60 protein-coding genes and 2 pseudogenes (1 of these 62 running past the window's edge) are annotated in these 55619 nt (G+C 59.6%); 22 read left to right on the top strand and 40 right to left on the bottom strand.

All coding sequences use genetic code 11. From position 1 onward, the window contains the following. A protein-coding gene (locus tag NDB2M1_RS17645; protein WP_072384163.1) for a glycoside hydrolase family 130 protein crosses the window boundary here: on the top strand, window positions 1-903 show its 3' portion. It extends 387 nt beyond the left edge of the window; only the last 903 of its 1290 coding nucleotides appear in the window; the start codon falls outside the window, past its left edge; its stop codon occupies window positions 901-903. 169 nt (window positions 904-1072) lie between these two features. Here NDB2M1_RS17645 and NDB2M1_RS17640 read toward each other — a convergent pair whose 3' ends face one another. The 11 genes from NDB2M1_RS17640 to NDB2M1_RS17590 are packed head-to-tail and all read right to left on the bottom strand — an operon-like array spanning window position 1073 to window position 11647. Continuing rightward, the gene (locus NDB2M1_RS17640) at window positions 1073-2665 is read right to left on the bottom strand and encodes an oleate hydratase (RefSeq protein WP_072384147.1); all 1593 of its coding nucleotides are present in this window, start codon (window positions 2663-2665) and stop codon (window positions 1073-1075) included. A gap of 56 nt (window positions 2666-2721) precedes the next feature. Then, a complete protein-coding gene (locus tag NDB2M1_RS17635) occupies window positions 2722-3594 on the bottom strand; it encodes a F0F1 ATP synthase subunit gamma (protein ID WP_072384146.1) in 873 nt (290 codons plus the stop codon). Then, on the bottom strand, window positions 3591-5108 hold the full coding sequence (locus NDB2M1_RS17630; protein WP_072384145.1) for a F0F1 ATP synthase subunit alpha: 1518 nt from the start codon (window positions 5106-5108) through the stop codon (window positions 3591-3593). Before NDB2M1_RS17630 ends, NDB2M1_RS17635 begins: the two co-directional genes overlap by 4 nt. Next, entirely contained in the window at window positions 5092-5844 is a 753-nt protein-coding gene (locus NDB2M1_RS17625; protein ID WP_072384144.1) for a F0F1 ATP synthase subunit B family protein, read from the bottom strand. Before NDB2M1_RS17625 ends, NDB2M1_RS17630 begins: the two co-directional genes overlap by 17 nt. A gap of 9 nt (window positions 5845-5853) precedes the next feature. Then, window positions 5854-6096, bottom strand: coding sequence for a F0F1 ATP synthase subunit C (locus NDB2M1_RS17620; protein ID WP_072384143.1), 243 nt, complete (start codon window positions 6094-6096; stop codon window positions 5854-5856). Then, entirely contained in the window at window positions 6093-6782 is a 690-nt protein-coding gene (locus NDB2M1_RS17615) for a F0F1 ATP synthase subunit A (RefSeq protein WP_072384142.1), read from the bottom strand. The genes NDB2M1_RS17620 and NDB2M1_RS17615 overlap by 4 nt, the downstream gene beginning before the upstream one ends. Beyond that, window positions 6779-7066 carry an N-ATPase subunit AtpR gene (locus NDB2M1_RS17610; protein WP_083554959.1) on the bottom strand — a complete coding sequence of 96 codons (288 nt, stop codon included), beginning with the start codon at window positions 7064-7066 and terminating at the stop codon, window positions 6779-6781. Before NDB2M1_RS17610 ends, NDB2M1_RS17615 begins: the two co-directional genes overlap by 4 nt. Beyond that, window positions 7042-7329, bottom strand: a complete 288-nt coding sequence (locus NDB2M1_RS17605) for an AtpZ/AtpI family protein (protein ID WP_083554958.1) — start codon at window positions 7327-7329, stop codon at window positions 7042-7044. Before NDB2M1_RS17605 ends, NDB2M1_RS17610 begins: the two co-directional genes overlap by 25 nt. Then, window positions 7326-7745 carry a F0F1 ATP synthase subunit epsilon gene (locus NDB2M1_RS17600; RefSeq protein ID WP_072384140.1) on the bottom strand — a complete coding sequence of 140 codons (420 nt, stop codon included), beginning with the start codon at window positions 7743-7745 and terminating at the stop codon, window positions 7326-7328. Before NDB2M1_RS17600 ends, NDB2M1_RS17605 begins: the two co-directional genes overlap by 4 nt. After that, window positions 7742-9190 carry a F0F1 ATP synthase subunit beta gene (gene atpD, locus NDB2M1_RS17595; RefSeq protein WP_072384139.1) on the bottom strand — a complete coding sequence of 483 codons (1449 nt, stop codon included), beginning with the start codon at window positions 9188-9190 and terminating at the stop codon, window positions 7742-7744. Before atpD ends, NDB2M1_RS17600 begins: the two co-directional genes overlap by 4 nt. Before the next feature lie 33 nt (window positions 9191-9223). Beyond that, window positions 9224-11647 (bottom strand): glycosyltransferase family 4 protein, encoded by a 2424-nt coding sequence (locus NDB2M1_RS17590; protein WP_072384138.1) that lies wholly within the window; start codon window positions 11645-11647, stop codon window positions 9224-9226. A gap of 224 nt (window positions 11648-11871) precedes the next feature. On the opposite strand from NDB2M1_RS17590, the gene NDB2M1_RS22710 reads away from it, so the two are divergent. After that, window positions 11872-12465, top strand: coding sequence for a hypothetical protein (locus tag NDB2M1_RS22710; RefSeq protein WP_171955440.1), 594 nt, complete (start codon window positions 11872-11874; stop codon window positions 12463-12465). 228 nt (window positions 12466-12693) lie between these two features. Here the strand turns inward: NDB2M1_RS22710 and copD (NDB2M1_RS17580) are convergent, their stop codons facing one another. Further along, a complete protein-coding gene (copD, locus tag NDB2M1_RS17580) occupies window positions 12694-13629 on the bottom strand; it encodes a copper homeostasis membrane protein CopD (RefSeq protein ID WP_072384136.1) in 936 nt (311 codons plus the stop codon). 4 nt (window positions 13630-13633) lie between these two features. Beyond that, window positions 13634-14014 carry a copper homeostasis periplasmic binding protein CopC gene (gene copC, locus NDB2M1_RS17575; protein ID WP_072384161.1) on the bottom strand — a complete coding sequence of 127 codons (381 nt, stop codon included), beginning with the start codon at window positions 14012-14014 and terminating at the stop codon, window positions 13634-13636. Between the two features lie 210 nt (window positions 14015-14224). Here copC (NDB2M1_RS17575) and NDB2M1_RS17570 point away from each other — a divergent pair, with 210 nt between their 5' ends. The 6 genes and pseudogenes from NDB2M1_RS17570 (at window position 14225) to NDB2M1_RS23440 (ending at window position 16920) form a co-directional block, all read left to right on the top strand. After that, entirely contained in the window at window positions 14225-14821 is a 597-nt protein-coding gene (locus NDB2M1_RS17570; protein ID WP_072384135.1) for a c-type cytochrome, read from the top strand. An 18-nt stretch (window positions 14822-14839) separates the two neighbouring features. Next, window positions 14840-15052, top strand: coding sequence for an IS66 family insertion sequence element accessory protein TnpB (gene tnpB, locus NDB2M1_RS23450; RefSeq protein WP_083554957.1), 213 nt, complete (start codon window positions 14840-14842; stop codon window positions 15050-15052). A 58-nt stretch (window positions 15053-15110) separates the two neighbouring features. Continuing rightward, window positions 15111-15617 carry an IS66 family transposase gene (locus tag NDB2M1_RS23365; protein ID WP_072384134.1) on the top strand — a complete coding sequence of 169 codons (507 nt, stop codon included), beginning with the start codon at window positions 15111-15113 and terminating at the stop codon, window positions 15615-15617. 4 nt (window positions 15618-15621) lie between these two features. Then, window positions 15622-15696 (top strand): annotated as a pseudogene (locus NDB2M1_RS23445) (hypothetical protein); the annotation flags it as partial. Between the two features lie 5 nt (window positions 15697-15701). Beyond that, window positions 15702-16261 (top strand): annotated as a pseudogene (locus NDB2M1_RS23360) (transposase); the annotation flags it as partial. Between the two features lie 383 nt (window positions 16262-16644). Then, complete coding sequence (locus NDB2M1_RS23440) at window positions 16645-16920, top strand: YgjV family protein (RefSeq protein WP_371328220.1); 276 nt, start codon at window positions 16645-16647, stop codon at window positions 16918-16920. A 224-nt stretch (window positions 16921-17144) separates the two neighbouring features. Here NDB2M1_RS23440 and NDB2M1_RS17540 read toward each other — a convergent pair whose 3' ends face one another. The 18 genes from NDB2M1_RS17540 to NDB2M1_RS17455 all read right to left on the bottom strand — a co-directional run bounded on the left by NDB2M1_RS17540 (window position 17145) and on the right by NDB2M1_RS17455 (window position 34302). Further along, window positions 17145-17849, bottom strand: coding sequence for a cytochrome c3 family protein (locus tag NDB2M1_RS17540; protein ID WP_083554956.1), 705 nt, complete (start codon window positions 17847-17849; stop codon window positions 17145-17147). Further along, window positions 17837-18520 carry an iron reductase gene (locus tag NDB2M1_RS17535; RefSeq protein ID WP_216234060.1) on the bottom strand — a complete coding sequence of 228 codons (684 nt, stop codon included), beginning with the start codon at window positions 18518-18520 and terminating at the stop codon, window positions 17837-17839. The genes NDB2M1_RS17540 and NDB2M1_RS17535 overlap by 13 nt, the downstream gene beginning before the upstream one ends. After that, the gene (locus NDB2M1_RS17530) at window positions 18520-20511 is read right to left on the bottom strand and encodes an FAD-binding oxidoreductase (RefSeq protein WP_072384132.1); all 1992 of its coding nucleotides are present in this window, start codon (window positions 20509-20511) and stop codon (window positions 18520-18522) included. The genes NDB2M1_RS17535 and NDB2M1_RS17530 overlap by 1 nt, the downstream gene beginning before the upstream one ends. Window positions 20512-20521: 10 nt before the next feature. After that, window positions 20522-20896, bottom strand: coding sequence for a hypothetical protein (locus tag NDB2M1_RS22210; RefSeq protein WP_139797578.1), 375 nt, complete (start codon window positions 20894-20896; stop codon window positions 20522-20524). A 197-nt stretch (window positions 20897-21093) separates the two neighbouring features. Continuing rightward, the gene (locus NDB2M1_RS17515; RefSeq protein ID WP_072384129.1) at window positions 21094-21462 is read right to left on the bottom strand and encodes a DUF1622 domain-containing protein; all 369 of its coding nucleotides are present in this window, start codon (window positions 21460-21462) and stop codon (window positions 21094-21096) included. A gap of 108 nt (window positions 21463-21570) precedes the next feature. Beyond that, window positions 21571-22197 (bottom strand): hypothetical protein, encoded by a 627-nt coding sequence (locus NDB2M1_RS22205; RefSeq protein ID WP_084280809.1) that lies wholly within the window; start codon window positions 22195-22197, stop codon window positions 21571-21573. A gap of 110 nt (window positions 22198-22307) precedes the next feature. Further along, window positions 22308-23054, bottom strand: coding sequence for an HAD-IIB family hydrolase (locus NDB2M1_RS17510; RefSeq protein ID WP_072384128.1), 747 nt, complete (start codon window positions 23052-23054; stop codon window positions 22308-22310). Between the two features lie 198 nt (window positions 23055-23252). Then, entirely contained in the window at window positions 23253-24068 is an 816-nt protein-coding gene (locus tag NDB2M1_RS17505) for a Cof-type HAD-IIB family hydrolase (protein ID WP_072384127.1), read from the bottom strand. Continuing rightward, a complete protein-coding gene (zwf, locus tag NDB2M1_RS17500) occupies window positions 24065-25495 on the bottom strand; it encodes a glucose-6-phosphate dehydrogenase (RefSeq protein ID WP_072384126.1) in 1431 nt (476 codons plus the stop codon). The genes NDB2M1_RS17505 and zwf overlap by 4 nt, the downstream gene beginning before the upstream one ends. Further along, window positions 25492-26478 carry a phosphogluconate dehydrogenase (NAD(+)-dependent, decarboxylating) gene (gene gnd, locus NDB2M1_RS17495; RefSeq protein ID WP_083554955.1) on the bottom strand — a complete coding sequence of 329 codons (987 nt, stop codon included), beginning with the start codon at window positions 26476-26478 and terminating at the stop codon, window positions 25492-25494. The genes zwf and gnd overlap by 4 nt, the downstream gene beginning before the upstream one ends. 4 nt (window positions 26479-26482) lie before the next feature. After that, window positions 26483-29302, bottom strand: coding sequence for a bifunctional transaldolase/phosoglucose isomerase (locus NDB2M1_RS17490; protein ID WP_072384124.1), 2820 nt, complete (start codon window positions 29300-29302; stop codon window positions 26483-26485). A 141-nt stretch (window positions 29303-29443) separates the two neighbouring features. Further along, the gene (locus tag NDB2M1_RS17485) at window positions 29444-29725 is read right to left on the bottom strand and encodes a DUF5676 family membrane protein (protein ID WP_072384123.1); all 282 of its coding nucleotides are present in this window, start codon (window positions 29723-29725) and stop codon (window positions 29444-29446) included. Beyond that, entirely contained in the window at window positions 29715-30029 is a 315-nt protein-coding gene (locus tag NDB2M1_RS17480) for a YHS domain-containing protein (protein ID WP_124811412.1), read from the bottom strand. The genes NDB2M1_RS17485 and NDB2M1_RS17480 overlap by 11 nt, the downstream gene beginning before the upstream one ends. Window positions 30030-30053: 24 nt before the next feature. After that, window positions 30054-30716 (bottom strand): methyltransferase family protein, encoded by a 663-nt coding sequence (locus tag NDB2M1_RS17475; protein WP_072384122.1) that lies wholly within the window; start codon window positions 30714-30716, stop codon window positions 30054-30056. Continuing rightward, the gene (locus NDB2M1_RS17470; RefSeq protein WP_072384121.1) at window positions 30713-30955 is read right to left on the bottom strand and encodes a DUF2933 domain-containing protein; all 243 of its coding nucleotides are present in this window, start codon (window positions 30953-30955) and stop codon (window positions 30713-30715) included. Before NDB2M1_RS17470 ends, NDB2M1_RS17475 begins: the two co-directional genes overlap by 4 nt. 90 nt (window positions 30956-31045) lie before the next feature. Next, on the bottom strand, window positions 31046-32365 hold the full coding sequence (locus tag NDB2M1_RS17465) for a type II restriction endonuclease (RefSeq protein ID WP_072384120.1): 1320 nt from the start codon (window positions 32363-32365) through the stop codon (window positions 31046-31048). Between the two features lie 531 nt (window positions 32366-32896). Then, on the bottom strand, window positions 32897-33232 hold the full coding sequence (locus NDB2M1_RS21830; protein ID WP_143146824.1) for a hypothetical protein: 336 nt from the start codon (window positions 33230-33232) through the stop codon (window positions 32897-32899). A 146-nt stretch (window positions 33233-33378) separates the two neighbouring features. After that, entirely contained in the window at window positions 33379-34302 is a 924-nt protein-coding gene (locus tag NDB2M1_RS17455) for an LOG family protein (RefSeq protein WP_083554954.1), read from the bottom strand. 213 nt (window positions 34303-34515) lie between these two features. On the opposite strand from NDB2M1_RS17455, the gene NDB2M1_RS17450 reads away from it, so the two are divergent. The 6 genes from NDB2M1_RS17450 to NDB2M1_RS22930 all read left to right on the top strand — a co-directional run bounded on the left by NDB2M1_RS17450 (window position 34516) and on the right by NDB2M1_RS22930 (window position 38908). Continuing rightward, a complete protein-coding gene (locus NDB2M1_RS17450) occupies window positions 34516-35892 on the top strand; it encodes an MBL fold metallo-hydrolase RNA specificity domain-containing protein (protein ID WP_253185937.1) in 1377 nt (458 codons plus the stop codon). 117 nt (window positions 35893-36009) lie between these two features. After that, window positions 36010-36366, top strand: coding sequence for a hypothetical protein (locus tag NDB2M1_RS17445; protein ID WP_171955439.1), 357 nt, complete (start codon window positions 36010-36012; stop codon window positions 36364-36366). Between the two features lie 98 nt (window positions 36367-36464). Next, window positions 36465-36821 (top strand): hypothetical protein, encoded by a 357-nt coding sequence (locus tag NDB2M1_RS17440; protein WP_371328219.1) that lies wholly within the window; start codon window positions 36465-36467, stop codon window positions 36819-36821. Between the two features lie 132 nt (window positions 36822-36953). Next, on the top strand, window positions 36954-37406 hold the full coding sequence (locus NDB2M1_RS17435; protein ID WP_072384116.1) for a MerR family transcriptional regulator: 453 nt from the start codon (window positions 36954-36956) through the stop codon (window positions 37404-37406). Between the two features lie 11 nt (window positions 37407-37417). After that, window positions 37418-37777, top strand: a complete 360-nt coding sequence (locus tag NDB2M1_RS22200; protein ID WP_143146823.1) for a hypothetical protein — start codon at window positions 37418-37420, stop codon at window positions 37775-37777. A gap of 762 nt (window positions 37778-38539) precedes the next feature. Continuing rightward, a complete protein-coding gene (locus NDB2M1_RS22930) occupies window positions 38540-38908 on the top strand; it encodes a hypothetical protein (RefSeq protein WP_072384156.1) in 369 nt (122 codons plus the stop codon). 150 nt (window positions 38909-39058) lie between these two features. Here NDB2M1_RS22930 and NDB2M1_RS23435 read toward each other — a convergent pair whose 3' ends face one another. Next, window positions 39059-39283, bottom strand: coding sequence for a hypothetical protein (locus tag NDB2M1_RS23435; protein ID WP_171955438.1), 225 nt, complete (start codon window positions 39281-39283; stop codon window positions 39059-39061). A gap of 142 nt (window positions 39284-39425) precedes the next feature. On the opposite strand from NDB2M1_RS23435, the gene NDB2M1_RS17415 reads away from it, so the two are divergent. From NDB2M1_RS17415 to NDB2M1_RS17405, 3 genes are all read left to right on the top strand, one after another. Beyond that, on the top strand, window positions 39426-41111 hold the full coding sequence (locus NDB2M1_RS17415; protein WP_072384114.1) for a copper resistance system multicopper oxidase: 1686 nt from the start codon (window positions 39426-39428) through the stop codon (window positions 41109-41111). 107 nt (window positions 41112-41218) lie between these two features. After that, complete coding sequence (locus NDB2M1_RS17410) at window positions 41219-42019, top strand: copper resistance protein B (protein ID WP_019053892.1); 801 nt, start codon at window positions 41219-41221, stop codon at window positions 42017-42019. Window positions 42020-42111: 92 nt separating this feature from the next. Further along, on the top strand, window positions 42112-43242 hold the full coding sequence (locus tag NDB2M1_RS17405; protein WP_072384113.1) for an MFS transporter: 1131 nt from the start codon (window positions 42112-42114) through the stop codon (window positions 43240-43242). A 13-nt stretch (window positions 43243-43255) separates the two neighbouring features. Here NDB2M1_RS17405 and NDB2M1_RS17400 read toward each other — a convergent pair whose 3' ends face one another. From NDB2M1_RS17400 to NDB2M1_RS17365, 8 genes are all read right to left on the bottom strand, one after another. Continuing rightward, window positions 43256-43705 (bottom strand): response regulator, encoded by a 450-nt coding sequence (locus NDB2M1_RS17400; protein WP_072384112.1) that lies wholly within the window; start codon window positions 43703-43705, stop codon window positions 43256-43258. A 93-nt stretch (window positions 43706-43798) separates the two neighbouring features. Further along, entirely contained in the window at window positions 43799-44407 is a 609-nt protein-coding gene (locus NDB2M1_RS17395; RefSeq protein ID WP_072384154.1) for a response regulator transcription factor, read from the bottom strand. Continuing rightward, the gene (locus NDB2M1_RS17390; RefSeq protein ID WP_072384111.1) at window positions 44397-45920 is read right to left on the bottom strand and encodes a PAS domain-containing sensor histidine kinase; all 1524 of its coding nucleotides are present in this window, start codon (window positions 45918-45920) and stop codon (window positions 44397-44399) included. Before NDB2M1_RS17390 ends, NDB2M1_RS17395 begins: the two co-directional genes overlap by 11 nt. Before the next feature lie 21 nt (window positions 45921-45941). Then, a complete protein-coding gene (locus NDB2M1_RS17385; protein ID WP_072384110.1) occupies window positions 45942-47045 on the bottom strand; it encodes a copper resistance protein B in 1104 nt (367 codons plus the stop codon). After that, window positions 47042-48967, bottom strand: coding sequence for a copper resistance system multicopper oxidase (locus NDB2M1_RS17380; RefSeq protein ID WP_072384109.1), 1926 nt, complete (start codon window positions 48965-48967; stop codon window positions 47042-47044). The genes NDB2M1_RS17385 and NDB2M1_RS17380 overlap by 4 nt, the downstream gene beginning before the upstream one ends. A 67-nt stretch (window positions 48968-49034) precedes the next feature. Next, on the bottom strand, window positions 49035-49601 hold the full coding sequence (locus NDB2M1_RS17375; protein ID WP_072384108.1) for an RNA polymerase sigma factor: 567 nt from the start codon (window positions 49599-49601) through the stop codon (window positions 49035-49037). Next, the gene (locus NDB2M1_RS17370; RefSeq protein ID WP_072384107.1) at window positions 49598-50032 is read right to left on the bottom strand and encodes a Spy/CpxP family protein refolding chaperone; all 435 of its coding nucleotides are present in this window, start codon (window positions 50030-50032) and stop codon (window positions 49598-49600) included. Before NDB2M1_RS17370 ends, NDB2M1_RS17375 begins: the two co-directional genes overlap by 4 nt. A 1-nt stretch (window position 50033) precedes the next feature. Then, entirely contained in the window at window positions 50034-50306 is a 273-nt protein-coding gene (locus tag NDB2M1_RS17365) for a hypothetical protein (RefSeq protein ID WP_072384106.1), read from the bottom strand. Window positions 50307-50444: 138 nt separating this feature from the next. Between NDB2M1_RS17365 and copC (NDB2M1_RS17360) the strand changes: the two genes are divergently transcribed. From copC (NDB2M1_RS17360) to NDB2M1_RS17340, 5 genes are all read left to right on the top strand, one after another. Beyond that, window positions 50445-50828 (top strand): copper homeostasis periplasmic binding protein CopC, encoded by a 384-nt coding sequence (copC, locus tag NDB2M1_RS17360; protein WP_072384153.1) that lies wholly within the window; start codon window positions 50445-50447, stop codon window positions 50826-50828. 4 nt (window positions 50829-50832) lie between these two features. After that, complete coding sequence (gene copD, locus NDB2M1_RS17355; protein ID WP_072384105.1) at window positions 50833-51768, top strand: copper homeostasis membrane protein CopD; 936 nt, start codon at window positions 50833-50835, stop codon at window positions 51766-51768. Between the two features lie 37 nt (window positions 51769-51805). Next, on the top strand, window positions 51806-54157 hold the full coding sequence (locus tag NDB2M1_RS17350; RefSeq protein WP_072384104.1) for a heavy metal translocating P-type ATPase: 2352 nt from the start codon (window positions 51806-51808) through the stop codon (window positions 54155-54157). A gap of 73 nt (window positions 54158-54230) precedes the next feature. Next, entirely contained in the window at window positions 54231-54914 is a 684-nt protein-coding gene (locus tag NDB2M1_RS17345; protein ID WP_253185935.1) for a PepSY domain-containing protein, read from the top strand. A gap of 61 nt (window positions 54915-54975) precedes the next feature. Further along, window positions 54976-55404 (top strand): DUF411 domain-containing protein, encoded by a 429-nt coding sequence (locus tag NDB2M1_RS17340; RefSeq protein ID WP_072384102.1) that lies wholly within the window; start codon window positions 54976-54978, stop codon window positions 55402-55404. Window positions 55405-55619: the final 215 nt, after the last annotated feature.

Genomic DNA, 55619 nt, shown 5'->3' with positions numbered 1-55619 from the left:
TCGGGGCTCCCGGAGGGAACCATCCGTTTCGTGATGTCGCTGCGGGGAATTGGCGAGGGACATGTGTCTTCCGTGACCTTCCGGACCGGCACCTGGGCATCAGGCGGCGCACTTTTGATCGATGATCCCAGCCCGACATCGGTATCGCCACTTATCGATACGTGCGGGAAAGGAGAGGGCGTAGCAGCGCGCCTGTGCTGCGCCGGCAGTCGCACGATCTCGGAGACGGTGCTTTTTCCGGTCCTGCCGAGCCAGAGGCAGGGCATCGAGGATACGCGCCTTGTGCGCTTCTGCGAGGATGACGGCAGCATAATCTATCATGGAACATATACCGCTTTTAGCGGTGGCGAAGTGCGATCGGAATTGCTGAGCACCACCGATTTCCGATCGTTCGAAATGCGCGTTCTGATTGGCCAGGCCTCTAGCGGAAAGGGCATGGCCCTTTTCCCTCGCCGCATTGAGGGCAAATACGCCATGCTTGGACGTCAGGACGGCAAGAATATCTGGCTTCATTTCTCCGATTCATTGCTCAACTGGGAAGGGGGCACAAAGCTCATTACGCCAAAATACCCCTGGGAATTCGTCCAGATGGGCAATTGCGGATCGCCGATCGAAATCGACGAAGGATGGTTGGTGATGACCCACGGCGTCGGCACGGTGCGTAATTATTGCATTGGCGCATGCCTCCTCGACAAGAATGATCCGTCAAAGCTGTTGGCGCGAACACCGCGCCCGGTCCTGGCGCCCAGCCCGCACGAACGGGACGGATACGTACCCAATGTCGTCTATAGCTGCGGTGCGCTTGTTCAGGATCGGACCATGCTTCTGCCATATGCGATTGCTGACAGCTTCACTGCTTTCGCTACGGTCTCGATCGATAACCTCCTGAGCGTGATGGAGTAAGCTACTTCAGTTGATGAGAATTGATGACCGTTTGGATAGTGGATAGCCGTCCGGGAGAACTACTCCAATTCAGAACGGGTGGGTGGTGACGAGCATTCCGCAAGAGTTCATCATTTTGTCACAGCCCTTGAACCCGGCAGTGCCCACCGGCCATCCATCGTCCCAACCTTCAATCGTTCATGTCATGCAAGGCGCGGAACGCCTTGTAGAGGTTGCGCGGATCGAGTTGTCCCTTGAACACTGCGGGCGGGGTCCGGTCGATATCGAGCAGCGCATAGACAGCCGACATAGCAGACCGCACCGAGTATTCGACTGTGAAGACGACGTCATCGGGCTGTTCGCAGAACTGTCCCGTGATGGCGAAGTTGGCATAGCCCTTGGGGTGGACCTGCGGCCGGTCGCCCTTGGCGCGATTGAGGAACTGGCTGGTAATGAAGGGCATCATGCATGGCAGGCAGATCATGCCCTCGAGGCTGGTCTGCGCCTGGTCGATCTCTCCCAAGTGGCCGAGCAATTCTTGCATCAATTCGCGCCCGGTGCAGGCCGACATCGGCTTGGCGACGTAATTGCCGGGAGCATCGACGCTGAGGCCATAGCCCCAGAACACTTGCACGTTGTCGGGCTGGCCAATGAAGTGTGGCTGGTGCGGCAGCACGATTGACATCAGCCAATTGGAATCGACGAAGGTGATGAGGCCACCTTCGCCCGGAACGTTGCCAGTGAAATCGCGGATCCGGTCGAACAGCGCCGAGTCCTTCAGCGTGGTGGTGAAGGAGAGCCATTTCGATTCATCGACATAGTCGGTGAATTTGGCGGGCCGGCCCAATTCGGGGCGGCCGGCGGCGATCTTGTCCCACAGGGCCCAGGCCCCACCGACGCTTTTGTCGTTAAGCGCCGCAGGGCTATCCATCCCGCCGATCGCGGCGCCTTCGGTCATCGATCCCAACGTCGCGATCACCAGGTCGCTGGGCGCGACTTCGACTTGCTCGGTCGTGCCGCCACTTTCGCAGGTCAGGCTCTCGACAAAATTCGTGCCGTCGCGGTCGGCAAACGCGATGTCGGTCACCTTGCTGCCGAGGCGAAACACCACGCCGCGCTCGTTGAGCCATTTGCGCAGCGGCAGCACCAGCGAGTCATATTGATTGTAAAGCGTCCGCATGATGCCGTGCAGTTCGTTGAACCCGGCGACCATGTGGGTGAAGCGCACGAGGTAGCGTTTCAGCTCGATCGCGCTGTGCCATGGCTGGAAGGCGAAGGTTGTGCACCACATGAACCAGAAATTGGTCTTGAAGAACGCTTGGTCGAAATGGTCGGAAATCCGGCTGTCGCCGAGCAGCGTCTCGGGTTCGATCGCCAGCTTCTCGATCGTCAGGATGTGGCGCTCTGACAGGCCGAATTCGGGCGCATCGATCTTGTTAGCGCCGCGCACTAGACGTGACTTGGAACCGGTCTTGATGACCTCGTTCCATTCGAAGATTTCCTGCGTGACGGTCTGCTTCCCGTCGAGCGTCGGAATTGAGGAGAACAGGTCGTAGGTGCACAGATATTTGCTTTCCATCATCCGCCCGCCGCGGACCATGTAGCCCGTGTGCGGGTCGCCCGACCCGTCGAGACTGCCGCCGACCCGGTCGAGCTCCTCATAAACGGTGATGGTGTGCCCCGACAGTCCGCCGTCGCGGATCAGTAAGGTGGCTGCCGCCAGCGAAGCGATCCCGCCACCGACGAGGTGGGCGCGGGTGTGGCTGCGATCGGGCTTTGTCATGCGGACCTCTTTGGCTGGGGGAGTTCGGTTTGGGCGATGGGCTTGGTTGACCAACGTCATCGATATTTGTCGCGGGCAGCCTGTCGATGCCGTCGCGAGCGAACGCCCGACGCCAGTTCTACCACCTCGGCGGTAACCGCCTCCTGGCGTGTCATCCGCTCGAGCCCTTGCAGCGTCTCGAGCTTAGCGGCGATATTGGTGCTAGCGGATGCCATCGTCGAGACACGCGCTTCATTCTCGGCGGCGAAGCATTCGGTGGCGGCTTCGCAGATCTGCGCGAAGACATATTCCTCGGTCAGACAATCGAGCAATTTTGGCAGAGGTAGCTGGATCAGCGGTGGCGTGGAGGTGACACTGCTAAATCTGGCAAAATCGAGCGGCAACAGGCGGCGCTGCGTGACCTTTAAGCCCTTCCCGGGGGTCCAGACCGGGAATATCAAGTCGATCCGGCTCGCTCCGCTGGTGTCGAGATAGGTCGTGACCGCCTCGATCAGCACTGCGGCCACCTCGATGATGGCGGCAGCGCGCAACGGTGCCGCGAAGGTGGCGGCGAGGGGCAGCCCGCGTTCGCGCGCCAGCGACGCGGTGCGGTCGCCGACCAGGAAAACATGCGAATTTGCCAACGCGGAAGTGGCACTGTCGAGCACGCGATCGGCAAAGGTGCCCGCGAAGCCCTGCTCGGCGCCGAACACGATCACGCCTGGCGGCGCGGTCCGGTGCGACATCGGCGTGACGGGTGACGTGTCGTCGAGCAGCAGCGCCTGCTCGATCGCGCGCGCCGCGACATCGCCGTAAGCACGTGCCGCTGGCAGCAGCGCGCGACCCTGTTGCGCGCGGGCAGCGGCGATACCCCGCATCGCGTTGACCACCGCGCCGAGCTGCCTGACGGTCGCGATTTGGGCGCTGATATCGGCGAGCTGCTCGGTCATGGCGTGGTCTGTCCCACGCTATTGGTCAGTCGGCCCACTGCTGCGATCAGCGCTGCACGATCGGGCTCGCTCAGTGTGCCGCTTTTCTCGACCGATGCGACCGTCTCCGCCGCCTGCGCGTCAAGCCAGGCGGGCAAGCGCGCGCGTAGCTCAGCGACCGTCTCTACGGCGATTGCGTCGAAAGCTCCCTGTGTCAGTGCCAGCGCCAGCGCAGTCTGGTCGACGACGCGCAATGGCTGGAACTGGGGTTGGTTGAGCAAGGCGCGCAGCCTTTGCCCACGGTCAATTTGCGCCTTCACGCGCGCTTCGGGCTGCTCGCCGAAGCGCGTGAACATCTCCAGCTCGAGGAATTGCGCGTAATCCAGGCGCAGCTTGCCCGAAACGTCGCGCAGTGCGCGCGCCTGGGTTTTGCCACCTACGCGGCTGACGCTGATGCCGACATCGACCGCGGGCTTTTGCCCTTGCGCGAACAGCTTGGCGTCGAGCGCAATCTGCCCGTCGGTGATCGAGATGAGATTGGTTGGAATATAGGCGCTCAAATTTCCCGCATCGGTCTCGGCGATAGGCAGCGCGGTGAGCGAGCCGCCGCCCTTGGCGGGCGAAAGCTTGGCAGCGCGCTCCAGCAAGCGGCTGTGGAGATAGAAGACGTCGCCGGGATAGGCCTCGCGCCCCGGAGGCTGACCAGTGAGCAAGGCGATCTCGCGGTGCGTGGCCGCATGCTTGGTGAGATCATCGACAACGATCAGCACATGACCGCCGCGATCGCGGAAATATTCGCCCATGGTGAAGGCGGCGAACGGAGCGATCCATTGCAGCCCAGGCGCCTGTGCGGGGCTCGCCACCACGAAGATGCATCGCTCGGGCGCGCCGTGACGACGGACTTGTTCGATTGCCCGCGCGACACTCGACGATTTCTGCCCGATCGCGACGTAGATGCAGATGACGTCGCTGGAGCGCTGGTTGACGATCGCATCGACCGCGAGCGCGGTCTTGCCGGTCGCGCGGTCGCCGACGATCAATTCGCGCTGGCCGCTGCCGAGCGCGAACAGTGCGTCGATCACGAAGGTCCCCGTTTGCACCGGCTGGACAACCAGGTCGCGGTCGATGATTGCGGGCGCGGCGCGTTCGATCGGTTCGAAGCTTTCGGCGGCGATGGCCGCACCGCTATCGAGCGGCCGACCGAGCGGATCGACGACCCGGCCGAGGAGCCCTGGTCCGACCGGCGTGCGGACAACCGCGCTGGTGCCGGTCACCATGGCACCCGCTTTCACGCCGTCGGCATCGTCGAGCAGCACGCAGCCAAGAGTTTCGCCGTCGAGCGTCTGGACGAAGCCCGCCTGGCCACCGTCGAAGTGCAGCAGTTCGTCGAGCCGGGCGTTAGGCAGGCCGGAAATCATAGCGACGCCGTCACCGATCGAGTCGACGCGGCCTATCTGGCGCAGTTCGGGGGCGAGGACGGTCGCAGCGACGCTCTGGCGCGCGCGCTCCAGCCAGCTGTCAGGCGTCTCGGGCATCGGTTCCGTCTTTCGCGAGGTGGCCGAGCATATCGTCCAGATCGGCACGCCAGCTGTTGCGGAGGTGGACGTGCGCGCCGCGCAATTCGCAGCCGCCGATCAGACCCGGTTCCTCCTCGAAGGCGAGGTCGAGTGGCACGGGAAGGAGCTTCGCCAAGGCGTCGCGGCAGCGTGCGCGTTCACTGTCGTGGAGCGGGGTGGGCGTGACGAGGGTCAGCGCGCTGCCGTCAAAGCTTCTGGCGCGGTCCACTTCGAGCATGGCGGCGAGCTGGTCGGTCAACTTCTGGAACATTGCCTCGTGGATCACGGCCGGCGGCAAGTGCTGGACAAGCTTTGCGGCCAAGTCACCCGCAAGCGTTGCCGCTTGAGTCTCCAGCGCCTTGCGCATGGCGTCGCGTTCGGCGGCGATACCAGCCTTGGCCGCTTCGCCCATCTTTTCGGCATCGGTCTGGGCCGTTTCGAGCAATCGGACGCGGTCGGCGTCGGCGGCGGTGCGAACTTCGGCGCGAAGCCGCTCCGCATCGGCCGCAAGAGCGGTGTTGCTGGCTTTGAGGGCCGCCGCCTCGGTCTCCGCTTGCGCTTTTGCCGCAGCCGCACTGGCGAGCAGCGCGTCGGCTGCCGCCTGACGCGCTTCGATCGCCGCCACCACCGGCCGGTAGAGGAAGCGGCTGAGCAGCCAGATCAGGACCAGGACGTTGATCGCTTGGAGCGTCAGCGTCCACCAGTTGATATGCACCGTTCTGGGTCAGGCGAACGGGTTGGCGAAGAGCAGCAGCAATGCGACGACCAGGCAGTAGATCGCCATGGTCTCGATCATCGCCAGGCCCACAAACAGCGTGCGCGAAACGGTGGCCGCAGCCTCTGGCTGTCGTGCGATAGCGTCCATCGCAGCGGCGACGGCCTTTCCTTGCGCCAGCGCGGGGGCGATCGCGCCGAGCGAGATCGCGAGCGCAGCGCCCATGATGCTTATCAAATGGATCCAATTCATGTCATTGCCTTTTGCTGGATGGAAGTGGTTTCGCTGACCGCACCGCCGATGAAGACCATCGCCAGAGCGCCGAAAATATAGGCCTGTACCGCGCCGGTCAGCAGTTCGAGCGCCATGAGCGGGATCGGCACGAGCAACCCTGCCAGGCTGAGTACGATGCCGATCACGAATACCCCGCTCATCATGTTGCCGAACAGGCGAACGGTCAGCGACAGGCTGCGCGTGAACAGTTCGATCAGGTTGAGCGGCGCGAGCAGGATCGAAGGCTGGGCGAAGCTGCGGACATAGCCGTTAACGCCCAGCGCGCGGATCCCGAACCAGAGCGTCGCGCCGAACACGATCAGCGCGAGCGCGATATCGGTCTCCAGCGTCGCGGTCGGGGGCTCGACGCCGGGGATCAGCGACGACCAGTTGGCGACGAGCAGGTAAAGGAAGAACGTCCCGATCAGCGGAAGATACGGGGCCGGGGCGACTCCCATAGTCTCGCGGATCTGGACTGAAAACATATCGACGACGAGCTCGAGCGCGGCTTGCGCTCGCGACGGCTTGAGCGCGAGGCGACGCGTGATCAGCCATGATCCTACGCTCAAGAGCAGTATGATTCCCCAGGTGGTGACGACCGGCGTCGTAATCGGTACCGGACCGACCATGAGCAGGACTTGCGTGTCGAACGGCGAGCTGATCATGATGGCAGCCTTAGTCGAGGGAGGATCAGGTGCCGCGCGAGCAGGAACCCGCCTGCTGCTGCCACGAGCGCGGGCGCTCCTTGCGTTGCTGCCCAAACGAGCGTCCCGATCGTGACCGCCAGGCGTCCGAGCCGCCAGCCCAGTGCCGCGAAGGTGGAGCCGCCGACGACCACGAGGTTGACATCCTTGCGCAGGGACAGGAAATGGATCGCGCCTGCGGCCATGCCGAGGCACCCGAAAGCCGGAATGGCGACCGCCATCATCGCCTGTTGATCCAGCGCCATGCCGACCAACCGCCGAACACTGCGCCGATCATTATCAACGGCGCCGTCCAGAACACTCCGCTGGCGAAATGATGGTCGAGCCAACGCCCGGCGGCGAGGCAAATCAGGATCGGCACGGTGATCGTCCAGCCAAGCGCGCCGATCTGGCCGAGATTGCGCGCCAGCGACGGGGCGCCGTCGCGCGCCCATGCCTTGCGGCGATCGGCGCGCACGCGTACCGCCTTGGTCAGCCGGGTTTCGCGGTCGGGCAGGGGGTCGCTCACGGGCGTATGTCGCTGGTGGCCGCGCCGCCGCGCAGTGCCGCAACCATCTGCCGGATCGCCTGGGTGCGCAAACGCGCGGCGGCGGTGCGGTCGGTCCGGTCCGCGTCGATGCGCTCGCGATAGCGGGCTAGGACGTCGCGTTCGAGCGTGTCGAGATCGTCACCGATATGCGCCTCGCGCGTCGCGACCCGCACGTCGCGACCGCCGCTAACCGTCAGGATGCCCTGGCGGATCGCGCAGAAGCCTTGCCGTCCGTCCGCGTGCCGCCAAGAGACGACCGATATTTCCAGCGCGGTCAGAAAATCGCTATGGCCCTTCAGGATGCCGAAACTGCCGGTCGCATCTTCCGCGCGGACCGCATCGACATCGGGATGATCCGCGACGATCTGCGCGGGATCGGTGATCAACAGCCTCATTTGGGGGCTCCCGCCTGGCGCGCGCGCGCCTCCTCGAAATCGCCGATCATGTAGAAAGCACTCTCGGCCCAGTCGTCTGCCTCGCCGGCGAGGATCGCCGCGCAACCCTTTAGCGTCTCGGCGAGGGGCACCGAGCGCCCCGGCGTACCGGTGAACGCCTCGGTGACGACGAACGGCTGGGTCAGGAATCGCTGCAGCTTGCGCGCGCGATCGACGATGAGCCGGTCGTCGCGCCCGAGTTCCTCGACGCCGAGCAGCGAGATGATGTCCTGCAGCGCGCGGTATTGCGCGATCGTCTCGCGCACCTCTTCCGCGATACGGTAATGCTCGGCGCCCACCACCAGCGGGTCGAGCAAGATCGAGACCGAAGCGAGCGGGTCAACCGCGGGATACATGCCCTCCGCGGCCATCGAACGCGATAGTACGACGGTGCTGTCGAGATGGTCGGAAATGGCGGTGACGGCGGGATCGGTGAAATCGTCGGCGGGCACGTACACTGCCTCAATCGCGGTCACTGCCGCGCCAGCGACGGAGGCGATTCGCTCCTGCAGCGCGGCGACTTCGCTTGCCAGGGTCGGTTGATAGCCGACGCGGGACGGCAGTCGCCCGAGCAGCCCCGAAACTTCGCTGCCGGCCTGGACGAAGCGGAAGACGTTATCCATCAGCAGCAGCACGTTGCGGTGCTGCTCGTCGCGAAAATACTCAGCCACAGTTAGCGCAGTCAGCCCAACGCGCCAGCGCGCGCCGGGCGGCTCGTTCATCTGTCCAAAGACAAGCACGGTGCGGTCGAGCACGCCTGATCCGCGCATGTCGTTCAGAAGTTCGTGTCCCTCGCGCGATCGCTCGCCAATACCGGCAAACACGGATACGCCCTCATAGCGCGCGACCATGGCGTGGATCAGTTCCATTACCAGCACTGTCTTGCCGACACCGGCGCCTCCGAACATTGCCGCCTTGCCACCCTGCGCGAGCGGGGAAAGCAGGTCGATCACCTTGATCCCCGTCTCAAATTGCGACGTCGCGGAACTTTGAGCATGGAGTGGCGGCGGCGCGCGGTGAATCGGGCGCAACGTCACGTCGGCGGGCAATGGGTCTCCGCCGTCGCCAATCCTGCCGATGACGTCGATCAGTCGCCCAAGCACCGCAGCGCCAACCGGCACGGCTACAGGGCCGCCGGTTGCCTCGACCGCGACATGACGGGAAAGGCCCGAGGTGGCCTGCAGCGCTACGGCGCGCACCGTGCGATCGTCGATATGGCTCTGCACCTCCGCCATCAGCACGTCGGGCCTGTCCCAGTGAATGAGCAACGCCTCGTCGACCAGCGGGAGCTTCCCCTTCGGGAAGACCACGTCGATGACCGGGCCGCGCACGGCAATAACGTGTCCGGCATCGGATAGGCCTGTTTGGCCTGGATAGGTCTGCGGACGTGGATCAGTGGCGGGCATGATGACTGTCTGCCTGCCTGGATCGAGGGCGCTTCAATTGGCTGTCGCCAGCTGCGTCGTGGATCGAGCGCCCAATTCAACGTCCGGCATAAGCCAGCTACCAGCCGCGCCGGTATCGATTGGATCCTCGCTGGCTCCGCCGAGGTGGCATGTACATCGTGCGGTCGTCATTTCCGAAATACGTGGCAAGTCAGGCTGGGCAAACGGAGTGCGCCGCATCGCGGTCAACGCCGCGATATAAGCCAGCGTCGATTCCGCGCCCTGATTGGCGTTGCGCCGGTCGGGATGTAATCCATCGAAGCAGGCGCCGCGCTCGATATCCACCACTAGAACGCGAAGATCGTTTTGGCCAAGGAACCAGGCAAAGGCACGGCTCGCTTCACCTTGCCAGACGGCGTCTCCAGTGACACGCGCCGCGGTCAAACAGGCACTGACGGCCGCCCAGGCTTCCAGTGGCTGTTGATCGAAGGGTTGCGGATGCCGATGATCGGCACCGAAAGTTTCTGTTCCGATGGGCCGGAAATGACCGCGTTCGGCTGTTTGCAGTTTCATCAGCCAGCGTAGCGAATCAAGGCCTGCATCGAGATAGTGCTCCTTGCCGGTGTCATGGCCGCTGACAATCAGCGCCTCGCACAAACGGGCATTATCGTAGCCCAGCCTATCCTCGAACCAGATCCAATCAGGCCTGGCAGCGTCGGACCAGCGCTGGAAAAGCCGATTGGCTAGCTCGCCCCTGAGGCGCTCAAATCCGCGATGGCCTGGAAAGCGTTCCAGGAACGCAGATATGCCGAGCAAACCATAGGCCCAGGCGCGCGGCGATGTACACGCCATCAAGACGGGCGCGATCTCCAGCACCCGGGCTGCGGCCCAGCCATCCAGCGAACGGGCGTCTTTGTGCCGAGCAACGGTGCCTAGCGCCCAAATCGTGCGGCCCAGAGCGTCATCCGCACCATCGCTCTCCAACCACGTCCGATCGAAATTCATGAAGTTATGGACCCGGTTGGTCTGTGGTGACCAGGCGCTCTCGACAAAGGCTGCGTATGTGAGGTGCAACTGTTCCTCTTGCGCCGTCAAAGGGCGCAATGCCGCGAGTTCGGTGAAGACGAGCAGCGCGCGCGCATTATCGTCTAGGCAATAGCCATGTCTTCGATCGGGCACCGCAAATTTGGTGTGCTGCATCAGACCGACCGAATCGGTGAGAGCAGCGAGATGGGCCGTCGAGACATGTGGCAATGGGGTGTTGCCTGGTTGGATCGGTGGAAAGCCGATGATGGTTGCGCCTGCCGAACGCCGCTCCAATCGGACGGTTGAAAATACTTCGAGATACTGTTCCGCCACTCTCGGCCAGATCATTGCCCGACCACGAGCATAGGCGTTCGTCCGAATTTCGCTTCGCAATGTATCGTCGTCGATCAATCTGCGAATGGCCGTTGCGAACCCGTCTGCCTGCTCGAACGGGACGAGCAAGCCGCAATTGTCTGCCAGCAGCTCCTGCGCGTACCAGAACGGCGTTGAGACAACGGCTTTGCCGAGCGCAATCGCATAGGCCAGCGTCCCGGAAACGATCTGTGCCTCGTTGGGGTAGGGTGACAGATAGATGTCACATGCGGCCAAATAATCCAGCAACGCGTCAAGCGAGAGGTATCTGTCCACGAACTGGACATGTTCGCTAACGCCCAACTCGCTGGCGAGTGCTGTTAGGCTCTCTCGGTAGAGCTCGCCCTCGTCCCGCACCAGATTGGGATGGGTCGCGCCGACGATCATGTAGAGGAGTTTGGGGTTTTCCTGAACGAGGGCGGGCAGCGCGCGAATAGCTGTCTCGATACCCTTGCCCGGCCCAAGCAGTCCGAAGGTCATCAGCAAGGTCCGCTCTGCCAAGCCTAGATCGTGCTTCGCCATAGCTGGATCCAGAAAGGGACGATCCGGTACGCCGTGGGGTATCACGGCGATTTGATCGGCCGAGACGCCATAGACATCCTGCAGGATCTGGCGCCCCTTATCAGCCATCACGATCAGGCGGGCAGAGCTTGCAATGAGTTCGTCCATAACACGGCGCTGAGACGGATTGGGTGTGGCAAGGACCGTGTGCAACGTCGTGACCAGTGGCGCTTTCAGGCCGCGCACCAGGCCGAGGACATGCTCACCCGCCTCACCGCCGAAAATCCCGAATTCATGTTGCAGCGAGACTATCTCGATATCTGCAACATTCAGAAAGTCCGCCGCCACTTCATAGGAGGCGGGGTCTGCGTGTTGAATCTCCAGCGGGACCCGATCGGGATAGGCGTATGCATTCTTGTCGTCGGTCATGGCAATTGTCATCGCGGCCACGTTCGGATCGGCAGTGCTCAGCGCCTGCTGGAGATCATTCGTGAAAGTTGCGATACCGCAATGTCGCGGCACGCATGTCCCGATAAGAGCGATGCGGCTGGGCCGGGGAGTGAGGACGGGACCGTTCATGTTCAACCTCTAACCAAATGGATCTCTTTCGAGTCGGCAACACGAACGCGGCGGCGCGTATTGCCATTGCGCAATGCGTCCAGGCTTGCCTGTCGAAGTTCGATGAGGCATTTGCATGGCGAATATCGCGGTTGCCGCACTATACGTATTGTCCGTGGAACGCGCTGCCCTTGTAGGAAGGCGGCCACATTGCGGGTCAGGGCATCGTTGGCTTCCTGTGAAGCTTGCCAGCACTGACCGTCGTCAGAACATTCGGCGCAACTCGCGGTTTAGATTGGCGGGATGCGGGCGTCTCGTGGCCGGCTCTCTTGGTAACGCTGGTGCTTGTAATGCTCGCCGGTCTCGTCGATCTGGGCATCGAGGTCGCCGGACAAGAAGTTGTTCTTCAGGGTGTGGTGCCAGCGCTCGATCCTGGGTTTGCTGGTGCACCGGCTCCGCGCACTAAGATCCCGCCCTTCGATCATGCCGAAAACAACGAACATGTCGCTGATCGTCGTTTTCTGATGTTCATGGATGAGGATGCAGCCCGAATGCCCCAAATCGGCACCAATCATCCTTGCCAAGTCCGATTGAGCTGTCGTGCCGAGGCCCACATAGAGCGTGTCGAAGCGCAAGGATCGGCCATCGGCCAGCTTTACATTGAGATCCTGATCGGTGAGCTACAAACCGTGAATAGGGGAGGGCTGCCTCGAAAGCTTGCCGGCCTCAATTTTGACACCGACTGGAGCGGAACGGCGACCGGGTCGCTGCATCCTTTAAAGTCGAACATTCGACATCCATTTATTCGGGCATTGTCTGGATATTCGATCTTGCCCTGAGCAGCACCGAACTTCATGCCACCGACGGATTGTTCCTTGTATCTCGCGACGCTTGCGAAAGCGAAGTGCGCGCGTAAAAAGCAAGGCTGGCGTCCAGCCGGATCGCGGACCTAGAGATCGCCTATCTACCTTGTGGCGAGATCGAACGACACAGAGAGGCGATTTCCCGGTTTGGCCCGGCCCTTAAAGTAATCAAGGCCATATCGTGCGCACTTCCGTGAAGACGAATTACATTCCCGAGGATGGCGGGGGCAAAAGCCCCAACCATGCAACGAGGACTAGAATGGCAAGTGCACATCCGGTTTCGATGACGAAACTGCGCCGGAGCGCCTTTATCGCCGAGGATGTGTTGCCCGTCTCAATGGTCGCAGCCAGGTATGGCGTCAGGAAGAAGCGATTGGCGGCGGCCAGCATCAGCATGACGCCGAACAGTATCAGCTTCGCAACCAGCAAAAGGCCGCAAAGACTGGTAAAAAGGGAACCGAGCCTAGACGGTCCGATCAGTATCCAACTGTTGATGACCCCCGACAGGATAAGCAGTCCCACGAGTGCCGCTTCGACCTTAGAAAAGCCATCCAACGCCCGGTGATAGAGATGAATATGATCTATCGTCATGCGGGCGGTAGGTCGGAAAATGAGAAAACAAAGGGCGAATAATGCTCCTACCCATATGCCCGCGGCCCAGAGATGGGTGGTGTCGGCCCCAAGATGGACCCATCCTTGCAAGCCTTCACCGGTCGCTCCATGGCCGGTCCAGGCCAAGGTTGCCAGAGCGACAGCGGCGGTGACCGCCAGCGACCACAGGGCGAAAGCGGGGCGGCGCCATCCGACGACGGAAAAATACAGCACAAGCAAGAGTGCCGCGACCCGCACTTGCCAGACCGTGCCAATCGTGGTGCTCGATATCAAATGATTGACAGTTGCGCGGTCTACCTGATTGATCGGCAGGCCACCCATCGAGGCCGCCAAAACCATCATGTCCAGCATCGACAAGCCAACGCCGACGAGCGCCATCGTCGCCAATACCGAACGGAAGCGCAGGACCGAGCCCGATGCTCTCTCTGCCCCGCGTAACGTGTAGAGGCCAAACATAGGCAGCCCGAAGAGAGGCATCAGATCAAGATAAAGACCCAATCTGACGGCGATTGCCACCATGTCCGACATGGTCTCACTTGACCTTAAACGTGTAGCTGCCTTGGATCCGATGGGTATCGGTCGAGATAACATGATAATCGAGCATGTAGGTTCCGGTTGCCAGCGGGTTGGCGAGCGGGGCGCCGAGCGTCTTGCCGTTAGGTGCCACGGTCGCCTTGACGCCATTCACCTTCATGGGGCCCATCTTCATGCTAGGCATCTCAGTCATCGTCAGGTCGATTCCGGAGAACTGCGCGACGAGCGCTTCGGAAAAGATCAGCTGTATCTTGGTCGGCGCTGTAACGACAGTGTCTGCTGCTGGTGTGGCACTGCTGAGCTTGGAATGGGCCTGGACGGGCGTAGCAGCGAAGACAGAAACCGCCATGGCGACGGCCAACAATGTTTTACGATACATTGATTTCTCCATAGGCGTCGACACAGTTAATACGCACCGCACGGCACAACCCCTCATCGACGTTGCGATATTTTTAAGCGTCCCACGACGTTCAACTCGCGCATAAGATAAAGATTTCTGATGAGGGGTAAGGGCGACCCGCGCGTATTATAAATTGGACGGGTGCGAAAACACTGACTGACCAAAAGCTTTTCAGCTGAGGAGGACGCGATGCAAGATTCTAAAACGGCATGGCTTCGAAGGCATTTGCCAAGCGTAGGCTTCATTGCGGTGACGGCACTGGTCGGTGGCGCGCTTGCTGGCGCGGTCATGTATGTTGGCGTCTATGACATCGGCGCTGATGCGCCTCACACCAAGCCGGTTTATTGGCTCATAGAGCAGCTTCGTGATCGTTCGATCGCCGTCCGGTCTCGCAATGTGAGTGTGCCTGCCAACCTGATGGATTTAAAACGGTTGCAGAGCGGCGCGGGGCTTTACACTGAGATGTGCAGTGGCTGCCATCTCGGGCCGGGACTGGAGAAGTCGGAGATCAGCCAGGGACTCTACCCCAGGGCCCCGGAGCTTTTTCGGGAGCAGCAGAGATCGCCAAAGGCGCAATTCTGGATCATCAAGCATGGGGTCAAGATGACCGCGATGCCGGCATGGGGCAAAACGCATAGCGACGAGTTGATCTGGGATATGGTGGCTTTCGTGCGGCAACTCCCCAAGATGACGCCCGCGCAATATCAGGCAGCAATTGCCAGTGCGCCCGAAGACCATGACGCGATGATGAAGGATATGCCTGGCATGACGAAGGCGATGCCCTAGTGATGTCGCCTTTGCCCGATCCGTGGCCGATCCGGGTCGCTGGAGAAGATCATCTGGGACGATGGTGTGGGGATGTCGATGTATGCTAAGCGGCTCGTGAAGGGACGCTTCATCTGGCCGTCCGCGAAGGACGGGGCCGTCTCTCTGACGAGCTCTCAACTGGCTTGCCTGTTGAACGGGATCTACTGCCGCTACCCGCAGTATTCCTGGCGTCCGCAGAGCGCAGGATAGCCGTAGCGTCAGGCAGTTTTGGCTTGATCCGAGGGCTTGGTGATAATTCACTTCGCCCATGGCAGGCGCCGTTTCACCCTTTCCGGATGATACCGATGCGCTCAAGGCGCTGCTGACGCAGGCGCTTCAGAAGGCCGATGATGCCGAGCAACGCGTCGCCGCCGTCGAGGCTGAGTTGGCCAACGCACGGGCTCTGGCCAGCGCCACCGAAGCGATGATCGCGCATCTCAAGCTACAGAACGCCAAGCTACGCGGTGAGCAGCACGGCCCCAGTTTCCTCGCCGTGTTGGTGTTCGACACGTACGGCCAGTATCATCCGCTCCACCGCCAGGCCGAGCGTTTTGCCTGCGAAGGTGCCCTGCTCAGTGTGTTGACGCTGGCCGATCAGATCGGGACTGCGTGCCACGCGCTTATGCGGATCTACCGGATGATCGAGGCACACGTCCTTGTGCCGAGCGCGTTCATGGCGATGACACCACCGTGCTGGTCATGGCCAAAGGCAAGACCGATATCGGCCGTTCGGCGGTTCCGATCCACCGGCAGTCGTCTTCCACTACTCGCGTGACCGGCGCGGCGAATATCCCCGAGCTCATTTCGCATCCAGGTCAGGGATACTGCAGGCCGATGATATGCTGTCTTCGTAGAGCTATACGCTGTCGATCGACAGCCCGGCTTCATCCTGGAAGCCGGGTGCTTTGCACACGCGCGCCGGAAGTTCTTCGAACTCGCCGATGTCGAGGGCGCCGCTCGGAAGAAGAGCCGCGGCGAGAAGGCATCGATCATTCACCCGATCGCGCTGGAGGTTGTACCAAAGCTCGACGCCCTGTTCGCGATCGAGCGCGACATCAATGGCAAGAACCCGGCCGAGCGTCTCGCTGTCCGTCGGGAGTTGGCGCGCAGTTCGCTAAAATCTCCCGCAACCACGATGTCGCCAAAGCCATCATCTACATACTGCGCCGCTGGAACGCGTTAACCCGCTTCCTCAACGATGGCAGGGTCTGCCTCTCGAACAACGCTGCCGAAAGGTCGCTGCGCTGCGTGCCCCTCGGGCGTAAGTCGTGGCTATTTTCCGGTTCTGACCGCAGCGGCCAGCGCGCGGCGATCGCCTCCTGCATTGGAATTGGTGCACCAATCTGCACGAAATCGCAGCCTGTTCGAACCGCGTCACGGCCTTCGGCGTATGCTTACTGTAGTTCTACTGAGAAGTAAATTGAAGCGTAATTAACATTGATCCTTCATGCTTCTGCTATGACAAAAGAGAGAGCTGAGCGCACTATGCAGATTAAATTCGGAAGAACCGCGCTGCGTCGGTCATGATTGCTACCGCTTCAGGTTGCTTGGCACTTTTGTGCATCATCGGCTGGCCATTTTTCAGTAATTATCGAACTGTGGTCAAAATCCAGAGCGTGGGTGCTGCCGCATTCACGCTCTATTTTCTTACGCTAGGTTCTCCCACAGCTGCGATGGCGTGCCTCATTTCATGCTCACAACTCCTCATCTCTGCATCGGTGCGAGATCGCTACGTGGTCACAAGGCTCTATGGAGCGAGTTTCATTTTGTTGGTCTTTCTTTCTGTTGTGACGTGACATGGCATCCCGTCCGCTCTGGCGCTTACCGGCAGCTCGTTGGGCAGCCTTGCGCGATTGCAAACCTCGACTTCGCGAATGAAGGGTCTGTTTCTCGTTGGCGCACCGTTCTGGCTCGCCCATAATCTAATGGTCGGAGCCGTCTTTGCATTGGGTACGGATCTGGTCTCATTGGCTTCGAACTTGGCGAGCTTAGCGAAATTTCTTGTGCGGCGGGGCGCTTCAGCGCGTGCGTCAAACCTAATCCCGTCGATAACCGAACCTGTCTCGATCTTAGCTTGATTCGGATACCCACGGCCTGGTCGTCGTGAACTTGCCAGGGTGAATGTGTTCGACGCGCGCTCAAGCGGCTCGTCCCGTTGCGTCTCATGGATTGTCTGATCGCAGTTCATTGCGCAATCTTGGCGAACGGGCTCAAAGTACGCTGCGCGCCGGTGGTGTAAAAACCGATCATTGCTTGGGCCACAGAGTCACGAAGCGCCAAATTATCTTTGCGAAATGATCGCTCAATGCACCTTGACCATACCGACGCCCTTGATGTTGTTGAACGAGTCGGTCTGGTGACAGCTGAAGCACTGATCAACGCGCGCCCGTTTTTCGCCGCTGATCATCTTGTCCATCATCTCGAAGTGCATCATGTAATGGCTCGGCGGTGCCTTGTGACATTGTGAGCATTCGGTCGATTTCGGACTTGGATGCAAGAAGCCGCTGATTTTCCAGCTTGCCGTAGTGTGGCAGCTTGCGCACTCAGGTCCAAAGAATCCCTTATGGATATCCCGAGGCGTGTGGCAGGATTGGCAGTCGAGTTTTGCAACTTGCCCTGTAGCGCGCTTCGCAATCTTCTCGAGGACCAGGTGATCCATCCTGACCGGACGAAGAGTGCGGCCCTGATGCTCGATGTGGCAACCCCCGCACTCCTTTAGGTTGGCGTGGAAGGCGGTCGCGGGTTTCATCAGGAGTTCAGGCGCAGAGGCGTGGCATGCGATACAGGTTTCGGCCTTGATGCCCTGGTTGGGAGTATGGCAGCTCTCGCATTTGCCTTCGAGCAATGCGTGGGCGCTCGACAAGGGCCCGGGACGGACTGCCGATGACCATTGGGGTAGCGCAGTGCTTCCCGAACGGTAGACTGTGAAGGGGACCACGATGGCTGCGAGCAGCGCGATCGTCGCAAGCACCAGGTAAAGGATTGTGGTTCGCTTCACGGCAGCCACCGAAGGCCGTAATAGTAGCCGCCCCAAATGTGCAATGCCATCAGGCCATACATCACAATCGCAACCGCGACATGGAACACCGTCCACCGCGCGAGGGTGCGCTTGATCGCATCCCGTGCCATTATTGTAAATTCGAGATCCGAAATGGCACCGAGCAGATGATCGAGACTAAGTCCTGACGGGTCGATGACGCTTTCGCGATTCCAGACTACGGAAACTGTGGCCAACCCATCGTAGCGGTCGCGAAGCAGCTTGAGCTCTTTTTGCTGAAGCCGGAGATCCTGGCTGACCTGCGCAAGATAATATCGCCCGATGAATCCGCTCGCGACGACCGCGAGCATCGATATCACAAGGCTCACACCGAGCGGACTCTGAAACTTGTGGCCGGAGTGAATGATGCCGAGCAATGCCCCGATTGCGCCGGCGTAGACGTGAAACCCCATTAGCGCCCCAAGCGAGATGGAGCCTTTGGTCCGCTCCTTGATCCAGGCCTGCCGCTTCACCGCCGTGTAGGACAGCAGGAGCAGGAACAGAAGCGCGGCGGCGATCCCGAACATGCTCCCGGCAAGGCTGCCCGGGAAGCGGGGCGCGGAATGGATAAGAAATCCGGGGACGATCAGCGTTAGCACACTGACCAGGCCTCCGACCGTGATTTTTTCGGTTTCGGTCATCAGGCCTCCACCACCAGGTCACCGGTCGATTTTGCCTGACAGGCGAGGATGATTCCCGCTGCCTTCTCATCCGCGGCGAGCGCGTCCTCGACCTCCATGGTTGCCTGACCCTGGCGGAGTGGCACTTTGCACCGACCGCAGGTGCCAGCTCGGCAATCATAATCAATCGCTACGCCAATCGCCTCGGCGGCTTCGAGCACCGACTGGTCCGGCGCGAGGGGGCCTGCCTTGCCGGACTTTGAGAATGTGATGGTGGCGTGTGCAGACGGGATCGGCACGGCCTGATCAGCGGTGAATGCCGGTGTCGCAACAGGTTCCGAGGGTTCGGCTTCCATGACTGGGCCACCCTTGAGCGGAGCGAACTCTTCGGTTTTAACCTGGTCTGATGGGACTTGGAGCTGCGCGAGCGCTTCTTTCACTGCAGCCATCATGGGGGGTGGGCCGCACAAGTGGACTCGTCGTTTCGCAATGTCGGGTACCGAGGCCGCTATGAAATCTGCCGTCATGTAGCCCACCTGGCCTTGCCAATCGGTGCCTTCGGCTTTGGCGACGGTATACGCGACGTGAAGCTTGGGATGGCGACGTGCCAGATGATCGCACTCATCGCGGAAAATGAGATCTTCTGGTGTATTCACGCCGTAAAGTAGAAAAATGTCGTGCTCGTAGGACCGGTCTGTGAGACTTCGCAGAACGCTCATCATTGGCGTGATGCCAACGCCGCCGGCGATCAGAACGATGCCGTCGGCTTCCTTCCCCGTGAAGAAGAACCTGCCGGCGGGGGCAGATATTTCAAGGAGATCGCCGGTATCGGCATGATCGTGAAGATGACGCGACTCCAGGCCATATTGTTCACGCTTGATCGTGAGTTCGATATAGTCGCGCTGGGTGGGGGATGATGAGATCGTGTAGGATCGACGGACCTTCTGTCCGTCGATTTCCGAAGTGATTGTTGCGTATTGCCCCGGCAGGAAAGTGAACGGGATGGGACCGCCGTTCGCCTCCATTAAGCGGAACGTTTTCACGTTCGGCGTTTCGTCGAAGATCGCCTTGATGCGCAGCACCCCCTTCCAAGGGCGTTGAGCGGGCGGCGGAGCATTAGTCTCGGCAGACACCTGTGGGACGCCCGCGAGAACAGCGGGCTGTGCCATTGCCGTGGGTGCAGCCGGAGCGCCAATTGCAGTTTGTGCTGTGGGCGACCCTGGCATCAGTCGCTCGACAAGGCTCGCGATGCGACGAAGCCGAGCCTGCCGCAAGAGCAGGGCGGCAAGGAGTGCCGCCGCGAGCAGTACCATTCCAATGATGTGCCACCAGGAAAGGCCGCTATCCGTCGCCATTTGTTCAGCTCCGCCTATTCCATTTTGGTTCTTGAACCATGTGAGAGCGATCTCGCGGGGTGCCTTGCCTTCCTCCAGTCCCTTGAGGGCGCTCACGCCGCTGTCGGCTTGGGCAAGGCCTTCGCGAGCCCCCTTGATGGCGTCACCGGCAGCTACGAAGTCGTTGGACGCAAGCGCGTGATGGAGTCGGGATTGCTCGGCAGTCAGCACTTCGGTCCCCGAGCCGAGGCGCTTTAGCGCTTCGGCTCGAACGGCCCGCCGCGCTTCGTCGGTCAGCGCTGGCCATTGCATCAGCGAGGGGTAGAAGGGTTTGGCACCCATTGGCCCGCAACAGCCGGAGGGCGCGGCTGTGCCACCCATACCTCCCGGCCCGGCAGATCCGGCCGACGGTGACATCATCTGCTTCATCATGGCGGCCATTGGGTCAGTGCCCGAGCCTCCCATGGGTTGTGTTGCAGGCATGTCGGTGCCGCTGGCTGCGGCAGGCATGGCTGGAGCTGCCCCGCCTCCGCCTGGATGATGCGAAGCGTGCTCGTCAGCGGTTTGCGCCACGACCGACGGTGATGTGAGCATCACCGTCAGTGCGATCAGAACCCGGTAGCCAATCCGACTCCAGAGAGTTCGGTGAGTAGTGATTTGATGGAGCGGACGCTTCATGCTGATACTCTTACATATCGTCCTGCATGGGCATTGGCTTGTCGGCGGGCATCGGTGCAGGCTTTGCGGCGGCCGGCTTGGCGTGCCTGCGATGTCTGGGGCTGTGCTTCGACCTTCCCATAGTTTTCATCTTCTTGGCGCAGCATCCTGACTTGTCCTGTGCCATAACGGGTTTAGGCATTTGCATGCCGCCTTGCATGCCGGGCATCGCGTCATGACCTTCCATCATCCCACCGGACGGCATTGCACTGCCGTTGGGAGACATGGGGGGCTGGGTTGAGGCCTGTCCTGTTCCTTGGCTCTGGGCCGCAGCAAGGCTGGGAGACAGAAGAACGCCGCCTATCAATGCCAGCGAATAAAGATAGGAAGTGCGACTTTTCATCATGATCTTTCCTCCGTTGAAAAACGACCGGCGATAATTTGGCGAGCCGCGATGCCCCTGATGGACGACTCCTCAAACTGGCTGATATACGTAGTGTCCGTGAACCCAAAAAAGTGGGGCACGGAGCGGCCGATGGATGCGCGCTGGCGGTAGAGCGACGACTGTGTGATTGGGTGCATGTGCTAAAACCGAACTGTTATTCAGTCATCGCGGTGGACTCCTGTTGCCCTTTGCCAAGGCCAACGGCCCTTAATCTCAACTTCAAGAGAGAAGCTCAGAAATGTCCTTATAAGCACAATGCCCGCAAGAACGGCCAAACTGTTCAGCGTTGGCTGAATAGCTATGGTATTGATTATGTCCGCTGCAACCAGGAATTCGAGACCCAAGAGGATGGCTTCCCCCAGATTTGAGCGGAAACTTCCAACAGAACCTTCATCGGTCAAGCCCTTTGCCGCTGTCAGTAGGAATCTGAGAAGCGAGTAACCCGCACCGACGACAATGATCGCCGTACCCGTGATTTCTATCGCACGCGTGATCCAGTGGATAGCCTCGATGAGAATGCTGTCCATCAAACTACCCCCCCGTTACCACCGGCATTGCCGGGCCATTTAGGTTATAACTTTCCGTCTAGGAACGAGTTTTTCTTCTCAAATCGAGATATAATGCTCATGCAGGGATCAAGGGCATCGGTGCATTACATGCCGGACCCTTCGTCCGGTAATGGCAACAATCCGTTTGGGGCTATGTTCAATTATATCCATGCGCTTCGTTAACGGCCCTGCAATTGATCCCTTCGGCAATGCCAATGAGTAGAATAACGTGTTCCCTCGCAGGACCCATTTGCCATCACCCTGCGCTGTGAAATCGGGCAGCATAATCTCACTGTAGCTTCCGTCGGACATGAATATCCATGCGTTGCCAACCTTGCACTCAGAGCGTCCATTGAATGCCCAGACACCTTCCATGTCGATTTTGGCATTTTCTGGCGTTTCGTTCCTGATTTTTGCCATCAGGGGACTGATTGAGCTTCCGGCCAGGAGAAAGACCACTAGAGTTTGCCGCATTAGGAGAGGCGTGGGTGTTGACAAATTTGTGTGGCTACGCACATTCCAGATGGCTAGGCGACGCCCGAGAATACTGAAATGCACAAGCTTTTGGGCCCACATGACGCAAGTGCGCCGCCCAAATGCTTCAAAAAGCGGCAGAAGCAGAAACGAGCGAAGTCTGTTCATCATAATAGTGTGCCCATCGTTCACCAAAGGATCAGATCCTGGCTGGTTCTTGCTGAAATTCCACTCGCGCATGATTGCAATTGTTACAATTTCCAATATTATAACGTGATTTGAGTTTGATCCGCCAAGGCCTTTTATCTCCATGGGTCTAACCGCAGATTGCGCGGATGCATTCTCGAACTCTACGGCTTTGTGAAAGCAATGAGTGCGAGAAGAGCAGTGTTGGTCTCGGCAGGATCGCGTACAGCAATCGTGTCGATTCCCGCTTCGCGGACAGGATCATCGTTGCCGCCTGGATAGATTGCATCGCCGAAGAACAGCATGGCTGAAAAGGGAATGCCTGTATGTTCGGCAAGCTTGCGCATGCCGTAGGCCTTGTCGATGCCCTGGCGCGTGATGTCGATTGAGGTCGACCCGCCGATGTTCACGGACAGATCCGGCAGCATGCGGCGAAGTGACAACTGGAGCAGCTTGCGTTTGGCGAAGTCTGGATCCCAAGCCGTCTTGGCCGCAAGTGGCGCGAGCTGACCGAGCCCGGAAAAGGTGATCTGGCTGCCGCGGTCTTCCACCCGATCGCCCCAAATCTGCTTCTCGTGGAGTTGGTTTCCGTCAATAGCGGCATCAATCGCTTCGCCGATACGGCGGCGCTCATGGGGCGTGAAAATGTCAGCGTAAATCGCCTGCCAGCCATTGTCGAAACGATAGAGCTTGGTCCCAGTGGTCGGCAGGATGAACAGGTTCTGGAGAGCCGCGCTGCGGGGCAAGCGAGAGACGACCTGAGTCTCAAATTGCGGCCAGTCGCCTCCCGAGATCACCGCAACGGTTGCGACACCGAGCAATGCACTGAGTAACTCGGCAGTCGCCTGGCTGATCGGCTGTTTGCTCTCGGCAAGCGTGCCGTCGAGGTCGAAAGCGATGAGGCGCTTCATCTGAGAAATCCTATCGGAAGCCTGCCCGACGCGGGCAGTGGTGGTCGCTTGGGCGTTTTCCTCGTCATCGGGAATAGCCCATTCGGTGCGGGCCAAACGAATTCCGTGTTCCATGGTCCGCGGAACGGCCGAGCTCAGCTCCCTCCGGTCGCGTGAAATGTGCCCAGCACGACGATTGAACCAGAGGCGGCCGGTGGCTCACCTTACGACCTTGGCCAAGATGAACGAGTCGATGGCATGGGCAACGCCATCCTTTTCGTTCGAAAGGGTCACTAGGCTTGCGGCCGTGCGGACGGCAGCCGGTGCTTGCCCCATCGCGATCGACAGGCCGGCACGCGCAAACATCGGCATATCGTTGCGTTGGTCACCGATTACAGCGACGTCGTCGAGCGGCACTCCAGCTGCACCAGCCAATGCAGAAAGGCCATCGCCCTTGTTGGCACCGGGCGCCGTGATGTCGAGATAGTAGGGTTGGGAACGGCCGACCGTTGCCGCCGCGCCAAGTGCGGATGAAATTTCTTTGTCGAGGCGGGCCAGAAGCTCGCGGTCGCCGCTGACTCCAACGATCTTGTCAACCCGTGCCAGCAATCCGTTAAAATGGCTCCGGAGCACTGGTTCAATGTTGGCGGCATGCCGTTCAAGAGGGACGTAGACCTCGTCGATCGTTTGGGCAAACCAATGGCCGTCGGCGAACAACCACAGGGTGACCGCTGGGTGGTCCAATAAGGCAATCGCCCGCGCCGCACAGTTTGGCTCGATATGCTCAGCCAATACTATCTTTCCGTCGGGGCGCATGACTGTTCCTCCGTTGAATGCGCCCATGACATCGGAGATTTGCAGCCTTTTCGCGATCCACAACATGCCGCTTGGGGGACGGGCGCTGATCAGGCTCATTGCAAGACCAGCGTTCCGGACCCGTTCGACTGCGGCGATCACGCCGTCCGACAGGCTTTTGTCATCGCGGACCAGCGTACCGTCGATGTCACACACAAGGAGGCGTATGCGCCCGCTCATCCCAGACGGTGCCAGCGCCGGTGCGCGCGATGCATCAGCGCGTCGGCGCTTTCGGGGCCGGCGCTGCCTGCAGGATATTCCTCGGGCGAACCCTGCTGCCACATTTCGAGCAGCGGTTGCACCGCGCGCCATCCGGCTTCGATCTGGTCGGCCCGCTGGAAAAGCGTCTGGTCGCCAGTCAGCACATCATAGAGCAGTGTCTCGTAGCCAGTCTGATGTTGGAGCTCAAAATGGTCTGCATAGCTGAAATCCATGCTGACCGGCGCCGTGTTCACTGCGGGGCCTGGCTGTTTGACCACGAATTCGAGGCTGATTGCCTCGTCAGGCTGGATTTGGATGACGAGCCGGTTAGGCGGGAGCCGGTCGACCACCGTCTCCCTGAAAAGAGAGAGCGGTACATCCCGAAACTGGATCACGATCTCGGTATCGCGCGCCGCCAGCGCCTTGCCCGTGCGCAGGTAGAAAGGGACCCCCGTCCAACGCCAGGTTTCGACGTGTACCTTCATTGCGACGAATGTCTCGGTTCGACTGAGTGGATCGACAGCGGGCTCCGTGAGGTAGGCAGAAACTGGTTCGCCCGCGACCGCGCCGGTGCCATATCGGCCGCGAATGGCCTCCTGGGGGTCGATCGGGCAAATAGCACAGATGACCTTCGCTTTCTCGGTGCGGATCGCCGCAGCATCGAAACTTACCGGCGGCTCCATGCCGATCATGGCGAGAAGCTGAAACAGATGGTTGGGCACCATGTCACGCAGCGCGCCGGTGGCATCGTAGAACTTGCCACGGCTGCCGATGGTTACGGCTTCTGCGGCCGTGATCTGGACGTGATCGATGTAACGGTTGTTCCAGACAGATTCGAGCAAGGTGTTGCCGAAGCGCGCTACCATGATGTTCTGGACCGTTTCCTTGCCGAGGAAATGGTCGATCCGGTAGATCTGGTCCTCTTTGGCGCGGGCAAGGACCTGGCGGTTGAGCGCCTGTGCGGTAGTGAGATCGGTGCCAAACGGCTTTTCGATTACCACCCGCCGAAAGCCCCGGGATTCGTCGAGCAGACCCGCATCACCTAAAGCATCGACGATGGGGCCGAAAAAGCCTGGACCAGTGGCGAGGTAGAAAACAGTGTTCCCCTTGAGCTCGCCCGCCAACGACGTGAACGTTTTTGAATCACGGAAGTCGCCCTTCCGGTAATGGACGTGGCTCCGGATGTTCTCCCAACTGGGCCTCTCTTTCAGGAAGTCATCGAGAGCGCGACGCAGCCCGTCGTCATCACAGTCATGATGACTAATGCCAAGCAGCTCGGTCTCAGGCGCCAGAAGCCCGGCTTCCGCGAGATTGACGAGCGCCGGGAAAAGCAGTCGACGTGTGAGATCACCCAACGCGCCGAAGATGACGAACGTCGCTGCCGGGGAGACCGGAGCCTTATTCATTGCGGCATTTCGACGTGCCCGCCGAACCCGAATCGCATCGCCGATAGCACCTGGTCGCCGAAAGTATGGTCGACCCGGCTGCGATAGCGGGCGAACAGCGCAGCGGACAGGACGTAGACGGGGACAGACTCCTCCATTGCCGCCTCGATCGTCCAGTGACCCTCTCCCGAGTCGGCGACTCGTCCGGAAAATTGGCTGAGCATCTGGTCATTCGCCAGCGCATCGGCAGTCAGATCGAGCAGCCAAGAGGAGATGACGCTGCCACGCCGCCACACTTCGGCTATGTCGGTCAGATTGAGGTCGAAGCGCTCATCCTCCGGCAGCTTGTCCGACTTTTTGCTCTTGAGAATATCGAAACCCTCAGCGTAAGCCTGCATCAGCCCGTACTCGATGCCATTATGGATCATCTTGACGAAGTGGCCTGCACCTGCCGGCCCTGCGTGGATGTATCCCTGCTCGGCGCGCGGATCTTCGCCCTCTTGCTCCATACGGTTGGCGGTACGCGGGATCGTTCCGAGCCCCGGCGCCAGCGCTGCGAAGATCGGGTCAAGCAGATCGACTATCGCCTTGTCCCCGCCGACCATCATGCAATAGCCGCGCTCCAGTCCCCAGACCCCGCCGGATGTGCCGACGTCCACATAATGGATGTTCATCTCTCGCAGGGAACGTGCCCGTCGGATGTCATCCTTGTAAAAACTGTTGCCGCCATCGATGATTATGTCGCCCGGCCTGGCGAGGCCCTTGAGCGTCTCAATCGTGTCCTCGGTAGGCGAGCCGGCGGGGAGCATCACCCAAAAGATGCGTGGTGATGTCAGCGCGTTGGCGGCGGCTTCCAACGACGAGGCCGCGATCGCACCCTCTGCGGCAAGGTCTTCGACGAGGGGGGGATTGCGGTCGAAGGCCACGACTTCATGTTCGCGGCGCATCAGTCGGCGCGCGATATTGGAGCCCATCCGCCCCAGACCAATGATTGCAATTCGCATAGAGTTAGGTTCCCTGATGGTCGCGTGCGGCAGCGACCACCGCTGCGCGCAACGCTTCGATGCCGCCGCCGTCCCCCTTTAAGTTGACACGCAGTACATGCCGACCGCGCGAGGCCAGAACGGCCATGTCACCGCGGGCCTGTGCAAGCTGGATCGTCCCGAAGCTCGCTTTGTGACCGGGGATGGCTAGATCGGCATCGGAATCGCGCGTGATGACCAAGAATGAGCCGCTCGCCGGGCCGCCTTTATAGACCTGCCCGGTCGAGTGGAGGTAGCGGGGTCCAAACCCGGCAACGGTCGCCACGGTGTTGGCATCGCGGAGCGCTTGGCGCATTGTCGTGACAGCCTTTTCATTGGCCTCGTTCCGCTCGATGTAGGCGAGAAGTCCCGCATATGTACCATGTGTTAGGCTAGCGAAGTGCAGTCGTAGCAACGCGACTGGATCGGCAGAGCGCGGGCCGTCATCATCCGAGGCATACACGGAAAAGTCGGCATTTTCTGCGATCGGTTTTTCCTGCCCGAGAGCGCCCGTCGCCTCGAACGAGTCGACCAGTGCGCGCGTCGCGATCTTGGCGTCCTCGACATCGGGTTGGTCGAACGGGTTGATGCCGATTACCGCACCGGCGATCGCGGTCGCGACCTCCCACCGGAAGAATTCCTGACCAATCAGGTCACGGCTAGCGACGTGGATCGTAACTAGCGGCTGGCCGGCGGCCACGAGTGCCTCGAGCTTCAATTCAAGTGCGTCGTCGTCGTCGCCCTGCAGGTGCAAATGGACGAACATCCGATCGTTCGCATAGCTTTCCGGTGAGCCGACGGGCTCCAGGTCGACGGGAACAACACCCTTTCCCTGCTTGCCTGTGGATTCGGCTATGAGCTGTTCCAGCCAGGCACCGAACGGCTCCAACCCCTTCGACGGCAGGATGGTAAGCTTGTCCCGCCCGGCCAATGCCGCCTCGCCGATAATCGCCCCAAGGCGCATGCCGGGGTTGTGTGTGGGAGGCACATCGGCACCGCATGCAGATATCATCGCCGCGGTCGCCGCATAGATGGCGCTTGTGTCGAGCCCCATTACGGCCGCGGGCACCATACCGAATGCCGATAGCACGGAGTAGCGCCCGCCAATGGCCGGGTCGCCGGCGACGATCATCGTGAAACCGTCCCGCTTGGCAGAAGCCTCAAGCTTTGAACCTGGATCAGTGACCGCGATAAAATGGTTGCCATCCTTGCCCGACAGTTCCCAGAAATAGGCGCGCAACAACTCTGGCTCCATGGTCGAGCCCGATTTGGATGAGACGATGAACAGGGTGTTTGCTGGATTTATCTCGGCCGCCACTGCCGCAATCTGGTCTGGATCCGTGGTGTCGAGCACGTGGAAGCGTGGATGGGTTTGGCGGCTGCCCAGGATCAGCGATAGCACTTCCGGACCGAGGCTCGACCCACCCATGCCGAGCAGGACCGCGTCCTTATAGCCTCTGGCCTTTGTGGTTAGTGACTTCAGCGCATCGCCATCGACCTGCTGACCCCGAGCCGCCGCGAGCCAACCGAGCCAGTTGGCTTCCCCCCGGTCGGTCCACAGCGTCGCATCATGCTGCCACAGACGGCGCACCCAGCCGTCCACACGCGCCGACTCCAAACGGGCCTCGACCGCCTGTCGGAGCCCCTCGGGAAGGGTGACTTCCATTCCGTTCTGGCGGTCGCCCAGATATGCCTCGCGCTTGGCCGCGACGCCGCCAAGCAGCGCGTCGGCGGCGTCTGCGAACAGTCTCACGCCTTCTTCGACGAGGCCGGTGGTGACAACGTCCAACGCCAGGCCGAGCCGTCGCGCCTCTGCGAGGACGTGACGGGCATCGTCAAGCTGCTGGGTCAGGGTCAGTTGAATGGTGCCGTGGTCGCGGAAGGCATCCATCGTCTTGGGCGGTATCGTGGTGATCGTGTCCGGGCCGATCAGCGCGTCGACATAAAGCGTGTCCGGGTAGGCGGGATCCTTGGCCCCGGTTGAAGCCCACAGCAGTCGCTGCGGCATTGCGCCTTTTGCAGCGAGGGCTTGCCAGCGAGCGCTGGCAATCATGTCCTCGTACCAAACGTAAGCCAACTTGGCGTTGGCGATCGCAACTTTTCCTCGGATGGCGAGCAACGCGTCGCTCTCGGCATCGCCGGCTTTCACCCGTTCGTCGATTGCCTTGTCAATTTGCGCATCGATGCGGCTAACAAAGAAACTGGCGACGCTCGCCACCCTGTCAATCGGTTCGCCAGCCTCTGCCCGTGCCTCGAGTCCATCCAGATAAGCTTCGGCAACCAACTGATAAGCTTTGAGCGAGAAAAGCAAGGTCACGTTGATATTGAGCCCATCCCTGATCAACGGAGCGATCGCGCGGACGCCGGCTTTTGTGCCGGGCACCTTCACCATCAGGTTGGGCTCATTCACAGCCGCCCACAGGCGCCTTGCTTCCTCAGCCGTGACATCGGTGTCGTTCGCGACATAGGGCGAAATCTCGAGGCTGACGTAGCCGTCTTTGCCGTCGAGCCGGTCATATACTTCGCGCAGATCGGTCGCGGCCGCCTTGATGTCCGCGATAGCCTGGCTTTCGTAAATATCCTGAACGCTTGCATCGGCATTACCGAGGAACGACTGAAATCCGGCATCATAGGTATCGCCGTGGCCCATCGCCTTTTCGAAGATCGACGGATTGGAGGTGACGCCAGTGAGGCCGTCCTCGCCGACAAGCTTGCGCAGCCCGCCATCGGCCAGGAACTTGCGGTCAACGAAGTCGAGCCACACTGCCTGGCCCATTTCGCGAAGCTCGTTCAAGCGGCTGGTCATTTGTAGCTCCTCTCGTTCGGGGCGTCCCAAATGGCGCTCATATTATTGTGAATGGCGCCTGATTTCTCACCAAGCTGAGCGTATTGGTCTGTCGTTCTGGCAGACATAGCGACCCAGGACAGTTGCCCCAGCTTCCCAGTTTTACGCACTCCTTGAGACCAGAAAGTTGTAAAGCGGTCCAAAGACGAGAGCGATGTACCAACCCCAGCCAAATGCCTCGCCAAGGCCGAGAAGAAAGGTCTTCCAACTCAGCAACTGGAACCCCGGCAGAAAAATGGCGAGGGCGGAATGCTGCACCGGAAGACCGGGCAGGAAAAGGTAACCCAAGATGCACAAAATGTAGCTCACCGAAAAGAACAGGCTCAGTGCCAACCCACTGGTGACAACCGGGATCAAAGCCGGCTGCTGGCGGTCATGCGGCATGGCGTGGTTCTCCTGATGGCTCGATATTGCCAGACGCCGCATAGAGCTGCGGGTTGGCTTCGAACTTGTCACGGCATGCCCCGGAGCAGAAATGCCATACATGGCCTCCGACCACGGCGGTCTTGGCACTAGCTGTGTCAACAGTCATGCCGCATACCGGATCGACTGTTTGTGCCGCTTTATGCTTTATGTCGCTGTCATTTCTGTGACGTCTATGGTGTCCCATGACATGGGCGCCGCAGCCGAATCGCATCATGAACATGAAGAGCAGGCCCCAGACGAGAAGGTATGCGACAGTTCCCACGACACGCTCCTCTCAATTGCTGCGCTAGCGACCGCTCAGACTGCGGTCGCTGTATCCAAGCTTCGGAACGAACCCAGGTACGCGCTCCATGTATTGTCTATATTGGTCGCCAAATTCGCGGATTGCATCACGCTCTTCATGGCGGGCGAGGCGCACATACATAACGACCAGAACTGGAAACATTGCGAGCGTTAGCAAGGTCGGCCACTGCAGCAGGAAGCCGAACATCACTGCGATGAACCCTGTATATTGGGGGTGCCGCATCCGTGCATAGAGACCGGTAGTGGCCAGTGCATGATGCTGTTGGGCGGAATGCAGAGCCTTCCAGCCAGATGAAATCAGCATAAAACCACCGCCAATGAAGACGAAGCTGGCAATATGGAATGGACCGAAATGCGGATTTACGCGCCACCCGAACATCATTTCGAGAAGGTGTCCGGCGTCATGTGAGAACCAATTGATCCCTGGAAAGCGCGATTGCAGCCAGCCTGACAAAATATAGATCGTCAGAGGGAATCCGTACATTTCTGCAAATAGCGCTACGAGAAAGGCGCTGAACGCACCAAAACTGCGCCAATCGCGCTTGGTTTCAGGCTTGAAGAAACTGAAAGCAAAGAAAATGAAGATCGCCGCGTTGACGAATGCTAGTCCCCAAAGGCCATAAGCCGGAGTGTCAGAGTGGGTCATTTCCTATCTCCACTGCTACGGTGATGCCCTTTGTGCATGAACAAGTGCATGATCGGGCAAATCAACAATATGGCGTACGGTAGAAAACCAAACAGGTGAGCACGATGCTCGGTCACAAGGTAATATCCACCGACGAGAAAAAACGTCAGGAACGCGAGTTTCTCGAACCACCAACGGCCATTCCGCACTGATTTCGGCGCAGCATTTTTCCTCTTATTGTCATTGCCGCAACAATCCATGGCACGTCCCGCATTTAATAGGAGTGGCCATGGTGGCTCGCTGACCTCAATCCCTCCATCCGTAAACACCACATTTTGACAAGCTTTTGGTCAGGTCCGACCGAGCGGGCTGGCGATAGCCTTGAGCCCCTTGAGACCCGAGCCGAAGCGCGCGATGGCATCCCGATGTCGAGCAAGTTCGCCGTACGGAAGGTAGGCAATATCCAGATCGCCGATGCGGCTGAATGCCGGGCGCTGGAGCTGCGCTCGCACGTCGCCTTCGCGCGCGTCAGGCGCGACCAGGAACAAGCCCGCCGTAGCGTGAAGGCTGTCGCCATTCAGCGCCAGGTCGAGCATGCGGACGATACCCGAATAGATCGACGTCGTATGCTCGACCTCGAAGGCGGCGGCGACAGACTGATTGGCCTCGTCGATCCATAAGACATCGATCAGACGAATGGCATCTGCTCCCGGACAAGTCACAAGGCCCGGGGGCAGTTGGTCCAGGCATCCCTTCGACAAAGGCGCATTTTGGTACAGGCGCCCCCTGTCATTGGCGGCTATCCAGACGCTAAACCCCAGGGACTTGCCAAGATCGCGCAGCCAGGCCTGGACCTCTGTATGCGTGCGGTCGCTCTCCTGGTTGGATAGCGACTGCTTGTTCAAGCTTTCGGCTTCGGCTCGTGCAATCAGCAGTCGTGCATTCCAGTCGGTGACGCTGGAGGCATCGGTCGTTTGGGGCGGCACTGGGTAGCGTCCTGAACCGACGTCAAACAGAACCCCGCCGATCGCGCCGAGATCGTTCGAAAGCAGATCGCGATAGCGGTCATTGAATTCGATGACCCCGCTTCGCATTGCGAGGAAGTGCGGCCAGCTCCCAAGCTTCACGTTTGCGTTTGCTAGGGCGTTATAACCCTTCACGATTGCTGTATTGAACGGCGGGATGAGCGTTGGGTGCAGAAAATAAAGCAGGTTGGCCACCGCAGGGCCCAGGCCCTTGATCTTCCTGCGGTCGATTGCGTGGATGTGGTTGATGATCGCATCAGCGGTGTCGCAACAGGCGCAGTTGGCGAGCAGTTGACCAAATGCTCTCTGGTTCGCGGCGTCTTCGTAGATATCGGGTATGCGTAGTTTGGGCTTCCAGAGGAAAGCGTGATCCGCGCCCCGAAAAATCTGTCGCTGTTCGGCAATCGAGTGAACGACCGTTTCCAGCGAGGAGTTGCGGTAGGTCACGCCAAATGTGCCTTGCTCGATCTCAGATACGACTTGTGCTATGCTGCGGCGAATTGAGCGGAAGTTCTTCAGGCGCTCCTCCCAGAGGAACCAACCCCTGTAAGTCGCACCGGGATCTTCGCGCCACTGCAGGATCAATTGGCGCACCAAGGCATTCGGAACGCAGGATTGATCATTCGTTTCGATTACTTGGCTCATGGCCGCAGGGATGCGATTGTGCCTTCGAAAGCGCAAGGAGTTTCCCACTCCCCGCCTTCATTGGTGATATAATTGCATCAGGCTATCCGTCTCACACAGCCGAGTTGGTTGACTGACATTTGGATCGGCGCCATTATGAAATGGTAAAGATCTGCCCGCAGGAGGAACACCTTGTTCATGATGGGACGGATCTATGAAAAAATACATTCCAATTGCAGCCATGATCACGATGGCTTTGGGGGCCTGTGCTTCTGTTCCCGCTACCTCGGCTGAGGTGGAAAGCTGCCGGAAGATGGAAAGTGATATGGGTCTCGGGACCCGGCATGACCATCAGGAGATGAAAGGCTTGGGGTTGAATCCCATGAACATATCGCATTCTCGGTGCATGGAAATCCTCGGCAGGACGCAATAGATTGCGCGCCCAAAGGATGGAAGCTTATCTGGAAACGATAAAGGTCCGCCACCCATCGAGGCGGCGGACCTTCGAAGCATAAGGTGCCAGCGATTACTTTCTCGAAGTTATCGCGGTATTCAGCAGCCGCCGCCGCCTGATTTCTTGGGAGCAGGCGAAGTCGTCGGCGCGGTCATGGGCATCTGCCCCCCCTGCATCATGTGTCCGCCTTTCATCATACTCCCTCCGGACATCATGCTCCCTCCGGACATCATGTGACCACCGGACATTTTATGTCCGCCCGTCTGGCCCGCCGAACGGTGCTGATGCCCTGCAGAGTGCTTGGGCTTCGGCTTTGCAGGATGTTTGTGAGCGGGCAAATCCTTCATGCCGGGGGGCATTTGATCGGCTAATGCCGGAGCGGTGCCGGAAGCCAGCAACCCCAGGGCGGCAATAATCATCGTTGTCTTGCGCATACAGCGGTCCTCTCCTTGGCAGCCTTGATTAGGCCAGCCTCAGGCCCCCTATGTCGCGATCTAGATTGGCGTCGATATACGTAGATAACGAATGCCTCGGCACCGCAGCGGAATCTCCTGCAGGTCGGGTAGGGCCGAGCAGGGGTTTAGCCAGCAATAGCCGGACTGAGCCCCTGGTCGATCAGGGTTGCCCATAGTGCCTCGGCGCTATCGGCATACGAAAACAAGTCGCGGTCTTCGCTGTCGATCATGCCGTTCTCGCTGAAAACATCCAAATTGATGGCGCTTTGCCAATAGTCTCGATCAAACAGGATGATAGGGACTTTGGGAGCCTTGCCGGTCTGCCGCAGTGTCAGAATTTCGAACATCTCGTCCAGGGTTCCAAATCCCCCTGGGAAGACCACCAGAGCACTGGCGCGCATGGCCAGATGCATCTTGCGGATCGCGAAATAGTGAAAACGGAATGTGAGTTCGGGCGTCGTGTAAGGATTTGGGACCTGTTCGCGAGGGAGCGTGATATTGAAGCCGATAGAAGGCGCGCAGACGTCATGGGCGCCGCGGTTGGCCGCCTCCATGATCCCTGGCCCTCCTCCTGTGGCGATCACGTTCATGCGTTTGCCACCATTGCGGGTCAGCGCGCCTCCCCGCTCGGAGGCGAGCCGGCCGAACTTGCGGGCTTCGTCATACCAGGCGCCCCTCCTGCCTGGCTGCGCCTCTCGGACGCGAGCACTCCCAAATACGACAATGGTTGAAAGGACGCCCCATTCGCGCAACGCTTCCTCCACCTTCTCGTATTCGAGCATGAAGCGAACTCCGCGCATGGAGTCCCCAAGAATGAAGTCCTGATCCAAGGCGGCGAGCCTGTAAGATGGCAAGTCCGCTGCGTTGTGGCTGGGGAAGCAATGCTCACAGGGATGTGGCGTTAGAGCGCTGCAGAAAGGGGTGTCATTTGAAGTCACATGTTTCCTCCCGTTCAAAGCATAAATCTTGTGATCATTGGTGTTTTTTTGGCTGCGTTCGCGAAACTGTCTCAGTGCTGGCGCGACGAATGCCGCGCCATATGTAAACATCACATGCTCCCGCCTGCGTCCCGTCTGCGATCATTACGTATGGCCGCAGACCAATCGGCTGGCCAATCCATGCAGAAATCCACAAGCGCGGGAGCGATGGCCATGCACGGGCACAAGAATCGACACCAAAAGGACAAAGCCCGGAGCCATTTCGTGCCGAGCGGGGCCCCTCATGCCACGTTTGAGGTTGAGCCAAGACCTGCTGGAGGAGGATTGGCGATCGGGTTCTTTGGGGCGAGCGGCACCGTCACCGGATCGCGCTATCTCCTCGAGGATGACAGCACGCGCTTGTTGGTGGATAGTGGACTGTTCCAGGGCGGTCGCGATTTACGCAACCTCAACTGGGCTCCCCCTCCGCCAGAAATTGCAGGGGTAGAGACGATCCTGCTGACGCACGCGCATCTCGATCATTCCGGTGCCATTCCGCGTTTGGTCCGTGATGGTTGGAGGGGCCGGGTTCTCACCACCCGGGCAACAGCCGAGCTTTGTGAACTACTTCTGCCGGACAGCGGCCACCTGCAAGAAAAGGATGCCCAGTTCGCAAACCGTCGAGGATATTCGCGGCATCGACCTGCGCTGCCACTATATACCCAGAACGATGCGTTGAATGCGCTGGAGCACTTTCAGGGCGTCAGATTCGATGAGTCCATCGAAGTTGCCCCGGGTGTTTCGGCCCGCTTCCACCGCGCCGGGCATATTCTCGGAGCAGCTTCGATCGAGATCGACTGGAAAGGAACCAAGGTCGTCTTTTCGGGCGACCTTGGGCGTTATGACGACGCTGTGATGTTTGATCCCGCACCTCCGCCATTGGCTGACTTTCTAATCGTCGAGTCTACCTATGGCGATCGGGAGCATGACGCTGTTTCGCCTGAAGTAGCCTTGGGTGAGTGTATTGAGCGATGCGTAGCGCGTGGTGGGACGGTCGTAATCCCGGCCTTCGCGGTGGGTCGGGCCCAATCGCTCCTCTATTACCTGTCCCTCTTGAAGAAGGCCGGCCGCCTTCAGGGCGTGCCTGTCTACCTCGACAGCCCGATGGCAATCGACGCCAGCGGCATCATGTGCGCTAACTCAGGGGATCATCGCCTGTCGCATGATGAATGCAAAGCCGCGTGCGCCGTAGCGCACTATGTACGCGATGCCGAAGAGTCGAAGGCGCTGACGGCGGATAGCAATCCCAAGGTCATCATTTCGGCAAGTGGCATGGCGACTGGCGGACGTGTCCTTCACCACCTTGCACAGTTTGCCCCGGATCCGAAGAACCTGCTGCTTTTTGCAGGCTTCCAGGCAGCCGGCACCCGAGGCGCGGCGCTTGTCGCTGGCGCGACCTCGGTAAAGATTTATGGCGAGGTTGTGCCGGTTTTTGCCGAAGTAACCAATCTTTCGATGCTGTCGGCCCATGCTGATTGCAACGAGATCTTGCGTTGGCTTTCTGGCATGCCGCAAGCACCGAAAATGACGTTCGTCACGCACGGAGAGGCGAGTGCCTCTGCCAGTCTGGCCGAACGGATTCGGCACGAACTGGATTGGACATGTACCACGCCTGCTCTCGGAAGCTGGGGCGATCTCACCTCCCGCGCGCATGGCTCATGAAAATGTGACCATTACGTATGTTGAGCTTGGAGCTTGGTCCTTACTCCGGACTTTGAAGAACAGCTCTTCCCCATAAGGCCTGGGGGCGGCCTTAAAAAGTTCACGAAGGAGTCGAAGATGATCAAGAAGTCTCTCATGGTTGCGATTGCAGGCATATCGATGCTTGGAGCTGCACCGGTCCTCGCTCAGGGTATCGGCCACACCTGGTTCATGCGCGGTACTGTTGTCGCCGTCGACAAGACCGGCACTGTCGTCTGCATCGGCAAGGCCGATGGCGCGGAGGTTGGGCAGACCCTCGACGTGGTCCGTGCCGTCTACCATCCGGGGCCGAGCAAAGCGGGTACGGGCTATCACCGGCAAAATGTTGGCCACGTTCGCATCGACCACATTTTCGATGACCATTTTGCCCATGTCACTGTCGTCGACGGCCGTGTGGCAAAGAACGACATCGTCGAACTGGCTCGCAGCCACTGATCCCTCGTGGTCATGACCGACGCCTGAACGCGCTGCCGGAGCCTCCGCACGGAGGTGCCGGCAGTAGTCGTCGCTCGTGACAAGAACTGGAGGATTGCGTGGCCAAGTTTCACATGGCGGTGGCATTTGCAGCGTCCCTCTTTACAGCAAGCGCACCGGTAAGTGCACAGGGCATAGCTCACACCTGGTTCATGCGAGGATCGATTGTCGGAATTGACTATCGCGGGCCCGTTGTTTGCATTGGCCGTGTTGATGGAGCCGAAGCCGGGCAGGTACTCGAAGTTTATCGCCCAGCGCCCGTTTACTTGCGAAGGCGGGGGTCAAACCACTACCGCAAGAAATTGATCGCACATGTCGCAGTCGATCAGATTATAAATGACCACTACGCTCATGTAACGGTGATTGATGGAGAACCACGCAAGGGCGACATTGTAGAATTACAACGACACCATTGATCGGTCAGCGAAAGGCGCAGCGTTACCTGGCGACGACAATCCAAAGAAGGTGGCGATCGGCAAGGGTGAACCTCATTGGCTGCAGGTACAAATGAAGAATAAGCTTGGGCCTGTGGATTGGAGACGGATGCTATGGCCAATTTCAAGATTGGCGAACTCGCTGCTGCAGCGGAGGTGGGTCGCGACACGATCCGCTACTATGAAAGGCTTGGCCTTCTCCAGGCTTCCTCGCGAAGTCAGGCAGGATACCGCTTGTACAATGACGATGAACTCGCCCGTCTGAAATTCATTCGGTCGGTGCAGGATCTCGGTTTCACGCTCGAGCAGACGCGAGACCTGCTCGAAGCATCCGCAGCTGCTCCGTCGCGCGTCGAAGATTTGCTGGCTGTAACCCGCGGAAAACTGATCGCCGCAGAGAGCAACATCGGCCGCTTAAGGCAAGTTGAGCAGTTGCTTGCAGATCAATCAAGCGCTTCCCAAGCTTCCTGTTCGCAACCCCTCTGGATGAGGCTGAGAACCGAGAAGAGTTCTGCCGAGCACTTGAGCAGTGATTTGACAGAATGCCCAGTGGACCAACTCGTGTGAAAGGATCGATCATGACCAATTGGAATCGTAAGGCTCGGTGGATGACCGGCAGTCTGGTAGTGGCAGGCACCCTTGTGCTTGCCGGCTGTAACAGCAAGGATAAGGGGACCACGCCGACCCCAACGTCCAGCGCGGCAACAAATGCTACAGATAGCCAGACATCATCTGTGCGTGATGACGCCGCAGCTGCAAGCGCCACAGCAGCTGCAGAAGATATGCACAATCGCATGGAAACAGATCAGCGGCAGAGGATGGATCACGACAACATGCGGATGGGGCCAGGCATGAACCATCCTGCTTCACCAGCCCCCAGCACCCCGCCGGCAGATCCTGCCGCGGGCATGCAGGGCGGGGGAATGAAAGATATGTGATCAGGATGGGCGGAGGAGAGCCCACGGTGTCACCTTGACTGGCCGCGAGCCGACGCTGTCGGCTCGCGGTCGGCTGGGACGATAGTGTCCTGGCATGCCACAGTCTCGCGGGCTTCAGATTTTTCTGCAAGTAGCGTGGGTTCCAATTAAGGCATTACAGGCGAATAGATCCAGTGTCTGGATGAGTGCTTTTACCTTGCTCCGGAGAAAATGTATGTTGGAAAGACGCAAACTACTTGGAGGGGGAGCTGTTCTGCTAGTGGCAGGTGTTGCTGGCCAGGCCAGTGGCAAGAATGATGGCGAACGCGGCATGCCTATGCCAATGCCGATGAAGGATTGCATCGATCTGTGCTGGGCGTCGCATGTGATGTGCCTGGAGACAGTCGCTGGCCTTACCGTGATGGGGGCCAGCGCCACTGCATTGCAACTCGCTGCAATGTTGAGCGATTGTGCGGAGATCTGCCAAACTACGGCAAACTCGATGATCAGGCGCTCGCCCTTGCATACGGTGCTCTGTCAGGCTTGTGCCGAGGTTTGCGAGAGGTGTGCCCGCGCCTGTGGCCAACAAGGTAGCAACCCCTCTCTGGCACGTTGTGTGGAGAGTTGTCGGAGCTGTTCGGAAAGCTGCAGGCACATGGCGACGATGGGATAATAGGATCTAGCTTCGCACATTACGTATACCGATACGGATGCCAGCATTGCATCAACGTGGTCTCAATTTGGTGTTCACGAAGTAACGCAGCAATGGCTGGAGATCGGATTATGCGTAGGTCAGCAATTTATCTTGCTCTTTTGGGGCTGGCTGTGGCCGGATCCGGCTACGTGTTGGCCGATGAACTTCCTCCCGGCATGAAAGTGGTGCAGGCGCCAAAGCCCAAGGCTACACCAACTCCGCCAGCTCCAAGTCAGGAGCACATGCAGGGCATGGATCATGGCGCGCAGCAGATGCATGATCGGATGATGCATGATCATCAAATGGGCATGCAGAACATGCAGCAATCTTCTGGAGGCGGAATGGCACCCGATGCTGCACAAAGCCAGACACCGATGCCCATGCCATCGGGAAAAGCTTGTTGCCCACCCAAAAGCATGAAGCCGGCGGATAAGCCTATGCCAATGAGCGACATGTAGAGTTCGGCTCACGGAAATGTCCGGGGCTGGGCGGCCCGCCGCGCGCCCCTGCGGCGGGCCCTTCATGCATCGCCGCACCATGTCACCAGATAGCCAAATGAGAGAAATGCCATGATGCGGAAGGTTCTTGCGACAGTTTCAATGGCCGCACTAGTCGTTGCAGTATCGCCAGCATATGCGCTTGGCATCGGCCATAGCTTCTTCATGCGTGGTGAGGTCGTCCGTGTCGATTCTGGCGGGGCGGTGGTCTGCCTCGGAAGGCTTGATGGAGCGCATCAGGGCCAAGTTTTGGAGGTATATCGGCAGGCGCACCGATATCGCAAATTGGTCGGACATGTGGAAGTCGATCAGATATTCGACGAGCATTTTGCCCATGTTCATATAGTAGAAGGCAATCTTAAGAAAAGCTATTGGGTTAGTCTTCCGCGACATCACAATAGTACTACGGACAAGTCTCCTAAAAGTCAGTAGTTCGCAAACCCAACGTCAATTATATAAGGCTCTCCTTCTCGTGAATATGCCATTCGTTATGCCTGCAATTGGACGTCGACGGTTTGTTCAAGGCCTCCTTGTTGGAGGGGTGGCCTCCAGTCTTGCGTTGCCCGCCTGGGCCTCCGGATCAGACGGCGGCGCCGCGCTTTCGGGTACGGAATTCGATCTCGAGATTGCAGGTTTGCCCGTAAATTATACGGGCAAACGTCGTATTGCGACGGCAGTGAATGGCCGCGTTCCCGCGCCGACGTTGCGCTTCCGAGAGGGCGATACCGTGACGCTGCGAGTCCACAACAAGCTGGACGAAATGACAAGCGTGCACTGGCATGGCCTGATCGTACCGGCCGAGATGGACGGAGTACCGGGCATCAGCTTTGGCGGGATCGCACCGGGTGAAACCTTCACGTACTGCTTCCCCATCCGTCAGTCTGGCACGTTCTGGTACCATGCACATACACTCGCGGAGCAGACTGGGCTTTTTGGGGCCATCGTGATCGAGCCACGGGAAAGACAGGTCAGGCGTCCAGACCGAGACTATGTCGTGATGCTGAGCGACTGGACCGATGAGCCGCCCTTGCAGGTGTTCCTTAATCTCAAGAAGCAGAGCAATTACTATAATTTCGGACAGCCCACTGTCGGCGACTTCGTCAAGGATGCCGGGGAAATCGGACTCGCGGCGGCGATCAAGAAGCGGCAGATGTGGAATGCGTCGCGGATGAACCCGACTGACTACAGCGACGTTTCGGCTGCTACCTATACCTATCTTCTGAACGGAACGACGGCGGCAGGCAATTGGACTGGGGTGGCCAGCCCCGGCGAGCGGGTACGCTTACGCTTTGTCGGTGCCGGCACCGCAACGTTCTTCGACGTTCGCATTCCGGGATTGCCCCTGACGATCGTTGCAACGGATGGACAGGATGTGGAGCCGGTCACGGTCGACGAATTCCGGATCGCGCCGGGCGAGACCTATGATGTCGAATTTACCATGCCCGATGCCAAGCCTTACACGATCTTCGCGCAATCGATGGACCGGACAGGTTTTGCGCGGGGCACGATCGCGCCCTCACCGGGCATGACCGGCCCGATTCCTGCCCTAGATCAGCGCCCTTGGTTGGAACCTATCGATATGATGGGCGCGATGGCGGCAATGGCAGGCGGACACACTGGTCACGGCATGATGGAGATGCCGCCGCTGGCGAAGCATGCGCGCACCGAGTATGGCGCCAACAATGACATGCGGGTGGATTATCCGCGTACCAATCTCGACGATCCCGGCGCTGGATTGCGCGGTCGTCCATGGCGCGTGCTCTCTTATGCCGACCTCAAGAGCCCGAATGGAGACCCTGATCCCCGCGAGCCTGAACGTGATATCGAATTGCACCTGACGGGTAACATGGAGCGGTTCATTTGGTCGCTTGATGGGATCAAGCTAAACGATTCCAAGCCATTGCATTTCCGGCCAAACGAGCGCCTGCGGGTCACCTTCGTGAACGACACGATGATGTCCCACCCCATGCATCTTCACGGGATGTGGAGTGACCTGGAGGACGCGGCGGGCATGTTCCAGGTGCGCAAGCACACGATCGTTGTGCAGCCTGCGCAGCGCCTGAGCTTTCGCGTAACCGCAGACGCCATGGGCCGATGGGCATTCCATTGCCATCTGCTTTACCACATGGCTGCCGGCATGTTCCGCGAGGTTGTCGTCGCATGAGCACCACAACGAACATTGTTGTTCTTGCTGCTATCGCAAGCCTCGCCGCAGCCTTTCCCGCGGCCGCACAGGAAGCTTCTCCTGCGCCGAAGGAAGATCATTCCGGCATGGATATGTCGGGAGACATGCAGGGCATGGATATGCCCGCTGCTCCCACGAAAATGGAGATGGGCGGGATGCAGGGCGGCAAGGCCCCTGCGGACGCGCGAAACTCCGACGATTATTCTGACGGCTACCGCAATTCGACTTTGCCCAACTACGAAATGGCCGATCAGATCTCGATCCCGAAAGTTCTCGTAGACGAACTGGAGTTTGCCAGTGGCAACGAAGGTCAGGGTATCGGTTGGTCGGTCCTGGTGACCAATGGAACCGACAGCAACAAATTATGGCTCAGGTCTCAGGGCCTCAAAAATAGCAAGGAAGAACGGCTTGATCCCGAATCGAGCGCCGAAGCCCTCTGGTGGCATTCGACCGGGCCTTATTGGGGAACGTTGGTCGGTGTGCGCCAGGATATCGGCAAGGGAGCGACTACCTGGCTTGCTGCCGGCGTAGAGGGTTTGGCCCCGTATTGGTTTGATGTGCAGTTGACGGGCTATGTAGGCTCGGACGGGCGCTTGGCGGCTCGTGCCAAGTTGTCTTATGAAGCGCTGCTGACCAATCGTTTGATCCTCACCCCTCAGGTCGAGGCCAATGTCTATAGCAAGCAATCCCTAGATCGCGAGTTGGGCAGCGGGTTCAGCAACGTCGAATTGAGCGCGCGTATGCGCTACGAGGTTTCGCGCAAGTTCGCACCGTACATCGGCTATGTCTGGGAACGAGCGCTCGGGGGCACTGCTGATTTCAGGCGGTCGCGTGGAGAAGGACCAGGCGAGCACCGGTTTGTAGCTGGTCTGCGTTTGTGGTGGTAAGGGGAGGTCCCAAGCTCTCTGCACATACTGGAACCCGTCTGAACACTGACAGTCCGCCCCGCCGATCCGTGAAAGTAGCCGTGGCTCCTGCAATGCTGGCAGTAGGTGCGGCAGCTGCGGCAAACACGGCATTTCTCCCCTGGCTCCCTGACCTTGTTGACCAGGAACTTGGGGGCAGGGGCGCGATCAATCACGCGATGCACGTGGCCGTTCTGAGCGCCATTTTCCCGCTGGGCGGCATGATTGCGGCCCCTTTCGCCGGGGCACTTGCCGACCGCTACCGATTCCAATTGTTTCTGTTTTTTGCAGTCATGGCGCTGGCGGTATCCACGGCGCTCACCGGTGCTACGTCACTTGTTGTGTTATATGGTCTGCGTGCCGTCGCGGGATTGGCTTTTGGCGCGATTGTTCCGCTCTGCCTTCTGGTCGGCCATCAAGTCGCCTGCGATCCGCATGAGAAGGCGGGCCTTTTTACGATACTGACAGCCTCCTTGTTCCTTGGAGACTTTGCGGGTCCCCTCCTTGCCGAGGGATCGGCACGGATATTACCCGAGCTGCCGCTTCTGGCTTTCGGTATCGGCATGGGCTTAGTGGGCTCCGTGGTGATGGTTGGATCGTCCGAGAGCCACTATTGTCGAGTGCCCCACGACGACCTGCCCACAAATGACAATTCGACGTCGCTCGTCTTACTGTTGCTGGGTCTTACAATCACCGGAACGGGCGGCCTCGCAGCCATTCATCTCAGCCTTGTTCTGCATCGCCCCGATGCGCTGTTCCAGCGTGAGCATATCGCATGGATGCTCAGTCTATGCGGTCTGGCCATGTTGGGTGCCCAAGGCTTCCATGCCCGGTTCAACTGGCTTGTCGATCGGCCTGTCGGCCTCGCGGCGGTGATGTTGATCGTGCAAGGCATCGCGCTTTGGCAATTCTCCGCCGCGCGCACTGGTCCTGCCATTGCGGCCACAATCTTTGCTGCGGGGTGGAGTGCAGCGACTTTGCGGCTGATTGCCAGCTTCTGGATCAGCAGCTCTAGAAAGCGTTCGGGCTTCAGACTTGGTCTTCAGCACGGCTTTGCGAGCATTAGCCAAGTGGGCGTTCCAATCGCGACGGCATTCCTACGCAGCGAATGGCACAAAACTGTCCTCTGGAGCATTATCGCCGTTTGTACGGTCTTGCTCTTTGCGCTCCCACTCGTCTGGCGCAAGGATACTTCAACCGGATAAGTCCGGGGCGCGTTCAGCAATCGCAATCAGGTGCGCAACCGCCGCCTTGATGCGCACAATCGCCAGCCTGACGACATTCGCAGAAGCGTTGCAGTGCGTCGAGGATGGGCTTCCTGATAAAGGGTTTCGCGATAACTTCGGCATATCCGCAAGCCTTGGCGCGCCGCGTCAGGTCATCGCTGCAATAGGCCGTAATCAAGATGGCGTCCCCGTGCCAGCCGGTTTTCCGGAGCGCTTGGAGTAAACTGAGGCCATCGATATCAGGCATGTTGTAGTCGGCGATGATGCAATCGGCCGAGCGCGCCTCGTGATCTGCCAGTAAGGCAGACGCGGTGGTGTAACAGTGCGCGTCGTAGCCCTTCGCGTACAGCAAAAGTTGCAGCGATCGGCGAATGCCAGCTTCATCGTCGGTGACGAGAACCTTGAGCAGCTTAACGTCGAGATTGATGAGTCCGTCGGACATGGGTTCCGAGATTGTGAAAATCGATACCAGCGACAGTCGCAGAGTGCGCGAAAGCAGTCCGTACGTAGATATCGCAACCGCGGCTCGAATCCGCTAAAGGCCCGCTGCAATCGCTATTCGCAGAAGATCGGAAAGGCTGTGGACGTCCAGCTTCTGCATCAGGCTCGCCCTGTGCACTTCGACCGTGCGGGACGAGCAGCCAAGGTCATATGCAATCGTCTTGTTCGGGTAGCCCTTGGCGAGGCCTTCGAGAATTTCCCGTTCGCGCGGTGTCAACGCTGCAATCTTGGTGCGAGCCTCCCGCTCTTCGATTTCACGCGCGTCATTCTGCTCCAGTCGCCCGAATGCGCGCTCCAATGCATCGAGCAGTGAGGCCTTTTCAAAAGGCTTTTCGAGAAACTCGACGGCGCCGGCCTTCATGGCCTGCACAGCCGTGGTTACATCACCATGTCCGGTCAGTACGATCACCGGCATGTTGATCCCGCGCTCGGCCATCACCCGCTGAACCTCGAGCCCATCCATGTCCGGCATCCGCACGTCCAGCAAAACGCAGCCAATTGGAGCGTGTTTTGCTTGCTTGAGAAACTCCACGCCAGAATTGTGGGGATGAACCTTGTAGCCGGCTCGGGAGAGTACAAACCCGGCTGATTTCCGGATTGCCTCCTCGTCATCCACAAGGTGCACAACGCGGTCAGCGTTCATCATCTTCCTCCGCATCGGCATCGATCAGGGTGAACTTGAAAATGGTGCCGCCATCGTCCGGATATTCTGCTGCAATGCGTCCACCGTGGGCCTCAACGATCGTTCGGCAAATCGATAGCCCCAGCCCCATCCCGTCAATCTTGCTGCTGACGAAGGCTTCGAAAAGGCGGGGCCTGATTTCTGCGGCGACACCCGGCCCCGTATCCCGAACGCTGATCTCGATGAACCCGTCGGGACGCTTGCAGGTTGCGATATGAAGATCCCGGACTGTTGACGAGGCCATCGCTTCGACGGCGTTTCGGAGTAAATTGACCAGGACTTGCTGGATCTGGACCTTGTCCACCAACACATGCCTCGCGTGCGGATCAAGGTTCACTAGGGCGCGAACACCCCTTTCCTTGGCGCCCGCAAGCGCCAGCTGGGCTGCGTCGTCGATAACTAGGCGCAGATCCTCAACATCCTTGTCGACTTCACCGCGCGCGACAAATTCACGCAGACGCCTGACAATGAAACCGGCCCGAAAGGTCTCCTTGGCCGCCTCCGACAGGGCCTCCTGAACTATCGCCATCGGGGTGCCTTGAGGATCAGAGAGAATGTCTCTCGTTTCCTCAAGGTAGTTGGCAATTGCCGTCAGCGGCTGATTCAGTTCATGCGCCAGGGTGGATGCCATGGTCCCCATCGCGCTGAGACGCGACACATGGATCAGTTCGGCCTGCAGCTCGCGCATTTTGAGATCGTCGCGTTCTTTCTGGGAGAGATCTCGGATGAAGCCAGTAAAGACGCGGTCTCCGTGATGCCCGGCGACGCCGACCGAGAGATGCATGGGAAAGTCTGTTCCGTCACGACGACGGCCTGTCACAGTGCGTCCGGTCCCGATAATACGAGGCTCTCCTCCTTCTCGGTAATGCCGGATATAGTCGTCATGCCGCTCCTTGTCGGGCGCAGGCATCAGGCAGCTCACATTGCAGCCCACGACTTCACCCTCTTCATATCCGAAGAGACGCTGTGCCGCGGCACTGAAAGACACGATCACTCCGAGCTCGTCGATGACGATCATCGCGTCCGGGACGGTATCCAGGATCGACTGGAGGTGCTGCTCACGCGTGTCATTCGCCGCCCGGATGGCCGCCTCGTGCGTGATATCCCGGGCCATGACATGGAAGCCGTGCAGAGTGCTCTCTTGTTGCAAGGCCGTAATCGTCATTCGCGACAGATATTCTGTGCCCGAGCGCCGTAAACGCCACATTTCCCGCTCGTAGCCACCCTCGCGCGCCGCTGTGGCCAGATCAATATCCGGCAGGCCCGCGGCCTTTTCTTCAGATGAATAGAACAACTCGTGCGAGCTGCCCACGCACTCGGCAGACGCCCATTGGTCCGCTCGATGGCCTTCGCCATTGAGCGCGAGGATCTTTCCGTGCGGATCAAGAATGAGCTGAACGTGCTTCGCCGATTGCGCAAACGCAAGGCGCACAAGATCGCTCAGTTCCGCATTGCCGCCGGCAATTTCATCCATGCCCCTTTGTTCGCCTCCAGATTAAAACCAGAACCGGACGCCCGCCACGAAGCTTGTGGCGTGAACATCTTCCCCGCGAGCCCTCGCGTAGCTGGCTGTGTCTCCAAGTTTGCGGTAATACGAAACGCCAATGTAGGGCGCGAACTGACGCTTGATCTCGTATCTGAGCCGCGCGCCGAGTTCGACATTTGACAGGCCAGAGCCAATCGCGATCTCCGGAATGTCCTGCGCGGACAGATTGAGTTCGACGCGTGGCTGGAAAACGAGGCGCTGCGTTATGCGCTGGTCGTAATAGCCCTCAAGTCGGCCGATAACTTCGCCCTTGTTCGACAGGAAGACGGCTCCTTCGACCTCGAACATCCCCGGAGCCAGCCCCTCGAAGCCAACGGTTGCATAGGTGCGGCGCGGTAATGGCCCTATATCCTGCCGGACACCGGCCTGCAGATTGAAGTAGGGGTCGATGGCATGGCTGTACAGAAGCTGCACGTCGCCACTGTCCAGACCACGGCGAAGCTCGCCTTCACCTTCGCTCTTGATCCACAGCCTATTGATGTCACCGCCGTACCAGGCCTCGCCATCCCAGCGATAGCCATCACGGCCGCGATGAGCCTGATATTCTGCGATGTTGAGAAGTGCCGCGCCGAAATTGAGCCCCCCGCTCTCCTTCATCATTTCCGCATGAGCGCGCGCCATTTCGTCGGAAGGGAATTGACGGTCGGCATAGCGATCCGTTGGGACAGGGGGTGGCGGCGCACTTCCAGCAGGCAATGCCGTGCCCGACATGGCCATGCCTTCTGGGGCCGCTTCGCCTTCCGCAGCTGGCATCGGCATTTCGCCCATTGTCCCATGGTCCATCACGGCGTCGCTTGTTGGTCCGTGGTTCATTTTGCTGTGATCGACCTCAGGTGCCGCAGGCAGGGCTGCAGGTGCCGGGGGTTTCTCGACGGGAGCAGGCGTCGCTCGCTTTGGTTTTGCGGGAGACGCCTTGGCTTTTTTGGGGGCTGCCTTTTTTGGAGCCGGCATTTCCATGCCCGGCATGTTGTCCATCGAATGGTCCTGTGCCCACGCCGGAACGGACAGGCCTAAGGTGGCCGCCGTTATTAATGCTGTGCGAAGCGTGCTCATGCCGCGTCTCCCTTGGGACGGACACTGACAACGCGCATCATGCCAGCATGCATGTGGTAAAGGAGATGACAGTGGAATGCCCAGTCGCCGACAGCATCGGCCGTGAAGTCCCAAGTGGCGATCCCGCCAGGTTGCACGATAACTGTGTGCTTTCTTGGCGCACGGTCGCCATGGCCGGTGACCAATTCGAAGAAGTGTCCATGAATATGGATGGGGTGCGCCATCATGGAATCATTGATCAGATTGACGCGCACCCTCTCGCCTTCGGTGAAAGGGATCGGCTCATGAACGTCTGACATCTTCCGCCCGTCGAACGACCACATAAAGCGTTCCATGTTCCCGGTAAGATGGATATCGAGGCTGCGCGACGGAGCCCTGACGTCGGGATTTCGCTCGAGTGCTATAAGGTCTGTATAAACGAGCACCCTGTGGCCGACATCCTGCAGGCCCTGTCCCCGGTCCCCCATGCGATCGACTGGCATGGGGGAGATTGTCTGGACTCCAGGGTCACGCTTGACTTGCGGCGCATTGCCGAAGTCGCGCATATTCATTGATCCCATCTGGTGGCCTGAATGGTCCGCCATCCCGGACGCTCCGTCCATTCCCGCCATGCCGCCATGGTCCATGCCGGCCATCGAGGAGTGATCCATTCCCGACATGTCTGCGGCGGCAGATGGCTCACTTGCGCTCCCCATCGCCATGGCCGATCCGGCAACCGCGGCAGCCGTTGCCAGACTTGCGGACGCGTTCTGTTCGCCGGTCGGGTCGCCCTCGCGGTCCTTCATGTCCATCCCCCCCATGCCGGGCATGTCCATTCCCATGTCCTTCATCGTCGCCAGAGGGCGCTTGCGAAGGGCCGGAACCGCAGCGCGCATGCCCGGGCGCGGGGCCAATGTGGCACGGGCCATGCCAGAACGATCGACGGATTCGCCGACAAAGGTATAGGCCAAGTCCGCTGTGGGGCGGACGATAACGTCGTAGGTCTCAGCAACCCCGATTTGGAACTCGTCAACATCGACAGGCATGACATTTTGCCCGTCTGCCTGCACGATCTGCAGGGAGAGACCCGGGATTCTGACATTGAAGGTGGTCATAGCTGACGCATTGATCACCCGCAGGCGCACTCGCTCGCCTGGTTTGAAGAGGGCTGTCCAATTGTCTTCCGGTCCGTAGCCGTTGACGAGGAAGGTATAGGTCGAGCCGGTCACGTCCGAGATATCGGCCGGATCCATGCGCATCTTTCCCCAGTCAAGGCGCTCCTTGAGGGGCTGATCTCGCCCCCCGAGCAAACCTGACAAGGTCTGACGCTGAAAGTTGAAGTGGCCCGGATTAGCCTTCAGTCGGCGGAAGATCGCAGCGGGAGAGAGCGGGCTATGGTCCGCAAGCACAATGACATGCTCCCGGTCATATTGGACGGGATCCGTCCCCGCCGGATCGATCACGATCGGTCCGTAGTGGCCTTCCTGTTCCTGCAACCCGGAGTGGCTATGGTACCAGTACGTGCCGTTCTGTTTTACATCGAACTCATAAAGATAGGTTCCGCCCGGCCTGATCCCGGGAAAGGACACTCCCGGCACACCATCATATTGTGGCGGAACGAGCAGGCCGTGCCAGTGGATCGAACTGTCCTCGTTTAGCTGATTGTGAACGTGCAACCGCACCCGCTGACCTTCGCGCAGTCGGATGAGCGGAGCAGGCACCGTGCCGTTCACACCGATCGCCCGGAATGTCTTCCCGTCAATCATCACCGATTGGCGCGCGATTGTCAGTTTGATGTCTTCGCCGCTAACGGTGGGCAGCGGCGCTGCGATGCCGGAGGATACAGGTTTGGCCCAGGCCGGAAAGAAGGAGGCAAGTGCGATACCCCCTCCCACCAGCGCTGATCCACGAAGGATATCTCTACGTCCGACGATTGTCGTCATGGGGGTGTTTCTGCCTATGGGGTTTGGAGCCACTTCAAAATGAATACGCACCCCGATGCTCAACCCCTCAAACTTTTTTGAGTTTGTCCATCAACCGCGCCCGCGCCCGATAAACCCTCGCTTCGACGGCCTTCTCGCTCAATCCGAGGATCTGTGCGGTTTCCGCCTGTGTGTGCGCATCAATGGTCCGGAGGATTAGGGGTTCGCGCAATGAAGCGGGCAATTCGGAAATTGCCTTCAGGGTTTCACTTAACTCTGATCGGTCCGAGGCCGTGATGTCAGCTCGCGGGGCCGGATCAGCCACCTCTTCAGCTTCGGTCAAAGGCGCTGCCGCCCGCATGAACCTGCGCACCAGCGCGCGCCGCCTCCAGTCCTTGCACTTGTTCAGCGCTATGCGGGCCAGCCATTGCTTGAAAGGGCGCGCACGATCAAAGCGGTCAAGGGCGCTAAACGCCGCGATGAATGCCCCCTGTGTGACATCCAGGCTTTCATCCGCATCGCCGATCTGCGCGCGAACAAGCCTGTACACCCAATCACGATGACGGCGGACAAGCTCGCTACAAGCGGTCTGGTTCCCGCCGATGGCTAACGAAGCCAAGTCCTGATCTTCAAGCTCGGCGAGTCGCCCAGTCACCGCTCCCTGCCTGTGAGCGCCTTGACGATCGCCCGGTCAAATTTAGCCGCCTGTTCCGGAGTCAGGACGGATCGCATCGCAAAAATATGTTCGAGTGTTTCTTTCTGCATCTGGCCCATCGCATCGTGCGACCGGTCGATTGCTTCGGACACCTTTGGGCCATAGCCATGCTCGGACTCAATCGCCTCGGCGAGACGTGCGTTGTCCGCGCGAAGCTCCAGTTCCAGAGTCTGGCGACGCACCGCATATCGTTGCTCGATCACTTCGATCTGAGCTTCCTGTTTGGCATCGAGTTCGAGCTGATGATGCAGCGTCTCGTGCAACTCGCTTTCCGGCGAGGCAGTCCGGATCAAGGCCTGACCTGCAAGTGTCCCTATGACCGCGAATGCGAATACAACGAGCGCGAAAACGAGGGTCTTCCGCCAAGCCATGTCAGCGCGACGTCAGCAAGGTTGAGGGTGCCAGAGCGGCCGGAACGCCGAGAGGGGAAATGGGAGCGGCGTCGGCACGTGCACCGGACAACATCGAACCACCAACCCCGATGAACAGAGCGATCGCTGCCGCCAGGCTGAGGCCTGTTCGGTTGATGGGAACGATGGCCCGCCGTCTGGCGAGCTCCGACATGACAGCTTCGTCAATCAACGTGAGGCGAGCGGGGGGCGGCTCGTCGCGCAGTCGTTCGAGAAGTCGATCAAGGTCTGTCATGGCTCAAAATCTCCCATATCCATGGTTGAATACGTAGCAAAGGTGAAATGCCCTCACGCCGCCCGAGAAAAATTTGAGGGGTATCCGGACGCGGCGCGTATTTTCCATGGGTACCCTGAGCCCCTGAAGGAGCAATTCATGCAAAAGTTTCGCAGTTTGATTGCAAGCATCCTCGTCGCTGGAGCAGCGATCGCCACGCCGGCGTTTGCTCACCCCGCGCTCGTGACGGCACAGCCGGCCGACAAGGCTGCCATCGCCCCGACCAACCGCATCACCCTGACGTTCAATGAGCGCCTCGTTGCCGCTGTTTCGGGGATGGAAGTCACCATGACCGGTATGCCAGGTATGCCCAACCACAGCATGAAAATGACCGGTTACAAGACTTCGGTCAGCGAGGATGGCAAGACCCTGGTCGCTACATTCGGGCGGCCCCTCATGGCAGGAACTTATAGCGTGCAGTGGCACGTCGTCTCGAGCGATACGCACCGCATCAACGGCACTCTCGCTTTTACTGTGCGCTGATCGCGTGGAGGACTGGGGGATCATAGCCCTGAGATGGGCGCTGTTCGTAAGTCTTGGCCTATTGTTCGGGCTGACCGCATTCAAGCGCCTGTCACTCGGCAGTGATCGCCCGTCCGATGCAAATGTCCGACATGCGGTGGCATTGCTGATCGTCGCAGCTTCGGCGGCGGCGCTGTCGGTTCTTGGCTTCGCCGTGCAAGTCAGCAGCATGGCCGGTGTACCGTTTGCCGAGGTGGACAAGGCCACTGTTCAATCCCTGCTTGGGGAAACAGCTCTAGGTCTGGCACTCAAGGTCCGCCTCGCCGCTCTATTGGCAGTGATTATCATGGCTGTTGCAGCCGCCCTGTGGCGTTTGTCCAGTTCGGCGGTCCAGGCATTGGCAAGCGGGGTGGCTTTGGCCACCCTAACCTGGTCCGGTCACGGTGCGGCGACCGATGGGACGGTCGGATGGGTACATCTGGCAGCCGACATACTTCACCTCCTCGCAGCCTCCACCTGGATCGGCGCATTGGCAGGATTCTTGTGGATGCTGTTTCGCGCGGGAAGTGGTCAAGTTGACGAGGCAAGGCAGACGTGCAGGGTGCTTGCCGACTTTGCAACTGTTGGATCTTCATTGGTTGTGATTTTACTGCTGACGGGTCTCGCAAATGCTTTTTTCATTTTGCGCGACGGAGATCCCTGGGCCGCTTTGGCGGCACCTTATGGCCAGTTGCTGGCCCTGAAAATGGTCTTGTTTGTCGGCATGCTCGGGTTGGCCGGAGTGAACCGGTTGCGGCTCACGCCGGCCCTCTCCGCAGCCGTCGAGAATGGTGATCCTGAGCGAGCGCTAAAGCCGCTGCGACGGAGCATTGTTCTGGAATTTGGCTTGGGGATCGGGATACTGGTCCTGGTAGCATGGCTCGGGACGTTGGCACCGAACACAACGCCGGTAGCGTCGTGATGCCTTCTGATGAGCGCGGCAGCTGGAGAACAGACACATGACTCCTAATCACTCTGGCGGCCATCAGCATGGCGACAATGGACTCGCTGCAAATCACCAACCGGTTTTTGTACGTGATCCTGTTTGCGGAATGACTGTAGATCCGTCCGCGACCCTTCATCATGCACATCATGGTGATCAAGAGTGGCACTTTTGCAGCGCCAAGTGCCGCACCAAATTTGTTGCTGATCCCGAGCAGTACCTGACACCACCCGAGCCCGTCGATGCGCCTGCTGGGACGATCTGGACCTGTCCGATGCACCCCGAGGTGCGGCAGGATCACCCGGGGGCTTGCCCGATCTGCGGCATGGCACTTGAGCCTGCCGAAGTCGGTCTCGACAGCGGGCCCAGCCGCGAACTGATCGACATGACCCGGCGGTTCAAGATCGGCCTTATACTGGCGCTGCCCGTGCTGGTGCTGGAGATGGCCGGCCACATTTTCCCCGCGCTTCATCACATCGTACCGATGCGGCTCTCGACCTGGATCCAACTCGTGTTGGCTACGCCGGTCGTGCTTTGGGCGGGTTGGCCCTTTTTCGTGCGGGGTTGGGCATCGCTCAAGACCCGAAACCTCAACATGTTTACCCTGATCGCGATGGGCACCGGGGTCGCATGGGTCTACAGTATGTTCGCGGCGCTTGCGCCTGAGTTGTTCCCACCGGCGTTCCGCAATGCCGATGGGAGTGTTGCCGTCTATTTCGAAGCCGCTGCGGTGATCACCGTGCTGGTTCTCCTGGGGCAGGTCCTGGAACTCAGGGCCCGCGAGCGCACTTCTGGCGCAATCAAGGCATTGCTTGGCCTTGCACCCAAGACCGCGCGCCGCCTTCTTGCCGATGGCAGCGATGAGGAGGTCAGCCTCGAAGCTATAGGGGTCGGTGATCGCTTGCGTGTCCGTCCTGGCGAAAAGGTGCCTGTCGACGGAATTGTCGAGGACGGCCGCTCGTCGCTTGATGAATCCATGGTGACCGGCGAATCCATGCCCGTTACCAAGGCTAAGGGTGACGCCGTTATCGGCGGGACGCTCAACCAGACTGGCGCATTGGTGATTGCCGCAACGAAGGTTGGCCGCGATACCATGCTCGCCCGCATCGTCCAGATGGTCGCTGAGGCACAGCGCTCTCGGGCGCCGATACAGCGCATGGCCGATCAGGTCTCGGGCTGGTTCGTGCCTGTGGTGATTGCTATCGCCGTTCTTGCCTTCGTGGGATGGGGCATCTGGGGACCAGAGCCGCGCTTCGCCTATGGCCTGGTTGCGGCGGTCGCTGTGCTGATCATCGCTTGCCCTTGCGCACTTGGCCTCGCCACGCCGATGTCGATCATGGTCGGCGTAGGACGAGGCGCTGGCCTTGGCGTGCTCATCAAGAATGCCGAAGCGCTGGAGCGCATGGAAAAGGTCGACACGCTGGTGGTCGACAAGACCGGGACGCTTACGATGGGGCGTCCTGCGGTCACTGCAATTGTGCCCTCAGCCGGTCACACAGAAGAGGACGTTCTGCGTCTTGCTGCGGCGGTCGAGCAATCGTCCGAGCATCCGCTTGCGCTCGCCATCGTCGACGCAGCAAAGGCGCGCAGCCTCGTGCTGGCGCAGGTTGCCGAGTTCGACTCCCCCACCGGGCGCGGCGCTCTGGGCACAGTCGAGGGCAAGCGGATCGTACTCGGCAACGCACGTTTTTTGACGGAGCAGAACATCGACACGGCTGCGCTTACGGCAGCAGCGGACGATCTGCGACGCGAGGGCGCGACGGCTATCTTTGTCGGCATTGATGGACAGGCCGCTGGTGCCATCGCGATCGCCGATCCGGTGAAGCCGACGACACCCGAGGCACTTGATGCCTTGCGCCGCGAAGGCATCCGCGTGGTCATGCTGACGGGTGACAACCGGACCACGGCAGAGGCGGTCGCGCGCAGGCTCGGGATCGACGAAGTCGAGGCGGACGTTCTCCCCGATCAGAAGAGCGCTGTTGTCGCGCGCTTGAAGAGCGAGGGCCGCGTGGTTGCCATGGCAGGTGACGGCGTGAATGATGCCCCGGCGCTTGCGGCGGCCGACGTTGGGATCGCCATGGGCTCAGGGACTGACGTCGCCATCGAAAGTGCCGGCGTCACGCTGCTCAAGGGCGATCTTATGGGCATCGTTCGCGCCCGCCGCCTGAGCCAAGCGACAATGTCGAACATCCGCCAGAATCTGGTGTTTGCCTTTATCTACAATGCCGCCGGCGTGCCGGTGGCGGCAGGTCTTCTCTATCCGCTGTTCGGCATCCTTCTCTCACCAATGATTGCGGCGGGAGCGATGGCGCTGTCATCCGTTAGCGTCGTGACGAATGCGCTTCGACTTAACCGGGCCACCATTTGAGCAAGCCGCGACAACAGGACGTCAGATTTTCATGAGATCCCTTCGTACCAGAGTGCATTTGACAGCCAGCCGCATGCACAAATGGCTGTCGCTGATCATTGGACTGCAGGTCCTCATCTGGATGACGAGCGGCCTTGTGATGAGCGCTTTGCCCATAGAGCGCGTGCGCGGAGAACACCTTGTCGATCGCAAGGCCCAACAGTCGCCAATTGCTGGCATTTCGGCTGTGCGCCCGCTTGGCGAGTTGCTGAGCACTATACCCGGCCCAGTCGAGGAGCTTACTCTTCGCATGCACCACGGCCGCCTGATGGCCGAAGCGAAGACAAACGGAAGGACCTTGTTGTTCGATCCGTCCACCGGCGTCCGAATGCCAAGGATCGCTATGGATCAGGCGGCTGAAATAGCTCGGGAAAGCTGGAAGGGTGGCGGAAACCCTGCGCTCAAAGTCACCCAGGTCGAGGACCTTTCACCGGAATTTCGGGGACCGTTACCAGCATGGCAAGTTGCCATCGACGGTACAACGCACGTCTATGTTTCCGGTGAGACCGGGAGGATCCTCGCGGTCCGGACCAGCACCTGGCGGGTCTACGACTTCTTGTGGGGCTTGCACATCATGGACTGGAAGGAGCACGACAATTTCAACAACACCTGGCTTGTGTCATTCGCCGCCTCGGGCGTGATTTTTGCTCTCACCGGCCTCGCGCTCCTCATCATGCGATTCCCTATCAAGATAAGAAGGCGCCGAACGACAATTTGACCCAATTCAAGGCAAGAGTTGCGCTTGTGTTTCATTGATTCCGAATGAATGGAGGTACGAAGTGAAATCATTTATTCTGGGTTTGGCTTTGCTTGCGAGCCCCGCGCTTGCCGCAAGTGATGTGGTAATGCACCGTGATCCGGGTTGCGGTTGCTGCGAAAAGTGGGCGGCGCAGGTGAAGAAGGCCTTTGGTCGCAATGTGAGGGTGATCGATGATCGCAACAGGGTGGCCTTCCAACGCAATTCCGGCGTCCCGAGCGCATTGGTATCGTGCCACACCGCCATTATCGACGGGATGATCTTTGAAGGCCATGTGCCAGTTTCCGACATGCAGCGGGTGCTCAAGCTGCGGCCTGCCGGAGTTAAGGGCTTGGCTGTTGCGGGGATGCCTCTGGGGTCTGCGGGAATGGAAGTTCCGGGCGTTCCGGCCCAGCGATACAACGTTATCGCCTTCGGTGGCGGCGGGACGCGGATCTATGCAAGACATTGACCCGCAGAGTTGCTATTTGCAGGTCTTAAATTCGGTTCATCCTGATTTTTTGTGCTGCACCTGACATCCCCTCCATTGTGGTAATGGCGGTCGTGTCCCACGGGGTGGTGTAGGAAGGTTTCTCTGAGAGGGTGGCCACCGTCGATCTTCTGGTAGGGTTCGGATGCGAACTCGAACCTGGAGAAGAAGACGATGACCGACGACAGAATGGCCCT

It is taken from the genome of Novosphingobium sp. NDB2Meth1 (assembly GCF_900117425.1).
Lineage (GTDB): Bacteria > Pseudomonadota > Alphaproteobacteria > Sphingomonadales > Sphingomonadaceae > Novosphingobium.
This window is presented reverse-complemented; position numbering and strand designations above follow the sequence as displayed.

Bases quoted from the DNA above. Each gene is read 5' to 3' on its own strand.
- NDB2M1_RS17640 (WP_072384147.1), bottom strand. From the start codon at position 2,665: ATGACAAAGCCCGATCGCAGCCACACCCGCGCCCACCTCGTCGGTGGC.
- NDB2M1_RS17635 (WP_072384146.1), bottom strand. From the start codon at position 3,594: ATGACCGAGCAGCTCGCCGATATCAGCGCCCAAATCGCGACCGTCAGG.
- NDB2M1_RS17630 (WP_072384145.1), bottom strand. From the start codon at position 5,108: ATGCCCGAGACGCCTGACAGCTGGCTGGAGCGCGCGCGCCAGAGCGTC.
- NDB2M1_RS17620 (WP_072384143.1), bottom strand. From the start codon at position 6,096: ATGAATTGGATCCATTTGATAAGCATCATGGGCGCTGCGCTCGCGATC.
- NDB2M1_RS17615 (WP_072384142.1), bottom strand. From the start codon at position 6,782: ATGATCAGCTCGCCGTTCGACACGCAAGTCCTGCTCATGGTCGGTCCG.
- NDB2M1_RS17610 (WP_083554959.1), bottom strand. From the start codon at position 7,066: ATGGCGCTGGATCAACAGGCGATGATGGCGGTCGCCATTCCGGCTTTC.
- NDB2M1_RS17600 (WP_072384140.1), bottom strand. From the start codon at position 7,745: ATGAGGCTGTTGATCACCGATCCCGCGCAGATCGTCGCGGATCATCCC.
- atpD (WP_072384139.1), bottom strand. From the start codon at position 9,190: ATGCCCGCCACTGATCCACGTCCGCAGACCTATCCAGGCCAAACAGGC.
- NDB2M1_RS17590 (WP_072384138.1), bottom strand. From the start codon at position 11,647: ATGAACGGTCCCGTCCTCACTCCCCGGCCCAGCCGCATCGCTCTTATC.
- copD (WP_072384136.1), bottom strand. From the start codon at position 13,629: ATGTCGGACATGGTGGCAATCGCCGTCAGATTGGGTCTTTATCTTGAT.
- copC (WP_072384161.1), bottom strand. From the start codon at position 14,014: ATGTATCGTAAAACATTGTTGGCCGTCGCCATGGCGGTTTCTGTCTTC.
- NDB2M1_RS17570 (WP_072384135.1), top strand. From the start codon at position 14,225: ATGCAAGATTCTAAAACGGCATGGCTTCGAAGGCATTTGCCAAGCGTA.
- NDB2M1_RS23365 (WP_072384134.1), top strand. From the start codon at position 15,111: ATGGCAGGCGCCGTTTCACCCTTTCCGGATGATACCGATGCGCTCAAG.
- NDB2M1_RS17535 (WP_216234060.1), bottom strand. From the start codon at position 18,520: ATGACCGAAACCGAAAAAATCACGGTCGGAGGCCTGGTCAGTGTGCTA.
- NDB2M1_RS17530 (WP_072384132.1), bottom strand. From the start codon at position 20,511: ATGAAGCGTCCGCTCCATCAAATCACTACTCACCGAACTCTCTGGAGT.
- NDB2M1_RS22210 (WP_139797578.1), bottom strand. From the start codon at position 20,896: ATGATGAAAAGTCGCACTTCCTATCTTTATTCGCTGGCATTGATAGGC.
- NDB2M1_RS17515 (WP_072384129.1), bottom strand. From the start codon at position 21,462: ATGGACAGCATTCTCATCGAGGCTATCCACTGGATCACGCGTGCGATA.
- NDB2M1_RS22205 (WP_084280809.1), bottom strand. From the start codon at position 22,197: ATGCGCGAGTGGAATTTCAGCAAGAACCAGCCAGGATCTGATCCTTTG.
- NDB2M1_RS17510 (WP_072384128.1), bottom strand. From the start codon at position 23,054: ATGAAGCGCCTCATCGCTTTCGACCTCGACGGCACGCTTGCCGAGAGC.
- NDB2M1_RS17505 (WP_072384127.1), bottom strand. From the start codon at position 24,068: ATGAGCGGGCGCATACGCCTCCTTGTGTGTGACATCGACGGTACGCTG.
- zwf (WP_072384126.1), bottom strand. From the start codon at position 25,495: ATGAATAAGGCTCCGGTCTCCCCGGCAGCGACGTTCGTCATCTTCGGC.
- gnd (WP_083554955.1), bottom strand. From the start codon at position 26,478: ATGCGAATTGCAATCATTGGTCTGGGGCGGATGGGCTCCAATATCGCG.
- NDB2M1_RS17490 (WP_072384124.1), bottom strand. From the start codon at position 29,302: ATGACCAGCCGCTTGAACGAGCTTCGCGAAATGGGCCAGGCAGTGTGG.
- NDB2M1_RS17485 (WP_072384123.1), bottom strand. From the start codon at position 29,725: ATGCCGCATGACCGCCAGCAGCCGGCTTTGATCCCGGTTGTCACCAGT.
- NDB2M1_RS17475 (WP_072384122.1), bottom strand. From the start codon at position 30,716: ATGACCCACTCTGACACTCCGGCTTATGGCCTTTGGGGACTAGCATTC.
- NDB2M1_RS17470 (WP_072384121.1), bottom strand. From the start codon at position 30,955: ATGGATTGTTGCGGCAATGACAATAAGAGGAAAAATGCTGCGCCGAAA.
- NDB2M1_RS17465 (WP_072384120.1), bottom strand. From the start codon at position 32,365: ATGAGCCAAGTAATCGAAACGAATGATCAATCCTGCGTTCCGAATGCC.
- NDB2M1_RS21830 (WP_143146824.1), bottom strand. From the start codon at position 33,232: ATGCGCAAGACAACGATGATTATTGCCGCCCTGGGGTTGCTGGCTTCC.
- NDB2M1_RS17455 (WP_083554954.1), bottom strand. From the start codon at position 34,302: ATGTTTACATATGGCGCGGCATTCGTCGCGCCAGCACTGAGACAGTTT.
- NDB2M1_RS17445 (WP_171955439.1), top strand. From the start codon at position 36,010: ATGATCAAGAAGTCTCTCATGGTTGCGATTGCAGGCATATCGATGCTT.
- NDB2M1_RS17435 (WP_072384116.1), top strand. From the start codon at position 36,954: ATGGCCAATTTCAAGATTGGCGAACTCGCTGCTGCAGCGGAGGTGGGT.
- NDB2M1_RS22200 (WP_143146823.1), top strand. From the start codon at position 37,418: ATGACCAATTGGAATCGTAAGGCTCGGTGGATGACCGGCAGTCTGGTA.
- NDB2M1_RS22930 (WP_072384156.1), top strand. From the start codon at position 38,540: ATGCGTAGGTCAGCAATTTATCTTGCTCTTTTGGGGCTGGCTGTGGCC.
- NDB2M1_RS23435 (WP_171955438.1), bottom strand. From the start codon at position 39,283: ATGGGCAAAATGCTCGTCGAATATCTGATCGACTTCCACATGTCCGAC.
- NDB2M1_RS17415 (WP_072384114.1), top strand. From the start codon at position 39,426: ATGCCATTCGTTATGCCTGCAATTGGACGTCGACGGTTTGTTCAAGGC.
- NDB2M1_RS17410 (WP_019053892.1), top strand. From the start codon at position 41,219: ATGGATATGTCGGGAGACATGCAGGGCATGGATATGCCCGCTGCTCCC.
- NDB2M1_RS17405 (WP_072384113.1), top strand. From the start codon at position 42,112: ATGCTGGCAGTAGGTGCGGCAGCTGCGGCAAACACGGCATTTCTCCCC.
- NDB2M1_RS17400 (WP_072384112.1), bottom strand. From the start codon at position 43,705: ATGTCCGACGGACTCATCAATCTCGACGTTAAGCTGCTCAAGGTTCTC.
- NDB2M1_RS17395 (WP_072384154.1), bottom strand. From the start codon at position 44,407: ATGAACGCTGACCGCGTTGTGCACCTTGTGGATGACGAGGAGGCAATC.
- NDB2M1_RS17390 (WP_072384111.1), bottom strand. From the start codon at position 45,920: ATGGATGAAATTGCCGGCGGCAATGCGGAACTGAGCGATCTTGTGCGC.
- NDB2M1_RS17385 (WP_072384110.1), bottom strand. From the start codon at position 47,045: ATGAGCACGCTTCGCACAGCATTAATAACGGCGGCCACCTTAGGCCTG.
- NDB2M1_RS17380 (WP_072384109.1), bottom strand. From the start codon at position 48,967: ATGACGACAATCGTCGGACGTAGAGATATCCTTCGTGGATCAGCGCTG.
- NDB2M1_RS17370 (WP_072384107.1), bottom strand. From the start codon at position 50,032: ATGGCTTGGCGGAAGACCCTCGTTTTCGCGCTCGTTGTATTCGCATTC.
- NDB2M1_RS17365 (WP_072384106.1), bottom strand. From the start codon at position 50,306: ATGACAGACCTTGATCGACTTCTCGAACGACTGCGCGACGAGCCGCCC.
- copC (WP_072384153.1), top strand. From the start codon at position 50,445: ATGCAAAAGTTTCGCAGTTTGATTGCAAGCATCCTCGTCGCTGGAGCA.
- NDB2M1_RS17350 (WP_072384104.1), top strand. From the start codon at position 51,806: ATGACTCCTAATCACTCTGGCGGCCATCAGCATGGCGACAATGGACTC.
- NDB2M1_RS17345 (WP_253185935.1), top strand. From the start codon at position 54,231: ATGCACAAATGGCTGTCGCTGATCATTGGACTGCAGGTCCTCATCTGG.